Annotated in this window: 26 protein-coding genes and 13 pseudogenes; 17 read left to right on the plus strand and 22 right to left on the minus strand. The window is 69.2% G+C overall.

Annotated elements, in window-relative coordinates:
• Nucleotides 1–384 precede the first annotated feature (384 nt).
• From KN815_RS17035 to KN815_RS17050, 4 genes are all read left to right on the plus strand, one after another.
• Nucleotides 385–1,614, plus strand: coding sequence for an IS701 family transposase (locus KN815_RS17035; protein ID WP_216342807.1), 1,230 nt, complete (start codon nucleotides 385–387; stop codon nucleotides 1,612–1,614).
• A 408-nt stretch (nucleotides 1,615–2,022) separates the two neighbouring features.
• A complete protein-coding gene (locus KN815_RS17040) occupies nucleotides 2,023–2,487 on the plus strand; it encodes an acyl-CoA thioesterase (protein WP_216342785.1) in 465 nt (154 codons plus the stop codon).
• Nucleotides 2,488–2,611: 124 nt separating this feature from the next.
• Nucleotides 2,612–3,508, plus strand: a complete 897-nt coding sequence (locus KN815_RS17045; RefSeq protein WP_216342786.1) for a class I SAM-dependent methyltransferase — start codon at nucleotides 2,612–2,614, stop codon at nucleotides 3,506–3,508.
• A 279-nt stretch (nucleotides 3,509–3,787) separates the two neighbouring features.
• Complete coding sequence (locus tag KN815_RS17050; RefSeq protein WP_253209031.1) at nucleotides 3,788–3,952, plus strand: ferritin family protein; 165 nt, start codon at nucleotides 3,788–3,790, stop codon at nucleotides 3,950–3,952.
• Between the two features lie 157 nt (nucleotides 3,953–4,109).
• Here the strand turns inward: KN815_RS17050 and KN815_RS17055 are convergent, their stop codons facing one another.
• The 3 genes and pseudogenes from KN815_RS17055 to KN815_RS17065 all read right to left on the minus strand — a co-directional run bounded on the left by KN815_RS17055 (nucleotide 4,110) and on the right by KN815_RS17065 (nucleotide 5,787).
• The gene (locus KN815_RS17055; RefSeq protein WP_216342808.1) at nucleotides 4,110–4,256 is read right to left on the minus strand and encodes a hypothetical protein; all 147 of its coding nucleotides are present in this window, start codon (nucleotides 4,254–4,256) and stop codon (nucleotides 4,110–4,112) included.
• A 235-nt stretch (nucleotides 4,257–4,491) separates the two neighbouring features.
• Nucleotides 4,492–5,170 (minus strand): annotated as a pseudogene (locus KN815_RS17060) (cytochrome b/b6 domain-containing protein).
• Nucleotides 5,118–5,787, minus strand: a pseudogene (locus KN815_RS17065) (molybdopterin-dependent oxidoreductase). Before KN815_RS17065 ends, KN815_RS17060 begins: the two co-directional pseudogenes overlap by 53 nt.
• 551 nt (nucleotides 5,788–6,338) lie before the next feature.
• Here KN815_RS17065 and abc-f point away from each other — a divergent pair.
• From abc-f to KN815_RS17080, 3 genes and pseudogenes are all read left to right on the plus strand, one after another.
• Nucleotides 6,339–7,973 carry a ribosomal protection-like ABC-F family protein gene (gene abc-f, locus KN815_RS17070; protein ID WP_216342787.1) on the plus strand — a complete coding sequence of 545 codons (1,635 nt, stop codon included), beginning with the start codon at nucleotides 6,339–6,341 and terminating at the stop codon, nucleotides 7,971–7,973.
• Nucleotides 7,974–8,050: 77 nt separating this feature from the next.
• Nucleotides 8,051–9,712: an ABC-F family ATP-binding cassette domain-containing protein gene (locus KN815_RS17075; protein WP_216342788.1), complete on the plus strand. Its 1,662-nt coding sequence runs from the start codon at nucleotides 8,051–8,053 to the stop codon at nucleotides 9,710–9,712.
• Nucleotides 9,713–9,827: 115 nt separating this feature from the next.
• Nucleotides 9,828–10,392 (plus strand): annotated as a pseudogene (locus tag KN815_RS17080) (CGNR zinc finger domain-containing protein).
• A 47-nt stretch (nucleotides 10,393–10,439) separates the two neighbouring features.
• On the opposite strand, the pseudogene KN815_RS52565 reads toward KN815_RS17080, so the two are convergent.
• Nucleotides 10,440–10,703 (minus strand): annotated as a pseudogene (locus KN815_RS52565) (helix-turn-helix transcriptional regulator); the annotation flags it as partial.
• A 141-nt stretch (nucleotides 10,704–10,844) separates the two neighbouring features.
• Nucleotides 10,845–11,201: pseudogene (locus tag KN815_RS52570) on the minus strand (sigma factor); the annotation flags it as partial.
• A 613-nt stretch (nucleotides 11,202–11,814) separates the two neighbouring features.
• Between KN815_RS52570 and KN815_RS17090 the strand changes: the two are divergent.
• Together KN815_RS17090 and KN815_RS17095 are read left to right on the plus strand one after the other, a co-directional pair.
• Nucleotides 11,815–12,617, plus strand: a pseudogene (locus tag KN815_RS17090) (MBL fold metallo-hydrolase).
• Nucleotides 12,618–12,894: 277 nt separating this feature from the next.
• Nucleotides 12,895–13,461 carry a hypothetical protein gene (locus KN815_RS17095; RefSeq protein ID WP_216342790.1) on the plus strand — a complete coding sequence of 189 codons (567 nt, stop codon included), beginning with the start codon at nucleotides 12,895–12,897 and terminating at the stop codon, nucleotides 13,459–13,461.
• A gap of 8 nt (nucleotides 13,462–13,469) precedes the next feature.
• Here the strand turns inward: KN815_RS17095 and KN815_RS17100 are convergent, their stop codons facing one another.
• A complete protein-coding gene (locus KN815_RS17100; protein WP_372458380.1) occupies nucleotides 13,470–14,666 on the minus strand; it encodes an IS110 family RNA-guided transposase in 1,197 nt (398 codons plus the stop codon).
• A gap of 1,184 nt (nucleotides 14,667–15,850) precedes the next feature.
• The gene (locus KN815_RS17105) at nucleotides 15,851–16,279 is read right to left on the minus strand and encodes an organic hydroperoxide resistance protein (RefSeq protein WP_216342792.1); all 429 of its coding nucleotides are present in this window, start codon (nucleotides 16,277–16,279) and stop codon (nucleotides 15,851–15,853) included.
• Between the two features lie 388 nt (nucleotides 16,280–16,667).
• On the opposite strand from KN815_RS17105, the gene KN815_RS17110 reads away from it, so the two are divergent.
• Nucleotides 16,668–17,066: an acyl-CoA thioesterase gene (locus tag KN815_RS17110; RefSeq protein ID WP_216342793.1), complete on the plus strand. Its 399-nt coding sequence runs from the start codon at nucleotides 16,668–16,670 to the stop codon at nucleotides 17,064–17,066.
• Between the two features lie 362 nt (nucleotides 17,067–17,428).
• Here the strand turns inward: KN815_RS17110 and KN815_RS17115 are convergent.
• Nucleotides 17,429–18,594 (minus strand): annotated as a pseudogene (locus KN815_RS17115) (IS110 family RNA-guided transposase).
• A 563-nt stretch (nucleotides 18,595–19,157) separates the two neighbouring features.
• Here KN815_RS17115 and KN815_RS17120 point away from each other — a divergent pair.
• Nucleotides 19,158–19,589: a hypothetical protein gene (locus KN815_RS17120; RefSeq protein WP_253209033.1), complete on the plus strand. Its 432-nt coding sequence runs from the start codon at nucleotides 19,158–19,160 to the stop codon at nucleotides 19,587–19,589.
• Nucleotides 19,590–20,122: 533 nt separating this feature from the next.
• On the opposite strand, the gene KN815_RS17125 is transcribed toward KN815_RS17120, so the two are convergent.
• Nucleotides 20,123–20,593, minus strand: a complete 471-nt coding sequence (locus KN815_RS17125) for an SsgA family sporulation/cell division regulator (RefSeq protein ID WP_216342794.1) — start codon at nucleotides 20,591–20,593, stop codon at nucleotides 20,123–20,125.
• Between the two features lie 430 nt (nucleotides 20,594–21,023).
• Here KN815_RS17125 and KN815_RS52170 point away from each other — a divergent pair.
• Nucleotides 21,024–21,506: pseudogene (locus tag KN815_RS52170) on the plus strand (alpha/beta fold hydrolase); the annotation flags it as partial.
• Nucleotides 21,507–21,803: 297 nt separating this feature from the next.
• Here the strand turns inward: KN815_RS52170 and KN815_RS17135 are convergent.
• The 6 genes and pseudogenes from KN815_RS17135 to KN815_RS52175 form a co-directional block, all read right to left on the minus strand.
• Nucleotides 21,804–24,593: an AAA family ATPase gene (locus KN815_RS17135; protein ID WP_216342795.1), complete on the minus strand. Its 2,790-nt coding sequence runs from the start codon at nucleotides 24,591–24,593 to the stop codon at nucleotides 21,804–21,806.
• Nucleotides 24,594–26,423: 1,830 nt separating this feature from the next.
• Nucleotides 26,424–27,533 carry an o-succinylbenzoate synthase gene (gene menC / locus KN815_RS17140; protein ID WP_216342796.1) on the minus strand — a complete coding sequence of 370 codons (1,110 nt, stop codon included), beginning with the start codon at nucleotides 27,531–27,533 and terminating at the stop codon, nucleotides 26,424–26,426.
• Entirely contained in the window at nucleotides 27,530–27,772 is a 243-nt protein-coding gene (locus KN815_RS17145) for a hypothetical protein (RefSeq protein WP_216342797.1), read from the minus strand. The genes menC and KN815_RS17145 overlap by 4 nt, the downstream gene beginning before the upstream one ends.
• 291 nt (nucleotides 27,773–28,063) lie before the next feature.
• A complete protein-coding gene (locus KN815_RS17150; protein WP_216342798.1) occupies nucleotides 28,064–28,534 on the minus strand; it encodes a cupin domain-containing protein in 471 nt (156 codons plus the stop codon).
• A gap of 384 nt (nucleotides 28,535–28,918) precedes the next feature.
• Nucleotides 28,919–29,062, minus strand: coding sequence for a hypothetical protein (locus tag KN815_RS50415; RefSeq protein WP_253209035.1), 144 nt, complete (start codon nucleotides 29,060–29,062; stop codon nucleotides 28,919–28,921).
• Between the two features lie 49 nt (nucleotides 29,063–29,111).
• Nucleotides 29,112–29,303, minus strand: a pseudogene (locus KN815_RS52175) (RICIN domain-containing protein); the annotation flags it as partial.
• A 610-nt stretch (nucleotides 29,304–29,913) separates the two neighbouring features.
• On the opposite strand from KN815_RS52175, the gene KN815_RS17160 reads away from it, so the two are divergent.
• Complete coding sequence (locus KN815_RS17160) at nucleotides 29,914–30,954, plus strand: alpha/beta fold hydrolase (RefSeq protein WP_216342800.1); 1,041 nt, start codon at nucleotides 29,914–29,916, stop codon at nucleotides 30,952–30,954.
• A 567-nt stretch (nucleotides 30,955–31,521) separates the two neighbouring features.
• A complete protein-coding gene (locus KN815_RS17165) occupies nucleotides 31,522–31,722 on the plus strand; it encodes a hypothetical protein (RefSeq protein WP_216342801.1) in 201 nt (66 codons plus the stop codon).
• Between the two features lie 559 nt (nucleotides 31,723–32,281).
• Here the strand turns inward: KN815_RS17165 and KN815_RS17170 are convergent.
• Entirely contained in the window at nucleotides 32,282–33,526 is a 1,245-nt protein-coding gene (locus tag KN815_RS17170; protein WP_216342802.1) for a cytochrome P450, read from the minus strand.
• 1,201 nt (nucleotides 33,527–34,727) lie between these two features.
• Nucleotides 34,728–35,297 carry an alpha/beta fold hydrolase gene (locus tag KN815_RS17175; protein WP_253209036.1) on the minus strand — a complete coding sequence of 190 codons (570 nt, stop codon included), beginning with the start codon at nucleotides 35,295–35,297 and terminating at the stop codon, nucleotides 34,728–34,730.
• A gap of 561 nt (nucleotides 35,298–35,858) precedes the next feature.
• Here KN815_RS17175 and KN815_RS17180 point away from each other — a divergent pair.
• The 3 genes and pseudogenes from KN815_RS17180 to KN815_RS17190 form a co-directional block, all read left to right on the plus strand.
• Nucleotides 35,859–35,972 (plus strand): annotated as a pseudogene (locus KN815_RS17180) (IS5/IS1182 family transposase); the annotation flags it as partial.
• A 53-nt stretch (nucleotides 35,973–36,025) separates the two neighbouring features.
• Nucleotides 36,026–37,304 (plus strand): annotated as a pseudogene (locus KN815_RS17185) (IS701 family transposase).
• Between the two features lie 393 nt (nucleotides 37,305–37,697).
• Nucleotides 37,698–38,192, plus strand: a complete 495-nt coding sequence (locus KN815_RS17190) for a hypothetical protein (protein ID WP_216342803.1) — start codon at nucleotides 37,698–37,700, stop codon at nucleotides 38,190–38,192.
• 5 nt (nucleotides 38,193–38,197) lie between these two features.
• Here KN815_RS17190 and KN815_RS17195 read toward each other — a convergent pair.
• The 5 genes and pseudogenes from KN815_RS17195 to KN815_RS17215 form a co-directional block, all read right to left on the minus strand.
• A protein-coding gene (locus KN815_RS17195) for an IS5 family transposase (RefSeq protein WP_216342804.1) occupies nucleotides 38,198–39,024 on the minus strand; the annotation gives its coding sequence in 2 pieces (ribosomal slippage) (nucleotides 38,198–38,664 and nucleotides 38,664–39,024; 828 coding nt in all).
• A gap of 196 nt (nucleotides 39,025–39,220) precedes the next feature.
• Nucleotides 39,221–39,586 (minus strand): DUF2306 domain-containing protein, encoded by a 366-nt coding sequence (locus tag KN815_RS17200; protein ID WP_216342805.1) that lies wholly within the window; start codon nucleotides 39,584–39,586, stop codon nucleotides 39,221–39,223.
• A gap of 310 nt (nucleotides 39,587–39,896) precedes the next feature.
• Nucleotides 39,897–40,467: pseudogene (locus KN815_RS17205) on the minus strand (catalase); the annotation flags it as partial.
• Nucleotides 40,468–40,714: 247 nt separating this feature from the next.
• Nucleotides 40,715–41,125 carry a hypothetical protein gene (locus tag KN815_RS17210; RefSeq protein ID WP_216342806.1) on the minus strand — a complete coding sequence of 137 codons (411 nt, stop codon included), beginning with the start codon at nucleotides 41,123–41,125 and terminating at the stop codon, nucleotides 40,715–40,717.
• Nucleotides 41,122–41,250 (minus strand): annotated as a pseudogene (locus KN815_RS17215) (IS110 family transposase); the annotation flags it as partial. The pseudogene KN815_RS17215 and the gene KN815_RS17210, both read right to left, overlap by 4 nt.

Raw genomic sequence — 41,250 nt, forward strand, 5'->3', positions numbered from 1 at the left:
GTGGTTTCCGGTGATCGTTCTGCGTAGAGAACAGAAATGATCACCCACGGGCATCCTGCTGTCGGGGCCACCCAACACCCCGGGATCTCACACAACGTGACAGCCGATCAGCCCACTCAAGGCCACACACCGCTCAACTTCGAAGACCCGACATACCCTCAGCCGCCGCTATGGCGGCGAGCCGGTTTCGGGCCTCTTCGGGGATACGGACGTTCGCGTCGGACATCATCGTGCTCCCTTCCACACCCTAGTACTCCAGTCGCAGTTCGCTATCGCTGCTGGTCAGAGCCCTGTTTTGGAGTGTACTTGACTGATGCCCCGCCAGGTGGCGGAAGTTCGTGACCTCGGGTGCGGCGGGCCGTTGTGCTTGTCCTGCAAGATGATGTGCGGCCCGATGTCTGGTCGGCGGAACTGGAAGAGTTGCTGGTGCGGATCGGTCACCGGTTCGGGCGGGTGGATCTGCGGCGGCGAATGCGGGCCTATGCGCACGGCCTGCTCGGGCCGGTGGGCCGCAAGAACAGCTGGCATCTGGCCGAGCATGCCGGTCACCGCACTCCCGCCGGACTGCAGCACCTGCTGAGCCGTGCCTGCTGGGAGCCCGACGAGATCCGCGATGACCTGCAGGAATACGTCGCCGAGAGACTCGGGGACCCGGCTGGTGTGCTGATCATCGACGACACCGGGTTCATCAAGAAGGGCACGGTCTCGGCCGGGGTGCAGCGGCAGTACTCCGGCACCGCCGGTCGCACGGAGAACTGCCAGATCGGCGTCTTCGCCGCCTACGCCACCGTCAGAGGCCGGGCGCTGGTGGACCGGGAACTGTACCTGCCGAAGTCCTGGACCTGCGATCCACACCGCTGCGCCCAGGCGAAAATCCCCGACGAGCGCGCGTTCGCCACCAAGGGCGACCTTGCGAAGGCGATCATCATGCGGGCACTGGCCTCGCCGCTGCCGATCGCCTGGGTGACCGCCGACTCGGCCTACGGCCAGGAGTGGCGGCTGCGCCGCATGCTGGAGGAATTCGGCGTCGGCTACGTCCTGGCCGTGCCGAAGTCCCAGCATGTCCACGCCGTCGGCCGCATCGACTTCGCCATCGCCCAGGCTCCCGCCGACGCGTGGGAACGCCACTCCTGCGGGGCCGGCGCGAAGGGGCCACGCGTCTACGACCGGGCCGCAGCGCGGCTGCCCGCCATCGACGACTTCGACGGTGACCAGCCCACCCACGACCGCTGGGTGCTGGCCCGCCGCAGCCTTGCCCGCCCGGACGAGATCGCCTACCACCTCGCCTACGCGCCGGCCGCCACTCCCGTCGCCGAACTGGTGCGGATCGCCGGGACGCGCTGGGCGATCGAGGAGGCATTCCAGGCCGCGAAGAACGAGTGCGGCCTGGATCAATACGAGGTCCGCCGGTATCCGGGCTGGTACCGGCACATCACCCTGGCCATGCTCGCCCACGCTTTCCTCGCCGCCATGGCCGCCGCCGCGGGGACCAAAAGGGGGGCGGCAGAAACGGTTCCGACGCCCTCGCACCGCTCACCGTGGCGGAAATCCGGCGACTCCTGGCAACTGGCCGCCCCACACCGACGCACCTGCGGCACACCGGCCACGCACTGAACTGGTCCCGCTGGCGCCGCCGTCACCAGGCCACCGCCCGCCGCTGCCACTACCACCGCCGCACCCGAGGTCACGAACTCCCGCCACCTGACGGGGCACCAGTCAAGTACACTCCAAAACAGGGCTCTGACCAGCAGCGATAGCGAACTGCGACTGGAGTACTAGGACTGCAACGACACTTCGTGGCGTCCTCTGCGTCTGTAGTGACTGATGCGGGCTCGGGCCTGGCTTCTTCTGCGCCATAGCGACCAGGCGATGACGTGCTGGATGCCGCGATGGATGGGAGCAGGGGCTGTGTGTGGCGTTCACACTCCCTGTTATCCTCAAAACACGTGTTTTCATAGGTGTTCACACTCGGCGCGGCAGGTCTTGTCCAGAAGACACATGCCTGACTCAAGGAGAATAACGATGGCCGGCATCATTCCCTCCGTCGACACCGCGGGCCCCGATGTCGGCGTCCTGGTGCCGGTGGCCGTTCACTTCGACGAACTGGACTCGATGGGCCTGCTGCACAACGGCCGGTACCAGGTGCTGGTCGAGCGGGCGTGGGGAGAGTTCTGGCGGGCCAGAGGCATCGGCGGCGAGAGTGGTATCGAAGGGGACGGCTTCAACGTCGCCAAGACGTTCAACATCACCTACGAGCTCCCCGTGTCGGGGGTCGGCGAGTTCGCCGTGCACCTGTGGATGAAGCGCCTGGGCACCACGTCCGCCACCGCAGGCTACCGAGTGTGCTCGGCCGACGGGGAGACGACGTACGCGCACGGCACCCGCAGCGTCGTCCGCCTCGACTGCACCACCCTGACGCCCGTGCCCTGGTCGGAGCGGGTCCGGGAGATCGCTCGGACCATCGGTCTGCCGGAGGAGAATGCCTGAGGCGGGGCTCCGCCGGGGTGAGCGACCTCGTCTTACGAGCGGCGGCGCGGCGGCCTGGCCGACGGCGTCCACCGCGCCCGACACACAGCCCTGCGCGCAGGGCGTTCGCCACGCAGGGAGAGACATGGCCGACACAGCCCCAGAGAGCAGCACCCGTGTCGCGGGTGTGGGACGCACCGCCCTCCTGGTCGCCGCGGCGCGGGCGATCGAGACGTCGCGGCCGGACGCGCCGGCGCGGGACGCGTACGCGGAGCACTTCGTCCGCGCCGCGTCCGGCTGCGCCGACTGGCCGCGCCGCTTCGAGGAGGTGCCCGACGGCGACGCCGATCCGCTGTGGGGCAGGCTGGCCCGCTTCTTCGGCCTGCGCACCCGCGTCTTCGACGACTTCCTGCTCAGCGCCGCGGCCGGCGGCTGCCGTCAGGTGGTCGTGCTGGGCGCCGGTCTGGACACCCGCGCCTACCGGTTGCCGTGGCCGGACGGCAGCACCGTCTTCGAGATCGACCAAGAGGAGGTGCTCGCCTTCAAGCAGTCCGTCCTGGACACGCTGGGCGCCGTGCCGCGGGCTGGACACGTCGCCCTCGCCGCCGACCTGCGCCGGGACTGGACCGGTGCACTGACCGCGGCCGGCTTCGATCCGACGCGCCCGACGGCGTGGCTCGCCGAGGGACTGGTGCCGTATCTGCCGCCGGTCGCGGAGTGGGAGTTGCTCGCGACTATCAACGCGCACAGCAGTCGGGGCAGCGTGCTCGGCTGCGAGGTCAAGTACGGGGTGAACCCGGCCGGGCAGCGCGACTATCCCGTCTACGCGGCGGTGCGGGAGCGGCTCGGGATTGACCTGCTCGCCCTGTTCAGTACGGAGCCCCGTCCGGACACCGTCGCCGACCTGACCGCCCGGGGCTGGAGCACGGCCGTGCACACCCCGTTCGACGTCCCGGGGCGCCATGACGACGCTCTGCGACCCGTGCCGGACGACGCGCTGGCCGCCAACCGGTGGATTCTCGCCGTCCGCTCCTCGGCCTGAACCCCGTGCCGGGTGGGGGCTCTGGAAGGCTCACCCGGGCGCCTGCGTGCAAGCGGTCGCTCCGGTTCGAGGGGCGAGGCAAACCGCCGGGGGAACGTGCCGGCGGCCCGGCCTCGGTTGCGCGAACCGGATATCTCCGTCATCCATGTCGCCGGGCGGCAGTCAAATGACTGATACGAAAGGCGCCGACGGTTTCGACAATGAGGACACTGGTGACGATCCGGAAGGGAACCGCATACCCATGACGGTCATCGACAGGGCTGGACGGAGGACGTCGATGTGGTCGATGCGTTGGTACAGACGTTCTCCGCGGTCATCGAAGGGGTACGGGAGCGCATCGAGAGCACCGGCCCGGCCGATGCGGTGACGCAAGACCTGCTGATCAGCCTGGCCGGCGACCTGGAGAAGCAGAGCTGGATGTTCCAGGCCGAGGACCGGAGCTGAGGCGAGTGGGGACGGTTCGCCTTCTGCCACGTATTGCCTCCATGAGCAACTGTTCGTCGCCGCCGCCGCGACCGGTTTCCTCCTGCTGCTCGTCGCCGACCTTCTCTTCTCCGGCGTCAAAGGGGCATGCGCACCGCGCATGCCCCTTTGACGCGTCCTACCGTCCGGGCTCGCCCGGCACCACGAGACCCTCAACCGTCACGTCAGAGACCGCCCGGCGCAGGTCCGTCCATGCCGCATCCGAGATGGCACGCGCGAGCTTGCCGTTCTTCAGCAGGTTACGGACGGTCAGGTCCTCGATCACGAGTCGGGTAGCCGGGGCGCAGCGATGCGCCCCGGCTACCCGACTACTTGAACGCCCGCTTGACCTGCTGCATCACACTTGACGGTCAATCAGTTCCCCTGTGAGTCAAGGGTGTCGACCAGTAGCCCGTGGACGCCGCGTCGCCCTGACGGCGATTCGAATTTCCCTGCCCTGCTCCGCAGGAGTCCGTTTCCTCCCCAACCTGAAGACCGGGGTATCCACGGAGAAATCCCGATCACACTTTGTCCGGTTGCTCGGAAACGTTGCCCTCGTGCTCCTCCCGCAGCCACTCGGAGTGGTACCGCTCGGCCCAGGACTGGCTGACGTATCCGGTGCGCATGCCCAGCCGCGCCTCGGGGTCCTCGAACGCCGTGCGCATGTGTCCGAACAGGACGAAGGTGATCGTCCAGGCGAGCAGATCGTGGATGAAGATCGCGCTGGTGCGGGAGATAAAGGGCGCCAGTCCCATGAGCCACATCAGCAGACCGGTGAACATCATCACGAGGACGGCGCCGGCGATCCAGCCCGCGTAGAGCTTCTGGCCCGCGTTGAACTTGCCGGCCGGGCGTACGGCGCCTGCGCGCGGCTTGCGGCCACTGCCGGTCGTACGCCGCGAAGCGGTTCAGTCGGCGCAGGTCCGCGCGGAAATCGGCGGTCAGGAGCCCCAGCAGGAAGGGCAGCGGCAGGCAGATGCCCGACCACTTGTGCACGGTGGCCACCAGGTACCGCCGCCCGACGAGCTGAGCGAGCGGCCCGAGGTGGAGGCAAGCGGCCGAGACCAGGCACAGCAGCATCAGCCAGCCGGTGGCCCGGTGAACCATGCGCTGGGCGGTGCCGAACCGGCGGATGCCCCCGGCGGGGTCAGGACCCGTCGCCGTGCCGGTCGGCGCCGTCGAGCCAGCCGTCGATCGCATATCCGCGCTCCTCCCAGTAGCCGGGAACGACCGTGTCGGTGACCGAGATGCCGAACAGCCACTTGGCCGACTTGTAGAAGTACATGGGGGCCACGTAGAGGCGGACCGGTCCGCCGTGCTCGTGGGGGATGGGCTTGTCCTGCATGTTCAGCGCCACCAGGACGTCGGAGCGGCGGGCCTGTGCCAGGCTGAGGCTCTCGCTGTAGGCGCCGTCGAAGCAGGTGAAGCGGACCGCCGCGCCCGGGGAACGCACTCCGGCGGCGTCGAGGATGTCCGCGAGTTTCAACCCCTTCGAAGGGTGTCTTGTCCACCCGCCATCCGTCCGTGCACAGCATGTCGCGCACGATCCGGGTCTGCGGCATGGCGCGCAGTTCCTCGAGCGTGTAGGTCTTTGGCTTGTCCACCAGTCCGCCGACCCGCAGCGCGTAGTTCGTCTCGTTCTTGTGCGGCACCGAGCCGACGACGCTGAAGTACCGGAAGCCGCCCGGGTTGGGCAGCAGTCCGGTCAGGCCCGTGGCGTCGACCTGGGAGGCGGCGCCGAGGAATCCCTCCCAGCCGCGCTGCAGATAGGGCGCGGCGGCGAGCCCGGCGGCGCCCGCGCCGAGCATGCCCCGCATCGCCCGTCGTGCCACCGGTGTGCCCTCGGCACTCCGCTTCGGCTTTTCTGCCATGGTCCATTGCTCCTTCGGGGTGGCGATGGTCCCGGCGCTATGCGCCGCACGGGGCGGCACCGGCCGGGCGGGCTCACACGTGTGAACGCGGTCGAGTCATCACGACATCCGTCCCAGTTCAGGCGGTGACGATGCTTCATGCAGCCCTCGGACTGTCAACAACGAGACGCGAGCGGCGGGGCACCTCGCACCCGGCCCGACACGCGCCGGCGCACACACATGTGACCGGACGCACCCCCGCGCCGTCGGCGGACCGGGGCCGCCTCGGCCCAGCAGGGCCGCGGGAGCTGTTACGCTGTGAGCGACGTAGATCATGTATCAAGGAGTCGCAGACATGGTGGGTGAAGACGACATCTCCGGATGAGCTCCGGATCTGACGGCCACCGGACGCGCTGAGGAGCGCCGCCGAGGTGGTCTGTCTTGTCGTACCCCTTTCCCTCACGTCTGCCCAGGGCAGAGATATCTTCGCTGCCCGCAATTCGTCCAAGGTCACCCCCATGTCCGACGTCGCCATCGTCTGCTCGAACCTGTCCTTCGCCTGGCCCGACGACACCCCCGTCTTCCACGACCTGTCCTTCGCCGTGGCCGCCAGCCGTACCGGCCTGGTCGCCCCCAACGGCTCCGGTAAGAGCACCCTGCTCAAGCTGGTCGCCGGTGAACTGAAACCCGCCACCGGTTCGGTGTCGGTCAGCGGGACGCTGGGCCACCTCCCACAGAGCCTGCCCCTGACCGGCGACCTCACCGTCGCCGAGGTGCTCGGCATCGCCGGCGTGATCCGCGCCCTGGACGCCGTCGAGTCCGGCGACGTGAGCGAGGAGCACTTCACCACCATCGGTGACGACTGGGACATCGAGGAGCGCACCCGCGCCCAACTCGACCGCCTGGGCCTCGCCGACCTCACCCTGGACCGCAGCCTGAGCACGCTCAGCGGCGGCCAGGTCGTCTCGCTGGGCCTCGCCGCCCAGTTGCTCAAGCGCCCGGACGTGCTGCTGCTCGACGAGCCCACCAACAATCTCGACCTTCACGCGCGGCACAAGCTCTACGACGTGCTCGCGGACTTCACCGGCTGCCTGCTGCTGGTCAGCCACGACCGTGCCCTGCTCGACCGCATGGAACGCATCGCCGAACTCGGCAGCGACGAACTGCGCTTCTATGGCGGCAACTTCACCGAGTACGAGGAGGCCGTACGCGCCGAGCAGGAGGTCGCCGAGAAGAACGTCCGCAACGCCGAACAGGAGCTGAAGCGGGAGAAGCGGGAGATGCAGCAGGCCCGCGAACGCGCCGAGCGCCGCGCAAGCAACGCCGCCCGCAACCTCAAGAACGCCGGCCTGCCCCGTATCTTCGCCGGCAACATGAAGCGCGGCGCGCAGGAGTCTGCGGGCCGGGCCGGGCAGATGCACGCGGCCCGAGTCAGCGACGCCAAGGCCCGCCTCGACGAGGCCGGACGCGCGCTGCGCGAGGAGCAGCGTCTTACCCTGGAGCTGCCCGACACCCAGGTACCGGCCGGGCGCAACCTCTTCATCGCCGAGGGGATGCAGGTCCACCACGGCGACCGGCCCGTGTTCGCCGAAGGGGGGGTCGACCTGACCGTCCGCGGCCCCGAGCGCATCGCGCTGGCCGGGCCCAACGGCGCCGGCAAGACCACCCTGCTGCGGCTGGTCACCGGCGACCTCGCTCCGGACAGCGGGGACATCAAGCGCAACGACGGCCGGATCGCCTACCTCTCGCAGCGCCTGGACCTACTGGATCTGGACCGCACCGTGGCGGAGAACTTCGCCGCGTTCGCCCCCGAGCGGCCCGAGACGGAGCGAATGAACCTGCTCGCCCGCTTCCTCTTCCGGGGCGCCCGGGCACACCTGCCGGCCGGTGTCCTGTCCGGCGGCGAACGGCTGCGCGCCACCCTGGCCTGCGTGCTGTGCGCCGAACCGGCTCCCCATCTGCTGCTGCTCGACGAGCCCACCAACAACCTCGACCTGGTCAGTGCGGGCCAGCTGGAGAGCGCGCTCAATTCTTACCAGGGCGCCTTCATGGTGGTCAGCCACGACGAGCGGTTTCTCTCCGAGATCGGAGTGAACCGCTGGCTGCGGCTGGCCGACGGAGCGCTCAAGGAGACGGGGGCACCCGCGGTGTGAGCCGCCAGCGTGTGACATAGCCCGTCCGAGGCCGTGCGCCCGGCGGGCCGACCACCGATCACGTTGGACGGATCCCCGTGCCCCAGCCCGCTCTGCTCGCCCATGACCTCGTCCGCGTCCTGGGCGGCCGCCATGTCCTCGACGGTGTCTGTCTGACCGCCTCCCCCGGCCACCGCATCGGCCTGATCGGGGAGAACGGCGTCGGCAAGTCCACCCTGCTGCGGGTGCTGGCCGGCGTGGACGAACCCGACGCCGGAAGCGTCACACGCCCCGGCGACCTCGGCTTCCTGCACCAGGAGATGCCCTTCGACGCCGACTCCACCATCGCCGCGGTGCTCGACGAGGCGCTACGCGAGGCCCGCGAGGTCCTCGCGGAACTTCAGCGGCTCGGCGAGGAGTTGGCCCGGGTCCCGGAGGGGGACCCGGGCCATGCGGAACTCCTCGACGCCTACGGCAGGCGGCTGGAGCAGGCACAGGACCGGGAGTCCTGGGACGCCGACCGCCGCGCGGCCGGAGTGCTGGAGGGTCTGGGCCTCGGCACGCTCGGGCACGACCGCACGCTCGGCTCGCTGTCCGGCGGGCAGCGCGGCCGGCTGGCCCTGGCCGCGCTGCTCGTGCGCAGGCCGTCGGCGCTGCTGCTGGACGAGCCGACCAACCACCTCGACGACGGTGCCGCCGCATTCCTGGAAGAGCAGGTCCGCAGACTGCCCGGGGCCGTGGTCGTCGCCAGCCACGACCGGGCGTTCCTGGACGCCGTCTGCACGGACCTGATCGACCTCGACCCGGCGGTGGACGGTCCGGTCCGCTACGGCGGCACCTACAGCGCCTACCTCGGCGAGAAGCGCGCCGAGCGGGAACGCTGGGAGCGGCGGTACGCCGAGGAGCAGGAGGAACTGGAGGAGTTGCGGCACTCGGCGGGCGTGAGTGCGCACCGCCTCGCGCCCGACCGGGGACGGCGCGACAACGAGAAGATGGGCTACGGCCACCGGGCCGGCCGGGTGCAGAACCAGATCTCCCGTCGTGTGCGCAACGCCACCCGGCGGCTGGACGAGCTGGAGCGCGTCCAGGTCGCCGAGCCGCCCCGGCCGCTCAGGTTCGCGGCCGGTGAGCCGGCCGCGCCTGCCCAGGAGGGCCCGCAGCCCCTGGTGTCCCTGCGGGACGTCCGGGTGCCGGGCCGGCTGGCGCTCGGCGGTCTGGAGGTGACGGCTACGGACCGGCTGCTGGTCACCGGCGGCAACGGGGCCGGCAAGTCGACGCTGCTCGCCGTCCTGGCCGGACGTCTTCCGGCCGAGGGCGAGGTGCGCAGGCGGCGTCGGCTGACGGTGGGGCTGCTCAGCCAGGACACCGTGTTCGACCGGCCCGACCGCACGGTCCGCGGCATATACGAGCAGTCGCTGGGTGTCGAGCGGGCCGAGCAGGTGCCGCTGACCTCGCTCGGTCTGATGCACGAGGCCGACCTGGGCAAACCGGTCGGGCATCTGTCCGTGGGGCAGCGTCGGCGGCTCGCGCTGGCCCTGCTGATGGCCCGCCCGCCCCAGCTGCTGCTGCTCGACGAGCCCACCAACCACCTGTCCCCCACCCTGTGCGACGAGCTGGAGGCCGCGCTCGGCCCCGGTCCCGGCGCGGTCGTCCTCGCGAGCCACGACCGCTGGCTACGGAGGCGGTGGCAGGGCCGCGAACTCCGGCTGGAGCAGGGGCGCACGCGGCGGGAGGAGGCGACGGCCCGTTCCCGGCCCTGACCTGCGCTCACCGCGCAGGGTGCCGTATACTGCGAGCACACCACCCCCAAGGACTCACCGGTCCAACTGGTGATGATCCTTGCCCTCGACAGGAGTCACCTGCCAAGATGGTGATGTGAATCTTAACCATGTCTTCCTATGCGGACAGCCTGCCCTGGACTTCGTCACCACCCTTCGTGCCCGGCGCTCGACCCGGTTCGAGATGTTCGTGACGCCGGAGCGGCTCGACGCCTGGTACGTGGAGTCCGGGCTCGTGGACACGATCACGCCCTGCGAGGAGGACGACGTCCGGGAGGCGACCGCCGTGCGCGAGGCCATCTACCGGCTCGTCACCAACCGCCGGCTCGGTGAGGAGAGTTCGACCGCGAGGCACTCGCCGTGGTCAACACCACCGCGCGCAAGACCCCCGCGACGCCGCAGCTCACCATGGCCGGGCGGCACACCGAGGCAACCCCCGGGCAGGCCCTGGCGACCATCGCCCGGCAGGCCGTCGAACTGCTCAGCGGCCCGGACGTCCCCCTGCTGAAGGAGTGCGGCAACCCGGAGTGACACGGGTCTACATCGACCGTTCCCGGGGCATGCGGCGCCATTGGTGCGGCATGGAGTCCTGCGGCAACAAGATCAAGGCCGCCGCCTACCGCGCCCGCAAGAAGACCGCGTCCGCCGTCACCGCGCGCTGAGCCCCTGCCCGGCGACGCACGGTCCCCAGGACGCGGGGAGATACGTGTCAGGAGACGTCCACCGCCTGCGCGGACCACGGACGGTGTTGCCGGTACGCGCGAGGTGACGTACCCATGACGCGTTTGAACGCGGTGCTCAGGGCGCTGTCCGAGCCGTAGCCGACCGAGAGTGCGATGGAGGCGACGGTGTCCCGGCCCTGACGCAGCCGCTCGGCCGCGAGTTCGATCCGCCACTGCGTGAGGTACTCGTACGGCCCCCGGCCGACCGTCTTCTTGAACCGCGGGACCAGAGTGGCGCGCATCAGCACGGCACGGTGTTCGGGGGACAACCGGTACAGGAGCGGCTTGGCCACCAGGGCGTCGTGCACCGCCTCGGTGCTGTCGGCGCCCGACACGGGGTCGTTATTGGTGACTCCGATGACCTCCCTGTGTGCGTGGGGCTTGCGCACCCAGTCGATGACCAGATGCCGGGTCACGGCGAAGAGCCAGCCCCGGACGGACCCCTCCATTCCGAGCAGATGGTCGATGTTCCGCCAGGCCCGGATGATGGTCTCCTGGACGATGTCCTCGGCGAGTCCGTGGTCACCCAGCATCTTCTCCGCGTACGAGACAAGGCCGTCCCGGTGTTCCCTCATGATGGTGCGGAGCAGATCGGAACGGGACACAGCCATGAGGGGCGTAGCCATAGTGTTCTGAACCATCCTGGTTCTCTGTCGTGCGGCGACCGGAGGCCGGATGTAACCCCCGCATTCGCACAGCAGGCAGCTCGCAGCGTGCATCGCGTGCCGAGCGGACAGTGTCACACACATTGCTGGGACCGGCCAAACACGCACACCTCTTACTCGACTGTCCCACGGCAGTCACACGTGTTTCCTCGGGGTCGCCTGGTTCCGCGGTGCGGGACCCGGAGTCTCCGGCGTCGTCCGTGCCCTTCCTGCGTGTGTTCCGGCGAGACAGCACACCGGGCGATGCGGATCCGGCCCGTCCCCGCCGGTGCTGGGACACGCACGGTGACCTTGTCGTGGCCCGCGTCCGCTGTGGCCTCGGGCTGGCCGAGGCCGCGGGTGGAGGGGTACGACACTCCCCCGGTCATGGTGCGCGGGCAACGGCAGCGGCTCGGTAGCCGGTGCGCCTCCTCTCGTACCGCTCTGCCGTCGGAGCTGATCGAGGCCGTCATGGCGCTGCGGGATGCCGTGTGCGGCTCCTGTCTGCCCGCCGCCTGTGGGTGCCCGGGGGTCCTGGAACGTCCCGGGAGGCTCGGCTGCCGAGTCCGCCTGACGGCGGCCGGCACACAACCCTCGCGGACGCAGGCGTGACGCCGCTGAACACACCTCCCCCGCGCCCGCGTAGGTTTCTGATTCACACCTCCCGCAGCCGGTCCCCCTCCGGGACCCAACCGCGACGAGAGGATTTTGAACGACCATGCCGAAGGTCCTGCGCGACGACGACATCGTCCGCGTCGAGAGCAACGTCTATGCCGTGTCCGGCAGCAACACCAACTGGGTGATCATCAAGGACGGCGACAGCTGCACCCTCGTCGACACCGGCTACCCCGGCGACCGTGACGCCGTGCTGGCTGGAGACCGTCGGGCTGAACGCGCGCTCCGTGACCGCAGTCCTGGTCACGCACGCGCACAACGACCACATCGGTGCCGCCGAACACCTGCGCGCCGGGTACGGCGTACCCGTGCTCATGCACCGGGACGAGGTGCCGCACGCCCGCCGCGACTTCCTTGACCAGGTGTCTGTCGGACAGGTACTCGGTCAGGCCTGGCGGCCCGGTGTACTCCTGTGGGCCGTGCACGCCTTGCGCGCCGGGGGCACCACCCATGTTCCGGTCCCGAGCCGCAAGCCTTCCCCGCGCCGGAAGCACTGGACCTGCCCGGCGCTCCGGTTCCTGTGCACACCCCGGAACATACCAAGGGTCACTGCGCATACCACCTGCCTCACAGCAGCGTCCTGATCACCGGCGATGCCATGGTGAGCGCGCACCCGACGTCGCGGATCAGCGGACCGCAGTTGCTGCCCGGCATGTTCCACACCGACCGCGCGCGGACTCTCGACTCCCTGGCCATGATCGAGGACATGGACGCCAGCATCATCCTGCCGACCACGGCCCCGTGCACCACGGCCGCCCTGGCCGCCCGCGAGCGCGCCGACCGGTGACAAATCCAGAACAGTCAGGCGGACGACACCCACGTCCGTCGACACACAACGCTCTATAAGGGGCCGCCACGGGAGATTCGACGACACATCTGCCGAACAACCTGTTCGAAGGGAACGTCGTGCGGGTGGAGGTCACACGCCGATGAGCCGTTGCCGCTGTTGCCGCTGTTGCCGCTGTTGCCGAGAAGCCGGCACGACCTGCACATGCAGGCACATCGGCGCTTATCGTGAAGAGCGAACATGCCCGGCGAGCCGTCGGCGTCGACACTTATCTGCACAGGGCCCTCGGCCTGGGTACCATGCGCAGCATCATTCATATCGAGGGAGTGAACGGTTGTGACCAGCCAGTCAGCCGCCACGCTCCGATCGCGGTACGTAGAACAAGCCGCGTCGGACCTGGAGGAGAACCGCCGCCGACAGCAGGAGCTGGCGAAGAGGATCACGGTGCTGAAGCAGGAGGAAGCCCTCCTGACAGACATCTTGAACCTCGCCGAGCGGTACGAGGGCTTCGCGGACCCGTCACGTCTACCCGAGCAGTTGCAGGAAGAGCCCGCCGTCGCGAAGGCGGAGCGGGCCTCCGGCGGAGCCGCGTCGCGGCGCCCGGTGTCGGCCAGGACCGCTGCGGCGGGCGGCACGGCGAAGACCGGCGCGAAGGCGAAGTCGCGCCGTCCTCTGCTCGGTGACCTCTTGGCGGATCTGCTCGGCAACCACAAGGAGCCGCGCCTGGCCAAGGAGTTGCGGGACGAGCTCATGAAGAAGTACCCGGACCGCAACCCCACGCCGCAGGTGGTGCGGAACACCCTCGAATCTCTGGTCGCCAAGGGACGCATCCGGCGTCACAAGCGGCAGCGCTCCGTCATGTACACCCTGGTGAAGCCGGGCGCTGCCGACGACGCTTCCTAATGCTGTTGTCAAGCGGCCGTAGTCACTGGAGGTGTGACTTGGTAGCACCGTCGGTCACGGATCAGGGCCCACAGGACGTTGACGCGTCGGCGGGCCAGCGCGAGCACGGCCTGGACGTGCTTCTTCCCCTCGGCGCGTTTGCGGTCGTAGAACTTCCGCGAGTTCGGGTCGCAGCCAACGCTGACCAGCGCGGACGTGTAGAAGACGCGCTGGAGCCTTCGGTGGTAGGTGACCGGCCGGTGAAGATTGCCGCTGACCTTGCCCGAATCACGTGGCGCGGGGGCGACACCGGCGAAGGCCGCCAGGGCGTCCGGAGAATCGAACTCGTCCAGGTCGCCGCCGACGGCAGCGAGGAACTCTGCGCCCAGCACGGTGCCGATGCCGGGGACGCTCAGGACGATGTCGGCGAGTTCGTGCTCGCGAAACCGGCCCTCGATGAGCTTGTCCATTTCGGAAACCTGCTCGTTGAGGGCTATCACCTCCTCGGCCAGAGTGTGGACCAGCTTCGCGATGGTTTTCTCCCCGGGGACGGCGGTGTGCTGCCGCTCGGCGGCCTCGACCGCGACCTCGGCCAGAGCCCTCGCGTTGCGAACCTTGCGGTTGGCCAGCCACTTCGTCAGCCGCGCGACTCCAACTCGGCGGGTCGCGGCCGAAGTCTGGTAGCCCGTCAGCAGCCTGAGCGGGCCAGTGTTGGTGACATCCAGGGCCCGTTCCAGGGCGGGGAACATGCTCAGCAGGGTGCCGCGCAGGCGGTTGACCACGCAGGTGCGGTCCTCGACCAGGTCGGACCGGCGTCCGGTCAGCAGCTTCAGCTCGATGGCGGCCTCGTCGCCGGGACGGATGGGCCGCAGGTCGCGGCGCATCCTGGCCTGGTCGGCGATCACGTAGGCGTCGCGGGCATCGGTCTTGCCCTCGCCGCGGTAGCCGTCGGAGGCCCGGTTCACCAGGCGGCCGGGCATGTAGAGGACCGACTGGCCGTGGCTGATCAGCAAGGCCAGCAGCAGCACGGGTTCCCCGCCGGTCATGTCGATGGCCCAGGTGACCTCGCGGCCATCGGCCAGGTCCAGGACATCACCGATCAGCTTCAGCAGCTCAGGCTCGTCGTTGGCCACCCGCCGCGACAGCAGCGTCTTGCCGTCCGTGTCCAACGCGAGGCCGTGATGGTGGCTCTTTCCACTGTCGATCCCCGCCCATATCCGGCTCATCATGCTCCTGACGTGCGTGTTCGTGCTGTACGTACCACAGACGACTTCGCCGGCATTGCTCTACGCAGCGACTTGCTCGCACTTCCTAATCGGCGGCCGAGTCGTCGTGGGATGCCGGGCGGCGAAGCGTCGTACGCCACGAGACGGCAGCCGCCTGATAGCCACACCCAGCACCCCTGGGCGACCCAACCCTACGAATGGCTCGATCAACCCGATCAACAAGGTATAGCCCGCCTGACGTCTCCGCTCGTCCCGCGGGCGGTGGTCCCCGGCCAAACACCTGTGTGCCCTGCGACGCGAGCCCGCCACGCGGGACGGTGCGGCGCTTTCGGGCGGTGCGGCGTGGAGTTCGTCCTGCAGCACCGCGTCCGCCAGTCGTGCCACCTGGCTCGGCCGCCGGCGCTCACGGGTGTGGTCCTGGCCCCGCCACACGGTGTCGAACGCGGCGTCCTCGATGTCCCGCCGCAGCCGTACGGCCTCCGACTGTGCCACCGCATCCCCGACGGCGGCCGGCAGCGTCGCCGCCGCGTCCCCGGCAGGGCTCGTGTCGGCCTCCGGCGAGGCGTCCCCGATCCTCAGGACGGCTGTCAGAGCGGCGAGTACGGACTTGCCCGAGGCCAGGCGTTCCTCCGCGCGGCAACGCTCCGGCGAGTCGGCCGGTCCGGTCCGCGCGAACCGCGCTTGCAGCCCGTGGCCTTGCCGGTGCACCCCAACGTCGCGGGCGAGGGCGCGATGGCCACCGCCGTCGAGACCGCGCTCACGCGTCACGTGTGGCGCCGCTGACGTTCCACGTGTGGCACCGGTGCGCCCCGTCAGTGTCCTGGGGCGGCCCGGCACGGTTCTGTGCCGGGCCGGTTCTTTCGGTACCGCGACTCCGCGCCCGGATTCACCGTCGGAGGAAGCTGGATACCGACGGGCCGTACCCGGAAAGCACGACGCTTTCCGCCCAGTTCCACACCTGCATGTCGGCGGGCCACTGATACTTCTCGGCGTGTGCCGCGTCCCGGGGCGACCGCAGGCGGCGACGAGCGGGCCGAGAGTGGAACGAGGGTGCTCGGCGGTCCCTACGTGTGTGCGTCATCGATGCCATGTCCTGCCCTCGCTCTCCGTGGTGTGGGTGTGGCTGAGGAGGAGCGGGTCCCGTGCAGGGGGGCCACGGGACCCGCGGTCGGGGGAGGGACGCGTCAGGCGGCGGCGCTGGCGTTGATCGTGACGGGGACGTTGTCACGCGTCGCCTTGGAGTACGGGCAGATCTGGTGGGCGGCGTTCGCGAGTTCCTGGGCGGTGGCCTGGTCCACGCCGCCGAGGACTGGACTGAGAACCGCGGAGAGGGAGAACTCGCCGTCGTCGCTGTGGGTGAGGGTGATCTCGGCCGTGATGGTGGTGCTGGCCAGCCGGATCTTGCGCTGGGTGGCGGCACTGCGCAGGGCGCCGAGGAAGCAGGCGGCCCAGCCGGCGGCGAGCAGTTGCTCAGGGTTGGTCGCGGTGCCGGCGCCGCCGAGCTCCTTCGGGTAAGCGAGACTGGTCTCCAGCAGGCCGTCGGAGGAGTGGACGTGACCGCCGTTCCGGCCCTCTCCGTCGACGTCGACAACGGCGGTGTAGCTGACTGCCATGACTGGTGCTCCCCATCTGGGTCGAATGGTCCGGTGACCTCCTGACCAGGACTGAATCTCATATCACTAGTTGAGGAGGTGATGAAATCATGGCAGCTTTTGCATCACCCGTCAAGGCAGTGATTTCTGCCTTTCCGCGGGAGCGCGAGGTGTACGGACCCCCACACCCCCGCCCCCTCATATGATCCTGGAGTACGACCCGTCTCCACACACACGTGTGTGCATCCAGGACACACCTGTGAGGCAGCCGCCGTACGGCGACGGCCCCTTACGGCAGTCGGAAGCCGAGCTGCTCGGCGGCTGCCGCCGGTTCACACCCGATCCCGGCCGTACCCCGCCGATCTGAACCATCTCCTTGCTGCGGCTCGTGTAAGTGGCAGGATTCACGTTGGTCGGTGACCGCGGCGAGGAAAGGCTGATGAGCATGTCTGAGGAGTTGACGAGGTCTTTCGAGGTCCGCTGGGACGACGTGGACCCCCGCGACCTGCTGAAGGCCGGGGTCGCCGGTGTGTCGCTCGGCGAAGAGGTTCGCTATCTCCGCGAGGTTTTCCCGCTCGAAGTGGTGACCGTGGCCTCCCGTATCGTCGGCCTGAGCGCGGACGGAGCACGATGGCGCTTCGAGCACACGTTTTCGCAGGAGGGCGGGGAGAAAGCCGCCGTCGTGCGCACCCTAGGCGCGTGGATCGGCGTCGGCGCACGCAGGATCGCCCCGACGCCGGCCGGCGTGCTGACCGCCCTGGAGGCGGCCCGGGCGGCCGACTGCGAGACCCTCGCGTCGAAGTCCTGAGCCCGCGTACCCGGCCAGCAGCCGTGGGGGGGGGTGCCCCTATGTGTTTGGTCAAGGTCGAGGGCCAGTAGGTTCGTGTGGTCGAGAGTGGGGTTAAGCCGTAGGGGTGTGTATGGGGGATGGCCAGGTCACGATCAAGCTCACGAGTGACGAGGCACTGGTGCTGTCGCACTGGCTGGAGAAGCTCCAGATGACGGACCTCAGTCGCGTTGTTGACGATCCAGCGGTCTGCGCACCGATCCATCGGATCGCCGGAACTCTGGACAAAGTGCTTCCTGAGCTGTTCGCACCCGACTATGACCAGCGGCTTGAGGCCGCTCGTGAGCGACTTCGGCCGGAGGACTGGCCGATCGGTCTGCCCCTTATCTGGCCCCTGTGGGTTGGGGTTCATAGAAGGTGCCGTCGCGGAGCATGGCGAAGAGGACGTCTGCCCGGCGTCGGGCCAGGCAGAGGAGGGCCTGGGTGTGGTGCTTGCCCTGAGCGATCTTCTTGTCGTAGTAGGCCCGGGATGCCGGGTCGGCCAGTGCGGCGAACGCGGAGAGGAAGAAGGCCCGTTTGAGCTGCTTGTTTCCTCTCCTGGATGGCTGTTCGCCGCGGATCGAGGAACCCGAGCTCCGGGTCGCCGGGGCGAGTCCCGCGTAGGCGGCGAGGTGGCCGGCGGTGGGGAAGGTGCCGCCGTCACCGACCTCGATCAGGATGCGGGCTCCGGTCCTGACGCCAACTCCCGGCATGGACATCAGGACCTTCGAAAGAGGGTGGGCCTCCAGGAGTTCCTCGATCCGCCCGGCCAGCAGCTTGCGCTGGTCAAGGACGGCCGTCAGTGAAGTGGCCAGGCTCGGGACGATCAGCGCGGCCGCCTCGGTGCCGGGAACGGTGACGGTCTGCTCGTCGAGGGCAGTGAAGATCTCGTCGACCAGGCGCTCGGCCATCCTGGGGCCTTCGGCCGCAGCAGGGTGATCAGCCGACGGCGGCCGGCTTTGCGGATCTGGACCGGTGACCCGAACCGTTCCAGCAGCGAGAGGACAGCCGGATGCTGTAGCCGCGGCCCCAGGACCCGTTCCAGCGACGGGTGGATCTGGGTCAGCAGGCCGTGCAACCGGTTCGCGACCCGGGTGGCCTCGCCGGCCAGGTCGTCGTCGAAGCCGACGATCATCTCCAGCTCGGCGATCGTCTCGTCCTCGCCGTCGATGGCCCGCAAGGTGTGGGGCATCGCCCGGGCGGCGTCGGCGATGATGAACGCGTCCCTCGCGTCGGTCTTGGCCTCCCCCGGGTAGAGGTCGGCGATCCGCCGCATCGTCAGCCCCGGGAGATAGGCGACCGGGCAGCCCATGTCCCTGGCGACCGCCAGCGGCAGAGCCCCGATTGAGGCTGGCTGGTCAACGACCACAAGTACGGTCCCGTGCTTGGCCTGGAGCTTCGCGAACAGCTCGCGGAGCTTGGGCTCGGTGTTGGGCAGGCGCCTGTCGAACGCCTTCTTCCTGGCCGAGGTGACGGCGGTGGCGTGGTGTTCGCCCTTGCCGACGTCCATGCCGAGGAAGACGTCGATGTCGCCGGTGTCGATCACGTGCACCCCTCCATCACGCTTTCGTCCGGCCTGCCAGGGCACCGAGCTGCCACATCCACGTTACGGAGAGCTCTTCCAGCTCGGGTGAAGCCGGTGCTCAAGCCCCTCATCAGCGGTCCGTCGATGCCTCCGGGCCCGGTGACACCACCCCCCGGATCATCAACAACAAGGGGGGAAGTCATGCCGGACCCGAAGCCCGGAGGCCCCGTTGCGGAGCCACGAAAACAGGTAACGGGGGGGGGGCGGCCGACCTCACATCGGGTAAGAGTGCGAGGACGGCCGCCCCGTTCCCGCGGCCGGGCCGACCAGTGCAACCCCGACCGCAGGAGTTCTTCTCCGGGACAACCGGACGGAAGCCGGGGCGGGTTCACCGAGGGGACGGGAAGTGCCAGGCGCACTGCGCATGCCGCGCCGCCCCCGGCGCGGAACGGCTGTCGGCCCGTGCGGCGGCTTCTCGTCCGGCGTCGCCTCATCCTGCGTCTTCGAGCCCGCGATGACCGGAGTACCGGATGACGAACGATCCGTCGGTGACCCCTGACCAAGGCCCGTTCCCGGACTCCGCGCGGCTGCGGAGGCATGTGGAGTTCCTCGCCGCCGGGCCACGTGGCCGACGCCGGGCACTGCGAGCCATGCGGCGCGCCGAGGTCTACGTCCATGACGAACTGACCGCCGCGGGTCGGGTGGTGCAGCGGCGGCCGTTCGATGTGCGTCGGCAGATCGGCTCGACGGACCGGTACGGCCACCGGGCGCTTGCCCTCAAGCCGCGCCTGCACCGGCGCCCGCGCGGGGCGAATCTCATCGCCTCACTGCCCAGATCCGGCCCTATGTGCGCACCGCCCGAATCCGACGCCCCCGCCACGGGGCGGCCGCTCGGGGTCCCTGCGCCGTGGGAGCGCGGCGGATGTGGCGCAGGAGGAGAGCTGTGGACTGGTCTGGCACCCGTGCCGTTCCTGTCGTAGGAGGCGCTGCGGGCCGCCCTGTTCCGCCTCGTCAAGGCCCTGGTGTCGGGCGGGTGGCCAGTGACGGCAACCCAGCCTGCTGTCGAGAACACGCTGCGCCGCTCCGCCGGCCGGTGGACCCGGTGCGCGGCGGCGGCAACTCCTTCGACACTGCGCGCCTGAGCGAGGAACTCGTCGCGCTCGGGCCGGTGGAGACGAGGACCTTCCCCGCGGTTGCGGGTGGCCCGCATTTTGTCGCGGCACGGCGCCCCGCGTGCTGAGCCGTGGCCCCGGGGCCATGCCGCGGATCGGCTCGGCGTCGTGGGCCGGGCCGGTGCCGACACGCGCGTCCACGGCGTTTCCGTACATCGCCGCAGCTCCGTTACGACTCCCCACTCCTGCCCGGCGGCACGCCCCGGCTACGGCCCGCCTCGTGGACTCGGTACGTTCCTCCTCCCGCGAGGTGAGCGGGTACGGGTCGGCGAGCCGCGGTGGGATGAGAGGAGGGGATCGGCGCCGAGGCCGGCCCGAGGGAAGACGGTGGGCGCTTCAGGTCATTCGGCCTGCGCCTCGGGAGTGTGCAGCAGGTTTGCGGTGGCCATGTCCCAGTCGACTTCGGCGAGTTCCTGACCTGCGGGAACCAGCTCGTAGGTGTACTCGAGCCACTCCGCCAGCGGTAGCACGGGCAGCTCGAACAGGGCCGCCATGTCACCGGAGGTCAGCTGAAGCCACGCGGTCGCCCGCTCCTCCGGGTTCGACGGCCGCATCTGGACGGCACCGAGGCCGCTTGTCGAGTACAGCCCCTGCTGGAGGAGGTCTCTTCCGATACGCCACAGCACCCGCGGGCCGCCCTCGACGAGAAACTCCACGCATACGCTCAACGGGGCTTTCGGGTCGAACTGGAACTTCGCCTTGATCGCCTGCCGGGCAGAGACATCCAGCACACGCTCGATGTCCAAGGTCATCTGCGGACGACCGGACGCCACCGTTTGGCCGGCCTGTGTACCTGGCTGATCGCCCCTCATGACGAGTGGGTCCTTCCCTGTGGCGGATGCTGGCCCGACCTACTCTCGTCTTCGCGGCACCGGAGTACATAAGTAAGTTGACCGTCCACATCGCCTGCTGTGACGACGGTCCTCGTGGAGTATGTCCGCCAGGCGGACATCTGCCCGTTCTGGGACGTCCTGTCCGGGGCCTCTCCGCAAGGCGGTTCGAGCTTGTGTATGCCACGGCCCGCGAACATCAAGTCATCCGACGGTCACCCCTGCCCCGTGCCTGAACGATGCTGAAACAGCCCGTCCGCGTGTCGGTGCCGGGCGGTCGTCATGCTCGGAGGAGCCAACCGTGAACCGTACTCCCGCCGTCTTCATCCACGGCGCGTGACCGCACGCGCTCTCCTGGGAGTCATGGGCGGAGCGCTTCACCAGCCGAGGGTTCCTCGCCTTCACGCCCGGATGGCCGGGGGAGGCCGCCGCTAGGGACGTACGCAAGGCTCCCGATGCGCTCGGCGGTGTCGGCCTGGACGCCCTGACGGACCACTACGCCGGGATCGTCCGGTCGTTCGACATCTCGCCGGTGATCGTCGGCCACTCGGTCGGCGGGCTCATCGCGCAGCATCTCATCGGCGCCGATGTCGGCCGGACAGTGGTGGCGATCGCCCCCGCTCCGGTCAACGGCATCCCGCTGCCCGCCTCCCGGAGCTGCCTGTGGCCCCCGGCCAGGCGGACGCCGCCGACCGGCTGGTGTCTGTGTCCCCGGAGCAGTTCCACCGCTTCTTCGCCAACACTGTCGCAGCGGAGGAGTCCGACCGGCTCTTCGAGCGCTATGTGGTGCCGGCACCGCGCCGTCTGCTCGCCGACCTCGGATGCGCGGACGCGGACCGCAGCCCGCGCGCCATGGCGGACATCGCCAACACGCGTCGCGGCCCGCGCCTGCTGATCTCGGGGCAGGAGGACCGACTGATACCCGACTCCGTCACGCGCGCCGCCTACAAGCAGTACGGCGACTCCACGGCCGTGACCGACCTGAAGCAGTTCGCGAACCGCGCCCACTCGCTGGTCATCGACAACGGATGGCGCTTCGTCGCCGACTACGTGATCGGCTGGCTCGACGAACACGGCATCCGGGACGACCACGGCTTTGGAGTTCGCGGTGAGCTTCGGCAGCACGGGCCGTCCTAGTCGTGCGACTGAGGACCGGGCGTGCGGTGACACCGGGCCGGCCGTGCGGTACCCGTCAGTCCCGGTCCGGCCGGCGCAGGGCGTCCCGCAGCGCCACCCGGGACGCGATGCCGAGCTTCGGATAGATCTGGTACAGGTGGGCGCCGACGGTGCGGTGTGAGATGAACAGCCGCTCGGCGATCTGCCTGTTGGTCAGGCCGGTGGCCGCGAGTTCCGCGATCTGGTGTTCCTGCGCGGTGAGGACCGCCCCGCCCCAGCCGTCCGAGTGCACCACGACCCGCCCGGCCGCCCGCAGTTCCTTGCGCGCACGCTCAGCCCAGGCCGAGGAGTCCAGCCGCTGGAAGGTCTTCAGCGCAGCCGTCAGCGGAGCCTTGGAGTCGGACAGCGCCCGCGAGCGGCGCAGCCGCTCCCCCTGGGCCAGCCGCACCCGGGCCAGCGCGAACGGCCACCGCTCCGCGTCCGGCACGGCCAGTGCCTCGGCGAAGAGGCGGGCCGCCTCGGCGTCGCCCTCCGCCACGAGGGCCTCGGCACCCGCGGCCAGCAGGGCGAGCCGGGGCGAGAGCCCGGCGACGTTCGTCTCGCGCAAAGCGCGCACGTGCGCGACCGCCGCCGCGCGCCGGTCGGTGCGTACCGCGGCCTCCACCAGCTCGAAGAACACCCACGACGCGTGCGCGACGTACGGGAGGAAGCTGCCGGCTGGGCTGATGGCGTTCACCCGGCCGAACGCCGCGTCGAAGTCGCCGTCGGCGATGTCCGCGAGGGCGTGCACGTGCTGCGCGCAGTGGACTGCCTCACCGATACCGCGGGGCGCCGCCCAGTTCGTCATCGCGTCGGCGAGCGCGTGCGCAGTCTCGGTGTCTCCCCGGGACGCGGTCACCAGGCCCTTGGCGTACTGGAAGAACCATGTGCAGACGGAGTACCCGGACCTCTCGCACAGCGTCAGCCCCTCCTCCGACAGCTCCAGGACCTCGGCCCACTGGCCGCGGTGGTAGTCGTCCAGGCACAGGTGCAGCAGGGCACCGATGTGCCGGCGCACCGGGCCGCCCTCGCGCCCCTGCCGAACCAGCCGCCAGGACGCCTCGCGCACCGCCGCCAGCCGGTCCGGGTAGAGCGCGGCGGTCCCCACCCGGACCACCCTGGCGGGATCCGTCCCCTTCGTCGCACCGTCGATGATCTTGTCCAGCTCACGCAGCGTCGCCGCGTCGGCATGGGCCGGGTCGCCCCAGACCCGGGCGGCGACCAGGAGCAGCGGCGGGGGAGCCGGACGCAGCCGGGCGACGGCCGCGTAATAGGGCGCCCACAGCTCCTCGCAGGCCCCGTAGTTGCACAGCAGCAGAAGGAAGTGCAGCGCGTCGATAAGCGCCGGATCCTCTGCGTCGTAGCCGTGGTCGCCCTCCTCGATGGCGCCGACGAGCAGGCGGTGTGCCGTCGCCAGGTCGCCGTCGCTGTTCAGCACCAGTTGTACCGCGGCGGTCGCGGAGCGCAGGGACGCGCCGTGCCCGGGATCCGCCCGCCACGCGTCCTCCAGCAGCTCCGACGCGCTGCGCAGCGCGCCGATCGCCTCGGCGCCCACATAGGCGGCCTCCGACAGCCGGCGGGCGCGGTCGGTGTCCAGCGGACTGAGGTCCGCCGCCCGGGTGAGCGCCGCGATCGCGGCCACCGCGTCCCCGCGGTTCAGGATGCGCCGCGCCGCCCGCTCCAACAGAAGGGCCACCTCCTCGTCGGGCTGGAGCGTCGCCTCCCCCAGGTGCCAGGCCCGCTGTTCCGGCTTGTCGAGGAGGACCCGCGCCAGGGCGCGGTGCGCGGCACGCCGCCCGCTGCTGGTGGACGCCTCAACGACGGCCGACATGATCAGCGGGTGCCGGAACACCAGGCGGCGCGGGGACTCGTCCACACGGACGAGGCCGCCCCGCTCGGCCGGGTCCAGATCCCCCAGGTCCGCGTCGCCGTCCATCTCCCGCGCGGCGGCGGACAGCACCCCGAGGTTACCGGCGCCGTCCAGGGTGGCGAGCAGGAGCAGCGTGCGGGTCGCGGCGGGCAGGGACCGGACCCGGGAGACGAAAAGTGACCGGAGGCGTTCGCCCAGCGGCAGGACGGCCAGCAGGACCTCCCGGGCCCGGCGCTGGTCCGCGCGCAGCGCGCCGGGGAGTTCGAGCAGGGCCAGTGGGTTTCCCTGCGCGGCGTCCAGCACGCGCCGACGCACCAGGTGCGCCAGGTCCGGAAAGTGCAGGTCGACAAGGCGGGCGGCGGGCTCCGCGCCCAGGGCGGGCAGCTCGTACGACGGCAGCCCGGCACCGTCGAAGAAGCTGTCCACTCCGGTCCGGGAGGCGGCGAGGAACCGGATGCGCTCGCCGGACAGCCGCCGGGCGAGAAAGCCGAAGACGGCGGCACTCGCCCGGTCCACCCACGCGAGGTCGTCCACGATCAGCAGGACCGGAGTGTCCTCGGCCGCCGACCGCAGCAGGGCCAGGGCGGCGTTGCAGACGACCAGGCGCTCGGGGGGCGGACCGGATCCGAATCCCAGGGCGATGCTCATGGCCTCCCTACTGGGCGCGCTGAGCCGGTCGAGCGTGTCGTACAGCGGGAGCAGGACCTGGTTCAGTGCCGAGTAGCTGACGTCCGCCTCGAACTCGGCGCCGCCCGCGCGCAGCACGCGCGTGCCCTCCTGGACGGCGGCTCGGGCCACGGCGTCCAGCACCGCGGACTTGCCGACGCCTGGCTGCCCGGACAGCAGCAGGGCACCACCCGCGCCCGGCTCCAGCAACCCGGACACGCGGTCCAGATCGCGTTCGCGGCCCACCAGCGGGTCCGACGATCCGACGCGCAGCGAGTCAGTGAACCCCACCGGCCACCACCCCTTCGCACGCTGTGCCGAACAGCACCGAGGCCAGGGCGCGATGCGACCCGTCCGTCGACCGCATCCCCGCGAAACGTGCCATCTACGTCCCTCCGTCAGCGCCGACCATTGTAGAAGCCGCGCAGGTCGCGCCGCGTGTCGCCTCCGATGGCGCCACGCCCCCGTCACAGTCGGTGACCTGTGGGTTCTTGCTCGGGCGGCGGAACCGCCGTCGGCCGCTGCGCGTCTCGCGGACCGTGGCCATGCCCCGCTCTCACCCGGTCCGGCGGCCTCCTGAACGCCGCGTCGGGCCGGGTGTTCCCGCCCGCCTCGGTCGATTCCCGTGTGCAACAGCGTGCCTGACGGCCGTCACCGTGAACCCACGGCTGCGCCGTTCCGTTCCGCTGCCAGTCGGGAGCCCAGCCGACCGGTCGCTTCGCATGCGAGGGGCCGAACCGCCAAAGGGCCGATGACGCCCCCTCGGGCGATGGATCAACGATCAGAGCGAACTTGCCGGTGAGACCGGGCGGCGTCCCGGTGGCTACAGCCCGAGGTCGAGCGCCAGGCATGAGTAGTACTTCCACGAGCTTTCGGGGTCGTAGGCGCCCTTCGCGCCGCTCGGCACGGCCTCGACCTCGCCTCTTCAGTCAAGTCCTCGAAGCGGATGCGTCCGGGGAGCCGGCCGTAGCGTGCGTGCCTGGCTGCCGCTGCGGCGTGGGACGTGGACTCCTTGCTCATGACCTTCTCTGCTTCCTCGGTCGTGGATGGTGTCCTGCTCGACGGCTGGACCTGGCCAAGCATGCACCCCCGCTCGTCACCCGTCAAGACAGTGACGGCGGGTTTCGACTGCCGGTCCTGCCGTCAAAACCTGCCGGGGCGGGACCCGTACCGGCTCAGAAGGTGTGTTCCGTGGCCTCCGCAACGCTGCCCCACGCCGTGACGGCGGCCGGCATCATCACCACCGCGTGTGCTCGGCGATCTCCGCGCGGATACGGCCGGGCAGCGTGTTCACGTCGCCGATGGTCTCCGCGAGGTCACCGGCCCGGGTGTTGCGGGGCAGGGCCCCTGCGGACAGCGTCCGGTAGGTCTGGATGAGGAGAGAGAGGACCGTGTCGTCCTCGGCGCTGCCCGTCGGTGTCGTCGCCGAGAGGCCGGGCGCGACCAGCCCCGCCCGCCGGATCAGGGAGTACCGGCGCGCCTGTTCCCGGACTGCTTCCGCCGGCTGTGAGCGTCACGGCGTTGGCTTCCACAACCGTGCCGTTCAGCGGGGTCGGGGGTTCCACCCGTTTTCGACCCGGTGGCGTACGGGCACTTCCAGTGCGCCACCGGGCGGCCGCCGCGCCTAGCTAGTTCCCCTGCGTACCCAGCACAACACGCTCCGCAAGAAGCTGGCCACGGAGCGAGACATATGAGCTTGGCATGTGCGCCCCGAACAGGCCGACCGGCTGGTCCGGGAGGACTGTGCAAAACACCAGGTCACACCCGGGTCCGCGGGCCGCTTTCGCGTGAGGTAGGGCATCAGCACCTTACATGGCGGAAATACGCAGGTTACGAAAGTTCCGCAGTGCTCCCGTACGGTTCGAGGAGCCCCACGATTTCCACCTCACGGAGGATCCTTGCACACGCTCCCCACACCGCCCGACTGGCTGACGCACCCCCTGCGCGGGGTGCGGTCGCTACGGGGCCCAGTGCCCTGGGCGGCGGTGGTCCGCAAGGCCCTCGGCGTGGGACCGGTGGTGGCCGTCGGCGTGGCGTCGGGACATACCCCGTTCGGGATGCTCGCCGGACTGGGGGCGATGAACAGGCACCGCGCAGCGGTGCCTGTTGTCCTACGGCTGGTTAGGCACTGAGGAGTTCTGTGGAGGTGGTGGCGGCATGTCGGGCGTCGGGGTCGGGGACGATACCGATTCCTGGGCCAGTGGGGACGGTCAGGTGGCCGTCGTGAAGGACGAAGGGGGCAGTGATGTCACGGGTGTAGTAGCGGGCCGTGGCCGAGATGTCGCCGGGCAAGGTGAAGCCCGGGAGCGCGGCCAGCGCCAGATTGGCTGCCCGGCCCAGCCCGGTCTCCAGCATGCCGCCGCACCACACCGGTACGCCGTTTGCCAGGCACAGGTCGTGGATCCGGCGGGCCTCCAGGTACCCGCCGACCCGGCCGGGCTTGATGTTCACGATCGAGCACGCCTCCTGCCGGATGGCGGTGGCCGCGTCCCGGGCCGAGGTGATCGGCTCATCCAGGCAGATCGGGGTGTCCATCCGGGCTGCCAGCCGGGTGTGCGAGAGCAGGTCGTCCGGGGCGAACGGCTGCTCGATCAGCGTCAGCCCGTAGTCGTCGAGCCGCCGCAGGTGGGGCAGATCCGCCGGACTGTAGGCGGTATTGGCGTCCACCTGCAAGGGGATCTCCGGGCCGAACGTCTCCCGCACCGCTCGCAGCGGCTCGACGTCCCAACCTGGTTCGATCTTCAGCTTGACCCGGGCGTAGCCCGCGCTGAGATAGCCGTCGACGGCGCTGATCAGCTCGTCGACCGTGTCCATGATGCCGACTGACACTCCGACTGCGAGCTCGGTCCGCGTCGCCCCGAGGTACTGGGCGAGGCTGATGCCGGTGGTCGGCAGTTCGGCGTCCAGAACTGCCATCTCGACCGCCGACTTGGCCATCGGATTGCCCCTGATCGGCGGGAGTAGCTCGGGCACCAGCGCGGCGGTCAGCTCGGGTACCGGGAACAGCCGGGGCAGCAGGAACCAACGCAACACCTCCCGGGCCCCGGTCAGGTACTCCGCGCTGTACGTCGGGTCGTCGTCGGTCACACACTCGCCCCAGCCGACGGCTCCATCGACCGTGGTCACCTTGACCAGCAAAGAGTTCCGGTGTTCCTGGGTGCCCAGTGAGGTCCGGAACGGCGAGACCAAGGGCAGGGCCACCGCACGCAACTCCACCTGCTGCAGCTTCATTTCGACACTTCCTTCCGTCGCAGGACGTACCAGCCCGACCGGACGAACCCGTCGATCCGATAACCGTTCTCCATGGCGCCACCGAGCCACTCGCGCATCGCGGACCGCCAGCGCTGGGCGGAAGCTGGATCCCTTTGCCGCAAGGACTCCGCATCCACCGGGGTGGCACACATCAGTACGCCGCCGGTCGCGGCGCGCAGTACTGGCTCGTCGTTGCCGTCGGGCTCGAGTACGGGCACCGCAGCGGCCAGGTTTGGCAACGGTTCCGGGCAGTCCCAGAGTGAGTCCGTCGTGTCGAATCCGTTTGGCCCGGAAGGCATCGTCGGGCAACGGGTTGGGCTTGAGCTTGATGCCGATCTTGGCCAGGTCTGCCGCGAGCGCCTGCAGCGCGTCGGCCGTGTTGTCACCGCTGTTGTAGTTGGCGGGCAGCTCGAAGCCGTTGGGGTACTTGGATTTCGCCTGCTACGACCTGGCCGCGGCCAGGTCGTAGCAGGGTACGGATGGCCCTCGCGCCAGAGCCGGACGCCCGGTCAGTAGGTGGTCACGAGCGGCTTCGTCGGGTCGACGACATACGTGGAGAGCATCTTCGTCGTGACCGTGCCGACGTTGCGGGCATTGTGGATGGCGCCGTTCGGGATGAAGAACGGGTCCCCCGTACGCAGCCGGATGGCCGGCCTGTCGTCGAACTCCATCAGGACGTCGCCCTGGATGATGTAGCCGACCTCGACGCCGGGATGGCTGTGTCGGCCTGATTCCTTGTTCCGGGGAATCTGCACCAGCGTCTGGACGGCATCCCAGCCCTCGGCGGGCGAGGGATGCTGCTGGAGGAGCGTACGGGTGACACCGTCGGTCGGGCCGGAGCCCAGCGGGTGCTGGCCATCGGCGAACGGGGCGGGTTCGGTGGTCTGTGCGGCCGCGGCGGTGGACGACACGGCCGCGGTGCCGAGCGCGGCGGCGGCCGCAACGCCACCGGTACGGAGAAGAAGGCGTCGGTTGACCATCAATGGTCCTTCCGGGAGGGGTGGGTTGGTAACGGCCGTGCATGCAGAACGACCGTTTCCTATCCAGGTAAGCATATGTCTCAACGGACACACATGAAACCAACTCTGCCAATGTAAACACGTATGTGGAAATGCCGGCGCGCCCTACGAGGAACACACACGTGCATGCCGACGTGCGTGGACGGGACGCCATATGTTCAGATGGCCAAGCTACTCAGACAGACGTCAGACAGACCTGCCGCGTGCGTACGGGGCCTCTCGCCCCGATACCGCGACCGGCCCGCCGGCCCGCACTCCTGGTAGCCCGCGCGACCGGTCACTGGTGACGGTTGTACGGCCACTACGAGGCCGCGCCCGGCCGAGGTCCCTCCTGCGCCCCGGAGTTCAGCGGTCGGCGTGATCCGCCTGGATCGCCTGATGGAAGCGCGCGCTACGGAGTGCCGTAGCGTCGTCCGTCCTCTCGTAGCGGGTCAGCGGCAGCGCGGCGGCGGCGTGCCAGCCGTGGGTGTCCCCCAGCAGGCGGTCCACCAGGCCACCGCGTGCAGGCGATGGGCGGCCTGATGCTCTGTCCAGTGGTGGCCGTGTTGCAGGCCGCGGTGACCACGGCCGTACCGGCGGCGGTCGACGAACCCGTCACGTCGGCGCACAGGCCGGACGCCTGGTTAAGGAGAGTGCGGTCGGAAGTCGGCTCCCACTGGTGGGCAGTGGAGCCGTCGCAGGCCGCCAGCACCAGGGCGGTACCGGCCGAGCCGCTCTTGCCGGCGGGCATCACGTACTTGCCCTGCACCCACAACGACCCGTCCCGCCGAGCGTCCCTTTGACCAGCGGCATGGACTCCGCCAAGACGGCGTGGCCCGCCCGAGCACCACGTCAAAACGGTGGACCACGGCGAAACAGTCCGCCTGGAAGGGGGCCATTCTGCCACGCCGTCGTCGCGTCGGCCTGGGCCGCCGCCGTCTCCTCCGCGGCCGCCGGAGCGACGACAGCCGGTGGGCCGAGGTTCCCGAGGGCCAGGGCGGTCACAGCGCCGGCCGCGAGCGCGCCCCAGCCGGGTCTATGTCTGCGCATCGGTTCCTTCGTATCGGGTGTAGGCCGCCTGTCGGCGGGTGTTCTGCTTCTCACACCGCGATGACGTGTGCGGGACGACACCGAGTTCATGTCGGGGCCACCCACGCCGACGACCTGGTTTGCCGACACCTGCGCAGCGGCCGGAAGTGCCTTCCACATGTGTTCGGTGAGCAACGCCCATGCAGTGCGGCGCCGTTGGCTCCTTGACAAGGTTATCCGAAGTGAGCACCCTCGTCACCTGTTAGAGCGATGATGCGTGATGGGTGTGCACCTGTGTTTCACACCTACGAACCCGAACGCGAGGAAGCGACATGATCAGCAGGCGGAGACTGACCCAAGCCATGACGGCGACAGCGGCGGCGGGGGCCGCCGGTCTCACCGGGGCGGGTCAGGCGTCGGCACTCACGGATACCGCAGCCGCCGAGGCAAGGGCCGCGCGGACCCCGCATGGTCTGGGACCCGTACGGCACACCCGCACCGATCTCCTCGACATCGCGTACCACGACGTCGGATCGGCCGACGGCACGCCCGTGATCCTCCTGCACGGCTGGCCCTTCAGCCCGGTCGGCTCCTACACCGAGGTGGCCCCCGCACTCGCGCGGCGCGGATACCGCTGCTACATCCCCTACCTGCGCGGCCACGGAGAGACCCGGTTCCGCCACCAGGACACCTTCCGGTCCGGCCAGCAGGCGGCGCTCGGCACAGACCTGGTCGCCTTCATGGACGCGCTGCGCGTCCCCCGGGCGCTGTTCGCCGGCTACGACTGGGGCGGGCGGGCTGGCGACGTCGCCGCAGCGCTGTGGCCCGAGCGCTGTACCGGCCTGGTCTCCGTGAACGGCTACCTCATCCAGAACCTCGCCGTCACCCGGGAGCCGCTGGCCCCCTCCATCGAGTCGGGCTACTGGTACTTCTTCTACTTCCTCACCGAGCGCGGGCGGAAGGGACTGCAGCGTAACCGGGAAGACCTGGCGCGCGTCGTCTGGCACCGCAACTCGCCCCAATGGCACTTCACCGAAGCCGAGTTCGCGCAGGCGGCACGGTTGTGGACCAACCCGGACTACGTCGACGTGGTGATCCACAGTTACCGGCACCGCCTGGCCGCCGCGCCCGGCGACCCCCGCTACGCCGACCTGGAGCGCAGGCTGCTGGACCAGCCCAGGATCACCGTTCCCACGGTCACCCTCGACGGACAGGCCGACGGAGTGAACCCGGCGACCGACGGCAGCGGCTACGCCGTTCACTTTTCGGGCCCCTGGACCCACCACGTCGTCCCCGACGCCGGCCACAACCTCCCCCAGGAGCAGCCCGAGGCGTTCACCGCCGCGGTCCTGGAAGCCGACGCCATGAAGTGACCCTCACGAAGCGGCCCCGCAAAAGGGCTCATACGAAACCTGCGGGTGAAACGTGACCGCATCACCCGCAGGTGTTCAAGAAGTCACCTGCAGCGCTGCGCCTGGCAGGCTCCTGGGGCCGGATGACAAAGGCCCGGAGTGATCGCAGCGCAGACACCGACCGCGGCGAGGGCGCCCACAGCGGTCACGACGACCGCGGCAACCTGCGGTAGTGACACCTCTCGTCATAGGTTTCGGTCGAGTAAGGCGCCTCACCAGGCACACATGACTTTACTCACACATGAGACACCTCCGCCGGAGCTTCAGCATGTTCGGCAGTGTTGGCTGTCGCATCCGGATGCCCACAACTACGTTTTACGACAGGGAGTTGACAGGACGGGACAGTTGCGCGGGAGACATGTGGCGGCCAGTCGGCTGCAACCAGTGCACGCCGGCGGCGGGTAGGGGGACCCGCGTCACACACCCCCTCGTCACCATCTTGACCGGTGATGAAAGGAAGGGCATGCTGGTAGTCGTCCAAGGCAACGAGCGGGACGCGATCCACGAGCTACGAAGTGGAGAATGGCCATGAACAAGGAACTCACCACGGACGCCGCCGCCGCGGCGGCACTGCGGCACGCACGGTACGGCCGGCTCCCCGAGCGCATCCGCTTCGAGGACATGACCGAAGAGGCGGAGGCCGCTCCGGGCGGCGACGCGAAGGGCTCGTACGACCCCGAAGGCTCCTGGAAATACTACTCGTGCCTGGCCCTCGACCTGGGCCTGTAGACATGGCACCCGCACTGACCACCGAACCGGCGGAGCGGATTCCTCCGTCCGCTGCGCACCGCACCGAGACGCAATGCGATATCCATTATCGATGGTGAGCTTCACCCGCGTCGGCGCGTCGCGTCCTTCCGCGCCCTCAACGTGCGCCACCGGGACCGGAACGCCGAAGCATGGGTCGACGACAACGAGGCTCTTGGACGACACTTGGATCAACGACGCGACGGTGGACTTGGGCTCCGGATGGGGCCGGCGCAGGCCGGACACGCGAGGATGTCGCAGCGGTGTTCCGCCGCCGCGAGACCGGCGGCCGAGGCACCGACCACCACGAGCTGTTTCACCTCTCGACACCTCCAGGCAGACCAACGCGGACTCCCGTGCATCGGCGTGGAGTTCGGCCGGGGGCTGCTCGTCCAGCAGGACCACCATGCCGTCCTCCTCCGGCTGGTCGAACACATCAGGGGCGATCATCACTGACCTGACGCCACACACTTGGGAACATCGACTTCGACACGCATGGTGACTCCGTTGCCTCCGTCGTCCTTACCGCCGCCGTCGCCGCTCATGACGCCCAGGTGACGGGCAGCTCGTAGACGCCGTAGGCCAAACTGTCTTCTTTGAAAGGTAGTTGGTCGACCCCGGTGGCCAGTCGCAGGGTGGGGATACGGCGGAAGAGCGTGCCGTAGACCACCTGCAGTTCCACCCGGGCGAGCGGCTGGCCCAGGCACTGGTGGACGCCGAAGCCGAACGCCATGTGGCGGCGGGCGTCGCGGCCGATGTCCAGCCGCTCGGGCTCGGGGAAGATCTCCCCGTCCCAGTTGGCGGTGTTGGTGAGAAGCAAGATCCCGTCCCCGGCGCGGATGGTCTCGCCGCCGATCTCGATGTCCGCCAGCGCGACCCGGCGCAGGCCGTTCTGTACGATGCTCAGATAGCGCAGCAGCTCCTCTACGGCCTTGGCGATCACCTTGGGGTCGTCGGTCTCCCGCAGGACGGCGAGCTGGTCGGGGTGCTCCAGCAGGGCGATGGTGCCAAGAGCGATCATGTTGGCGGTGGTCTCATGGCCGGCGAGCAGCAGCAGCACGCCCGTGGTGGCGGCTTCGCGCCGGGTCAGCTCACCGGCCGTGACCCGGGCGGCCAGCTCGGAGAGCATGTCGTCGGCGGGGTCGGCGAGTTTGACGGCGACCAGCCCGTCCAGATAGTCGACCAGCGCCTCGTTGGCACCGGCCGCCTCTTCGGCCGAGCAGTGACGAGTGAGCAGGAGCGAGCTGTTCCGCTGGAAGAAGTCGTGGTCCTCAAACGGCACCCCGAGCAGCCGGCAGATCACCAGCGACGGCAGCGGCAGCGCGAACGCGTGCACCAGGTCCACCGAGGTCGGCCCGGCCAGCATGGTGTCGATCAGGTCGTCGGTGATCTTCTGCATGTCGGGCCGCATCGCCTCGATCCGCTTGATGGCGAACGGTGCGGTGACCATCCGGCGGATCCGGGCGTGCTCGGGGTCGTCCATGGTGACGAAGGACCGCCGCTGCTCGATGTTGTCGCGGAAGCCGGCGTTCGCGTGCGGATACCCGGGCAGCGTGTTCTCGGCGCTGACCCGCGGATCGGCGAGCAGGGCACGCTGGTCGGCGTACCGGGTCACCAGCCACGGGGCGCTGCCGTCCCACGGCCGTACTCGCGTTATTGGCCGTTCGGTGTGCAAGGCCCGTACGGCCGGGGGTGGTTCGAAGGGGCAGCCGGCCGCCCGCGGCATCGGAAATTCCGGAAGGGGCTCTTTCGCCTCGGATGTGGTCTCTGCCAGCGTCTCGGTCATGTCTCTCCTCGGGTGGGGGATTTTGATACGAGTGGAACGTGCGCCTGCGTCCTACGGGGACGTGAACCTTCGCGTTCGGGGACGTGAGGATCAGCGAATCCACTCCACCTGACGCCTCACGGCCAGTTTCCTGACGAAACGCTGACTGAAACTTTTCCTTGATCGTGGACGCCTAAAGACGGGGATGAGTTCGCAGAGGAAGTAGTGCCAGGTGGGTAGTTCAGTGCTCGAAGCGGTATCCGGAGGAGTTCAAGCGGGACGCGATCGCGTTGGCCCGCTCCTCCAGCAAGACGATCACGGAGGTCGCGCGGATCCGGGGGTGAGCCCGGAGAGCCTGCGCGGCTGGGTCAAATCGGATCGACCGCGGTGAGGGCGGGCCAGGCGAGCTGCGAAGGGCGCCTCCGGTGTTCCGCGGGTGCACGCTGAACCGCGGCGACTGGGCCGAGCAGCCAACGCAAGCAAGTGGAGCGGAGGGCGCAGGTAAGGTCAGCCAAAAGCATGAGATCAGCGGCCTCGGTCAGTGTCATGGCCAACTGGTAGCGCAGCAGTACCGCGCGAAGCCGGCACCCGCGGCGCCCGGCACCGGCGGCAGCGGCCGGACCTCCGCCCACTCCGCGCCCGTCATGTCCGACGGATACCGCCGTTCTCGCACCCGGTGATCCGCGGCGTTTCCGAACCGGTCAGCCAGGCAGTCACACTCCAGGGCGACCGAACTGGGCCCGGTCATCGACACGGAACACCGCGGCACCGAGGCCTCCTGGTGTTGCTCGGTGATTCGACACCAACGAGCTGTTCAGGAGGCCTCGCCCGTATGCGCCGACGCCCCGCTACTACCCAATCGGGACTCCCGTTCGACGCACATCTCTCAAGATCAGAAAGACAACAGCTACTGAGCACCTCGTTGATGCCGACCGCGGCGAGCCCCTTGTGGGCCGTGATCCGCTGGGCTGAGGATGTGGCGGCGAGTGTCACCTTGGGTGGCTGGTATGGCTTTCGGGGTAGGGCGCGATGAGGCCGGTCGTCTATTCGCGGGCGTGGCCGAGGAAGTCCAGGAGGACCTCGTTGATCTCAGCAGTGTGCGTGGTGAGTAGCCCGTGGGGTGCGCCATCGATCTCGACGTACCGCGCGGTGGGAAGCGCATCGGCGAAGCGTCGTCCGGTGGCGTCGATGGGCAGGGTGCGGTCGGCGGTGCCGTGGACTATCAGTGCGGGTACGTCGATGCGGGGAATGTCGGCGCGGAAGCCGGTGGGCCAGGTGAGGGGAGGCGGCGGCCGAGGCGATGGAGCCGGAACCGGCTGCCACATTCCAGGCGTTGCGGACGGCTTCCTCGCTGACTCGGGTGCCGAGGTTCTCGTCCAGGTTGAAGAAGCCGGTGAAGAAGGCGTAGCGGTCCTTCTTGGCCGCCTCTGAGATGCCCTGGAAGAAGGACCAGGGAGCCGCACCGTCGGGGTTGGGCGACCTCTCCGGTGCCCATCGAGAAGCCGACCAGGACCGCGTCGTTCAGGTCGAGGGTTTCCATCACGGTGTTCAGATCGGTGGCGAAGGTGTCGTAGTCGTAGCCGGTGGAGGGCTGGCTCGACTTGCCGATGCCGCGCCGGTCGTAGGTGATGACCCGATAACCGGCCTCCAGCAGCGCTGGCACCTGCCCCTCCCAGGAGTTGCCGTCCAGCGGATAGCCGTGGATCAGCACCACTGGCTGTCCGGTCCCCCTGTCCTCGTAGTGCAGCTCGATCGCGGTGCTGTTCTCGGTGCCGACCTTGATGCGTCCCATAACGTGTTTCCTTCCGGATGTGCAGTGTTTCCCAACGAGGAATACGCGACTGGTTGCGACCGGTCTACTCGATGTCCATCGTCCCCTCCCTGAGAAATCTCGCGGGTCCCGTTGCGAACGCGCGGGTGCCGCCCAGACGGCCCGGGTGCGTGCGCTCGCCGAAAACTGCGTCCGTGCCGGAACCCACACGCCGGCCGACGCCGGTCAGAGGCTGCCCGGCTCGGGGAAGGCTCCGGTGCGGGCGAGATTGTCCGGGGAGCGCCAGGACAGGCCAGGCACCATGCCCAGTCCACGGTGCCGAGGTCGGCGAACACCCGGTCGACGACCGCACCAAGCTCACCGGTGTCGGTGACGTCCAGGGGCGCCCTCCACAGCCGCTCATCGTGGGCGATCTTGAGGTTGTCCAGGGCTTCGGGACAGCCAGCAGTGGCGGCCACCCGCTCGCCGTGCTCCAGCAGAAGCTCGGCGGGTCGATGATGAACCAAGTTCTCATAAGAACTCCTAACGTAATGACGCTTCTTGCCTTCAAATGTTGGCGCCTGATGGAGTGTTAGCCTTCATGTGAGAAGGGGTGAGCAGCTTCCGTGGATCGTGTCCGATGAGCTGTGGGCGCGGATCGAGCCGTTGCTGCCGGTGGTGCCGCGCCGTCCGGATCACCCAGGGCGCAAGCGTCTAGTAGGACTCCGTTAGGTCTGCGTGTCGCCCGTGTTCAGGGGCATGAGGACTGTGTGGACGCACATGAAGTGAATCGTGTTCGGGCGACGTTGGCGTTATTCGTGGCTGATGTGTTCGCCTCGGTGCCGCGGAAGGATCAGCGGGCCAAGGGCGACTGCTACCTGCGGGGGCTGATGATGGACGGTCGCCGCAAGTCCGTCCAGGCCATGGCCTCGCGGCTGCCGGACGGCAACGAGCAGAACCTGCAGCAGTTCGTGAACCAGTCCACCTGGGATCCGGTGCCGGTGCGTCGGCGGATCGCTGCGCGGCTGGTGCCGCGGATCGGCCCGGACGCCTGGGCGGTCGATGATGTGTCGTTTCCCAAGGACGGAAGGATGTCGGTCGGCGTCGCCCACCAGTACTGCGGCGCGCTGGGCAAGCAGGCCAATTGCCAGGCCGCGGTCAATGTGCACGCGGTCTCCGATGCGGCCTCGTGCCCGTTGAACTGGCGGCTGTTCCTGCCCCGGGAGTGGGCGGATGACGCCGTCCGGCGCCGGCGGACGGGCGTGCCCAAGGATGTCGGGCACCGGGAGAAGTGGCGGCTGGCCCTGGACGCCCTGGACGCCCTGGCCGGATGGGGACTGGTGCCGCCGGTGGTGGTGGCGGATGCAGGCTATGGCCAGAACGCCGACTTCCGCGCCGGCCTGGCCGAGCGGGGACGCGCGTATGTGGTCGGCATCCGCGGCGATATCACCGTCCAGCCGCACAACGCGGTCCCCACTGCCCCGGCCTGGTCCGGCAACGGCCGCAGGCCCCGGCCCCGCTACCGGCAGCCACCGGTGACGGTAGCCAACCTGGCAGCGGGCCGCCGGACGGGAAGCCTTCAAGGAGGTGACCTGGCGGGAAGGCTCCCGGGGCCCGATGACCTCCCGCTTCCTCGCGATGCGGGTCCGGCCGGCCGGGTTGCGCTCACGTCGGCTGGCCCAGGCCGCCGCGGTGGCCGGACACGGCCGGTGGGACGGCGTCCTGCCCGAGGTGCGGTTGCTGGCCGAATGGCCCGGCGGCGAGGACGGACCGACCCGGTTCTGGCTGTCCGACCTGCCCGACGACACCCCGGTCCAGGAGCTGGTCCGCCTGGCGAAGATCCGCTGGCGCATCGAGCACGACTACCGCGAACTCAAGCACGGCCTGGGCCTGGACCACTTCGAAGGCCGCTCCTGGAGAGGCTGGCACCACCACGCCACCCTGGTCACCGCCGCCCACGCCTTCCTCACCGAACAGCGGCTCGCCCCAAAAGCCGACACACCCAACTCACTCTCTACCAGACACTCGACGCCGTCCAGAACCTGCTGAACTGCTGGACCGGCATCTGCACCACCTGCCACCAACCCCTGCCCAGCAGAACCACACCAAGATCAAGACAGACCTAACGGAGTCCTACTAGCCGACCGGAAAGTGCTGTCGGGCATCCATGCTGCGTACGGGGGTGGCATGCGACGAGGACGCTTTCACGACCGCCGCGCTCGAACACCTGCAGCGGACATCGCCCCGAGGACTGCGAAAGTTCTTCGGCAAGCGGTAGCCGGGCGAGGAAGGGTCCACCGCGTCGGCCCTGATCGTTGCCGTGGCGGGTGGCCCGATTGCCGGCGCGCACCATCGGCTGCTGCTGTTCAGACACGTCGGCCTGGTGCCCGTAGATTTGCTCCGTTGACCAAGCGAGGGAGAGGCAATCCCATGGCAAGAACGATGACAGAGAAGGTCGAACTCAGGCTAACGGACGCGAAGTTGCCTGGTGAGCGGGTGCTCTACGGGGTACTGGCCTTCCGGGTCGGCGGGGTCCGCACGACGATGATCGGCGGCGCGGCCGGTCTCGCCGGGTCGGCCGGTGCGGCCACGATGGCCGTGATCACCTCGCGCGGACGGGCGGCGGCGCCGGATGTGCCGCTCCGGCTGCCCGGCCGGATCATCATCGCGTTGACCGACCAGCGGCTGCTCGTTTTCTCGGTCGGTGGGGTCATAGTGGGCAAACCCGGCAAGCTGCTGCATTCCTTCGCGCTCGATCAAGTCGCCTGGGTCGGTGAGCCGGAACTGATCCCCGGCGCTGCGCAGGCGCTTCGCGTGCAGATCGGCATGGCCGGGGTGGGCGTTTTGGCCTTCGAGCACCCGAGGCTGCAAGTGACCGAGGGACGCAACATGATCAAGCGCCTGGTCCGGGAGCTGCCGCAGTCGCCGGCGGCTTAGAACTTCTAACGAAGTGGGAGGTTCCTCAGTCGTCGCCAGCAGATGATGCTGCAGGCCAGGCTGAGGAACGCGTCGTGGATGTCGTCGCGTATCTCCCAGCGGATGCGTAATCGGCGGAACCAGTGCAGCAGCGCGAAGCTCTGCTCGACGACCCACCGGTGGACACCCAGTCCTGAGCCGTGTTCGGTGCCGCGGCGGGCGATGACGGGGGTGATGCCGACCGCCCGGACCTGCTTGCGGTACTTGTCGTGGTCGTAGCCGCGGTCGGCGTAGAGCGTGTCTGGTCGGCGGCGTGGTCGTCCGCGTCGGCCGCGCACCGGTGGAACGGCCTCGATCAGCGGCACGAACTGGGTGACGTCGTTGCGGTTGCCGCCGGTCAGCAACACTGCCAGCGGGATGCCGTGCGCTTCGGTGATCAGATGGTGTTTGGAGCCCGCTCGGGCACGGTCGACCTGGCTCGGTCCGGTTTTGGGCCGCCCTTCATGGCCCGCACGTGAGAGCCGTCGATCACCGCCCTCGACCAGTCCAGGGCGCCGACGGCGTGCAGATCGGCCACCAGTGACTCGTGCAGACGCTGCCAGACACCCGCGTCGTTCCAGTCACGCAGGCGCCGCCAGCACGTCATGCCGGAGCCGAAGCCCAGCTCCTGCGGTAGGGATTCCCACGGAATGCCGGTGTGCAGCACGAACAGGATGCCCGACAGCACTTTCCGGTCGGCTAGACGCTTGCGCCCTGGGTGATCCGGACGGCGCGGCACCACCGGCAGCAACGGCTCGATCCGCGCCCACAGCTCATCGGACACGATCCACGGAAGCTGCTCACCCCTTCTCACATGAAGGCTAACACTCCATCAGGCGCCAACATTTCAAGGCAAGAAGCGTCACTACATTAGGAGTTCTAAAGGCCCTTCCTCAACAAGGCGGACTCGAACGGGCCCGCGCAGGAATCGGCAACGGCGGCACATCGTTCGGCTTCGCGGGGCGCGGGACGTCAACGACCGGACCCCGACGGTTGCTCGAGTGAGCCGATCACGGCGCGATCGAGAGTCGCGGGTTCGGCGTCGGAAGCGGTGGCGGGCCCGCCGGGGCGCCGACGGCGGCCCGCGGCGCCAGCGTGCGCTGGATGATGAAGTACTCGACCACGAGCACGTTACCCAGGATCGACGCCCACCCGGCGGTGGTGTAGAGCTGGTCAAAGTCCATCGAGTCGAAGAACGCCTTCTTCAGCAGCAGGCCGATGAGCAGGTAGATGCGCAAGGTCACCGCGGCGAACGTCAGGACGTAGTTGCGGATCATCCAGATCCGGTGCAGTTGCACCTGGCCGCGGCGGATGGACCGGTAGGCCATGAACAGCGTGTACAGCCAGGCCACCACGAGAATGTAGAACGCGACCACCGCCAACACTCCCGCACCACCTGACGCCTGGGTGGTGGCCGAGGGTTCCCTCTCCCCATCGGGGGCCGCGTCCCGGACGTCAACAGCTGCTACGCGCTCGACGACTTCCGCCGGTGTCTGAGGGCACATGGACGCACCGGCCACTGGGCCGGCTACCACCCCGCTTCCCACATGTGGCCGCTGCAGCGAAGGCTGGTCTGAGAGGCGATACGTCGGTCTTGATCGTGCCGGGCCACTGCGTTCACGCGTACGCCCTGGGAGGAGTATTCGAGGCCCGCGGGCTTGGTCAGACCGACGACTGCGTGCTTGGTGGCCGTGAGCCGATGCCCGGAACCACGTTCGCCGGGGTGAAGGCGGCCTGCTCGACGTCCGCGAAGTAGTTGTCGGGGTTGCGGTCGAGTTCCCACTCGCCGACCTCGATCAGCGGGTAGTCCTTCTTCGACCAGACCTTGGTCAGGTCCGAGGGGTGGAAGCGGTAGCTCGCCGCGTCGAACTCCGGCATGACCTGGATGAACAGCTTCCACTTCGGGAAGTCGCCGTTCTCGATCGCGTCGAACAGGTCGCGCTGGTGCGACTCGCGGCCCTTGCCGATGAGGTCCCGGGCCTCGGCGTCGGTGAGGTTCCTGACGCCCTGCTGAGTGCGCGCTCGTGTACCGCGTGATGTCGTGGGTCACCGTGAAGGTCCCGAACGCGCCCGAGCCCTTGGCGTGCATCCGGCGCTCCGGAATCACCTCGCGGTCGAAGTGGGCGAGCTTCTCCAGGAACCACACACGTCCTACAGGAGCATCGGGCCGCGCGGACCGGCCGTCAGGGAGTTCTGATTGTCGGGAACCGGTTGCGCCGGCAGCCGTGGTCAACGGTTTCTGGTGGTTCTCGGGCACAGCTCGCTCCTCGTTGAGTGCTTCTTCGAAGGTGTTCAAGGCATGGCGATCCTGGCGGCCGAGTGTCCGTACAAGCTGCCCTGAGGCTTGCGGCGGCACATGCGTACGTCGACGTGCGCACTAAAAACACATATGTACCTGGGAAACCGGCTTCGTGGCGACCGAACTGTGCGGCGGCGGGGCCGTGTTCATCCGCCGACCGGTCCAGCGGTGGGACGCCACCAAGGTCCGAGCAGGTCTACGGCGCTCAGCCAGTGTGTTCCGGGGCTTCCCCGACGTTGCTCCACGCCGTGACGGCGGTCGGCATGACCACCACCGCGTGTGTCTCGGCGATCTCCGCGCGGATACGGCCGAGCAGCGTGTCGACGTCGCCGATCGTCTCCACGAGGTCGCCGGCCCGGGTGTTGCCGGGCAGGCCCGCCTGCGACAGCGCCCGGTAGGTCTGGACGACGAGGGAGAGGACCGTGTCGTCCTCGGCGCCGCCCATCGGTGTCGTCGCCGTGAGGCCGGGTGCGGCCAGCCCCGCCCACCGGAACAGGGAGTACAGGCCCGCGCCCGTTCCCAGAGTGCTTCCGTCGACCGTGAGTGCCGCGGCGATGGCCTCCAGGACCGCGCCGGTCAGCGGAGTCGGGGGGGGTGCCCCTATGGGTTTCGTCAAGCTGTGGGGGCAGGTTGCGGGTCGTAGAAGGTGCCGTCGCGAAGCATCGCGAAGAGGACGTCGGCTCGGCGTCTGGCGAGGCAGAGGAGGGCTTGGGTGTGGTGCTTGCCCTGGGCGATCTTCTT

The organism is Streptomyces niphimycinicus (assembly GCF_018883605.1).
Lineage (GTDB): Bacteria > Actinomycetota > Actinomycetes > Streptomycetales > Streptomycetaceae > Streptomyces > Streptomyces niphimycinicus.

Excerpts from the sequence above, each read along its gene's own strand:
- KN815_RS17105 (WP_216342792.1), bottom strand. The coding sequence starts at position 16,279 with ATGGCAGTCAGCTACACCGCCGTTGTCGACGTCGACGGAGAGGGCCGG.
- KN815_RS17040 (WP_216342785.1), top strand. The coding sequence starts at position 2,023 with ATGGCCGGCATCATTCCCTCCGTCGACACCGCGGGCCCCGATGTCGGC.
- menC (WP_216342796.1), bottom strand. The coding sequence starts at position 27,533 with ATGAAGCTGCAGCAGGTGGAGTTGCGTGCGGTGGCCCTGCCCTTGGTC.
- KN815_RS17175 (WP_253209036.1), bottom strand. The coding sequence starts at position 35,297 with ATGGGACGCATCAAGGTCGGCACCGAGAACAGCACCGCGATCGAGCTG.
- KN815_RS17165 (WP_216342801.1), top strand. The coding sequence starts at position 31,522 with ATGAACAAGGAACTCACCACGGACGCCGCCGCCGCGGCGGCACTGCGG.
- KN815_RS17125 (WP_216342794.1), bottom strand. The coding sequence starts at position 20,593 with ATGAGGGGCGATCAGCCAGGTACACAGGCCGGCCAAACGGTGGCGTCC.
- KN815_RS17190 (WP_216342803.1), top strand. The coding sequence starts at position 37,698 with ATGACAGAGAAGGTCGAACTCAGGCTAACGGACGCGAAGTTGCCTGGT.
- KN815_RS17100 (WP_372458380.1), bottom strand. The coding sequence starts at position 14,666 with ATGAGCCGGATATGGGCGGGGATCGACAGTGGAAAGAGCCACCATCAC.
- KN815_RS17150 (WP_216342798.1), bottom strand. The coding sequence starts at position 28,534 with ATGGTCAACCGACGCCTTCTTCTCCGTACCGGTGGCGTTGCGGCCGCC.
- KN815_RS17160 (WP_216342800.1), top strand. The coding sequence starts at position 29,914 with ATGATCAGCAGGCGGAGACTGACCCAAGCCATGACGGCGACAGCGGCG.
- abc-f (WP_216342787.1), top strand. The coding sequence starts at position 6,339 with ATGTCCGACGTCGCCATCGTCTGCTCGAACCTGTCCTTCGCCTGGCCC.
- KN815_RS17045 (WP_216342786.1), top strand. The coding sequence starts at position 2,612 with ATGGCCGACACAGCCCCAGAGAGCAGCACCCGTGTCGCGGGTGTGGGA.
- KN815_RS17170 (WP_216342802.1), bottom strand. The coding sequence starts at position 33,526 with ATGACCGAGACGCTGGCAGAGACCACATCCGAGGCGAAAGAGCCCCTT.